General features: G+C 70.9%; 49 protein-coding genes (2 of these 49 only partly in view). 21 read left to right on the top strand and 28 right to left on the bottom strand.

Annotated features, from left to right (window positions below):
* Positions 1–3337, bottom strand: partial view of a hypothetical protein gene (locus ACFO0B_RS26030; protein ID WP_378615259.1) — the 5' portion only. 251 nt of this gene lie to the left of the window's left edge; only the first 3337 of its 3588 coding nucleotides appear in the window; its start codon is at positions 3335–3337; its stop codon lies off the left edge, out of view.
* A gap of 416 nt (positions 3338–3753) precedes the next feature.
* Between ACFO0B_RS26030 and ACFO0B_RS26025 the strand changes: the two genes are divergently transcribed.
* The 3 genes from ACFO0B_RS26025 to ACFO0B_RS26015 all read left to right on the top strand — a co-directional run bounded on the left by ACFO0B_RS26025 (position 3754) and on the right by ACFO0B_RS26015 (position 6518).
* Entirely contained in the window at positions 3754–4629 is an 876-nt protein-coding gene (locus ACFO0B_RS26025) for a glycosyltransferase family 2 protein (RefSeq protein ID WP_378615257.1), read from the top strand.
* A 186-nt stretch (positions 4630–4815) separates the two neighbouring features.
* Positions 4816–5061, top strand: coding sequence for a hypothetical protein (locus ACFO0B_RS26020; RefSeq protein WP_378615255.1), 246 nt, complete (start codon positions 4816–4818; stop codon positions 5059–5061).
* 731 nt (positions 5062–5792) lie between these two features.
* Entirely contained in the window at positions 5793–6518 is a 726-nt protein-coding gene (locus ACFO0B_RS26015) for an SDR family oxidoreductase (protein ID WP_378615253.1), read from the top strand.
* 4 nt (positions 6519–6522) lie between these two features.
* On the opposite strand, the gene ACFO0B_RS26010 is transcribed toward ACFO0B_RS26015, so the two are convergent.
* A complete protein-coding gene (locus ACFO0B_RS26010) occupies positions 6523–7620 on the bottom strand; it encodes a zinc-binding dehydrogenase (protein ID WP_378615251.1) in 1098 nt (365 codons plus the stop codon).
* A gap of 76 nt (positions 7621–7696) precedes the next feature.
* Positions 7697–8959 (bottom strand): PucR family transcriptional regulator, encoded by a 1263-nt coding sequence (locus ACFO0B_RS26005; RefSeq protein ID WP_378615249.1) that lies wholly within the window; start codon positions 8957–8959, stop codon positions 7697–7699.
* A gap of 265 nt (positions 8960–9224) precedes the next feature.
* Between ACFO0B_RS26005 and ACFO0B_RS26000 the strand changes: the two genes are divergently transcribed.
* On the top strand, positions 9225–9977 hold the full coding sequence (locus ACFO0B_RS26000; RefSeq protein ID WP_378615247.1) for a MerR family transcriptional regulator: 753 nt from the start codon (positions 9225–9227) through the stop codon (positions 9975–9977).
* A 258-nt stretch (positions 9978–10235) separates the two neighbouring features.
* Here ACFO0B_RS26000 and ACFO0B_RS25995 read toward each other — a convergent pair whose 3' ends face one another.
* The 4 genes from ACFO0B_RS25995 to ACFO0B_RS25980 form a co-directional block, all read right to left on the bottom strand.
* A complete protein-coding gene (locus ACFO0B_RS25995) occupies positions 10236–10862 on the bottom strand; it encodes an alpha/beta fold hydrolase (protein ID WP_378615245.1) in 627 nt (208 codons plus the stop codon).
* A complete protein-coding gene (gene atzD, locus ACFO0B_RS25990) occupies positions 10859–11896 on the bottom strand; it encodes a cyanuric acid amidohydrolase (RefSeq protein ID WP_378615243.1) in 1038 nt (345 codons plus the stop codon). Before atzD ends, ACFO0B_RS25995 begins: the two co-directional genes overlap by 4 nt.
* Positions 11893–13206 carry a solute carrier family 23 protein gene (locus ACFO0B_RS25985; RefSeq protein WP_378615241.1) on the bottom strand — a complete coding sequence of 438 codons (1314 nt, stop codon included), beginning with the start codon at positions 13204–13206 and terminating at the stop codon, positions 11893–11895. Before ACFO0B_RS25985 ends, atzD begins: the two co-directional genes overlap by 4 nt.
* A gap of 131 nt (positions 13207–13337) precedes the next feature.
* The gene (locus ACFO0B_RS25980; RefSeq protein WP_378615239.1) at positions 13338–13991 is read right to left on the bottom strand and encodes a GntR family transcriptional regulator; all 654 of its coding nucleotides are present in this window, start codon (positions 13989–13991) and stop codon (positions 13338–13340) included.
* 86 nt (positions 13992–14077) lie between these two features.
* Here ACFO0B_RS25980 and ACFO0B_RS25975 point away from each other — a divergent pair, with 86 nt between their 5' ends.
* On the top strand, positions 14078–14911 hold the full coding sequence (locus tag ACFO0B_RS25975) for a type 1 glutamine amidotransferase domain-containing protein (RefSeq protein WP_378615237.1): 834 nt from the start codon (positions 14078–14080) through the stop codon (positions 14909–14911).
* Here the strand turns inward: ACFO0B_RS25975 and ACFO0B_RS25970 are convergent.
* Positions 14874–17246 carry a hypothetical protein gene (locus ACFO0B_RS25970; protein ID WP_378615235.1) on the bottom strand — a complete coding sequence of 791 codons (2373 nt, stop codon included), beginning with the start codon at positions 17244–17246 and terminating at the stop codon, positions 14874–14876. The genes ACFO0B_RS25975 and ACFO0B_RS25970 overlap by 38 nt on opposite strands.
* Before the next feature lie 143 nt (positions 17247–17389).
* Entirely contained in the window at positions 17390–18835 is a 1446-nt protein-coding gene (locus tag ACFO0B_RS25965) for a carboxylesterase/lipase family protein (RefSeq protein WP_378615233.1), read from the bottom strand.
* A gap of 89 nt (positions 18836–18924) precedes the next feature.
* Here ACFO0B_RS25965 and ACFO0B_RS25960 point away from each other — a divergent pair, with 89 nt between their 5' ends.
* Positions 18925–19422: a TspO/MBR family protein gene (locus ACFO0B_RS25960; RefSeq protein WP_378615231.1), complete on the top strand. Its 498-nt coding sequence runs from the start codon at positions 18925–18927 to the stop codon at positions 19420–19422.
* A 91-nt stretch (positions 19423–19513) separates the two neighbouring features.
* Here ACFO0B_RS25960 and ACFO0B_RS25955 read toward each other — a convergent pair whose 3' ends face one another.
* From ACFO0B_RS25955 to ACFO0B_RS25935, 5 genes are read right to left on the bottom strand one after another with little or no spacing between them, the layout of a single operon-like run.
* On the bottom strand, positions 19514–20188 hold the full coding sequence (locus tag ACFO0B_RS25955; protein WP_378615229.1) for an SRPBCC family protein: 675 nt from the start codon (positions 20186–20188) through the stop codon (positions 19514–19516).
* A complete protein-coding gene (locus tag ACFO0B_RS25950) occupies positions 20178–20531 on the bottom strand; it encodes an ArsR/SmtB family transcription factor (RefSeq protein ID WP_378615227.1) in 354 nt (117 codons plus the stop codon). The genes ACFO0B_RS25955 and ACFO0B_RS25950 overlap by 11 nt, the downstream gene beginning before the upstream one ends.
* A 42-nt stretch (positions 20532–20573) precedes the next feature.
* A complete protein-coding gene (locus tag ACFO0B_RS25945) occupies positions 20574–21836 on the bottom strand; it encodes an acyl-CoA dehydrogenase family protein (RefSeq protein ID WP_378615225.1) in 1263 nt (420 codons plus the stop codon).
* Positions 21837–21847: 11 nt separating this feature from the next.
* Entirely contained in the window at positions 21848–22843 is a 996-nt protein-coding gene (locus ACFO0B_RS25940; protein ID WP_378615223.1) for a phosphotransferase family protein, read from the bottom strand.
* On the bottom strand, positions 22840–23136 hold the full coding sequence (locus ACFO0B_RS25935; protein WP_378615221.1) for a DUF6285 domain-containing protein: 297 nt from the start codon (positions 23134–23136) through the stop codon (positions 22840–22842). Before ACFO0B_RS25935 ends, ACFO0B_RS25940 begins: the two co-directional genes overlap by 4 nt.
* A gap of 361 nt (positions 23137–23497) precedes the next feature.
* Between ACFO0B_RS25935 and ACFO0B_RS25930 the strand changes: the two genes are divergently transcribed.
* Both ACFO0B_RS25930 and ACFO0B_RS25925 read left to right on the top strand, forming a co-directional pair.
* Positions 23498–24658 carry a glycosyltransferase family 4 protein gene (locus ACFO0B_RS25930; protein WP_378615219.1) on the top strand — a complete coding sequence of 387 codons (1161 nt, stop codon included), beginning with the start codon at positions 23498–23500 and terminating at the stop codon, positions 24656–24658.
* On the top strand, positions 24655–26745 hold the full coding sequence (locus ACFO0B_RS25925) for an amylo-alpha-1,6-glucosidase (RefSeq protein ID WP_378615218.1): 2091 nt from the start codon (positions 24655–24657) through the stop codon (positions 26743–26745). The genes ACFO0B_RS25930 and ACFO0B_RS25925 overlap by 4 nt, the downstream gene beginning before the upstream one ends.
* 3 nt (positions 26746–26748) lie before the next feature.
* On the opposite strand, the gene ACFO0B_RS25920 is transcribed toward ACFO0B_RS25925, so the two are convergent.
* On the bottom strand, positions 26749–27948 hold the full coding sequence (locus ACFO0B_RS25920; protein ID WP_378615216.1) for an AI-2E family transporter: 1200 nt from the start codon (positions 27946–27948) through the stop codon (positions 26749–26751).
* Positions 27949–28235: 287 nt separating this feature from the next.
* Between ACFO0B_RS25920 and ACFO0B_RS25915 the strand changes: the two genes are divergently transcribed.
* A complete protein-coding gene (locus ACFO0B_RS25915; protein ID WP_378615214.1) occupies positions 28236–28991 on the top strand; it encodes a GAF and ANTAR domain-containing protein in 756 nt (251 codons plus the stop codon).
* Positions 28992–28994: 3 nt separating this feature from the next.
* Here the strand turns inward: ACFO0B_RS25915 and ACFO0B_RS25910 are convergent, their stop codons facing one another.
* Complete coding sequence (locus ACFO0B_RS25910) at positions 28995–29729, bottom strand: PAS and ANTAR domain-containing protein (protein WP_378615212.1); 735 nt, start codon at positions 29727–29729, stop codon at positions 28995–28997.
* A gap of 199 nt (positions 29730–29928) precedes the next feature.
* On the opposite strand from ACFO0B_RS25910, the gene ACFO0B_RS25905 reads away from it, so the two are divergent.
* The gene (locus tag ACFO0B_RS25905) at positions 29929–31290 is read left to right on the top strand and encodes a M20/M25/M40 family metallo-hydrolase (RefSeq protein WP_378615210.1); all 1362 of its coding nucleotides are present in this window, start codon (positions 29929–29931) and stop codon (positions 31288–31290) included.
* 21 nt (positions 31291–31311) lie between these two features.
* Positions 31312–31842: a YbhB/YbcL family Raf kinase inhibitor-like protein gene (locus tag ACFO0B_RS25900; RefSeq protein ID WP_378615208.1), complete on the top strand. Its 531-nt coding sequence runs from the start codon at positions 31312–31314 to the stop codon at positions 31840–31842.
* A 56-nt stretch (positions 31843–31898) separates the two neighbouring features.
* Here ACFO0B_RS25900 and ACFO0B_RS25895 read toward each other — a convergent pair whose 3' ends face one another.
* Complete coding sequence (locus ACFO0B_RS25895; RefSeq protein ID WP_378615206.1) at positions 31899–33728, bottom strand: AMP-dependent synthetase/ligase; 1830 nt, start codon at positions 33726–33728, stop codon at positions 31899–31901.
* A 144-nt stretch (positions 33729–33872) separates the two neighbouring features.
* Positions 33873–34475: a GTP cyclohydrolase II RibA gene (ribA, locus tag ACFO0B_RS25890; protein WP_378615204.1), complete on the bottom strand. Its 603-nt coding sequence runs from the start codon at positions 34473–34475 to the stop codon at positions 33873–33875.
* Between the two features lie 203 nt (positions 34476–34678).
* Here ribA and ACFO0B_RS25885 point away from each other — a divergent pair, with 203 nt between their 5' ends.
* Positions 34679–38113, top strand: a complete 3435-nt coding sequence (locus ACFO0B_RS25885) for an alpha/beta fold hydrolase (RefSeq protein WP_378615202.1) — start codon at positions 34679–34681, stop codon at positions 38111–38113.
* A gap of 59 nt (positions 38114–38172) precedes the next feature.
* Here ACFO0B_RS25885 and ACFO0B_RS25880 read toward each other — a convergent pair whose 3' ends face one another.
* Positions 38173–39678 (bottom strand): PfkB family carbohydrate kinase, encoded by a 1506-nt coding sequence (locus ACFO0B_RS25880; protein ID WP_378615200.1) that lies wholly within the window; start codon positions 39676–39678, stop codon positions 38173–38175.
* A gap of 287 nt (positions 39679–39965) precedes the next feature.
* Here ACFO0B_RS25880 and ACFO0B_RS25875 point away from each other — a divergent pair, with 287 nt between their 5' ends.
* The gene (locus ACFO0B_RS25875; protein ID WP_378615198.1) at positions 39966–40409 is read left to right on the top strand and encodes a hypothetical protein; all 444 of its coding nucleotides are present in this window, start codon (positions 39966–39968) and stop codon (positions 40407–40409) included.
* Here the strand turns inward: ACFO0B_RS25875 and ACFO0B_RS25870 are convergent, their stop codons facing one another.
* The 3 genes from ACFO0B_RS25870 to ACFO0B_RS25860 are packed head-to-tail and all read right to left on the bottom strand — an operon-like array spanning position 40410 to position 42750.
* Positions 40410–41486, bottom strand: coding sequence for a quinone-dependent dihydroorotate dehydrogenase (locus ACFO0B_RS25870; RefSeq protein ID WP_378615196.1), 1077 nt, complete (start codon positions 41484–41486; stop codon positions 40410–40412).
* Positions 41486–41740, bottom strand: a complete 255-nt coding sequence (locus ACFO0B_RS25865) for a DUF5703 family protein (protein WP_067651050.1) — start codon at positions 41738–41740, stop codon at positions 41486–41488. Before ACFO0B_RS25865 ends, ACFO0B_RS25870 begins: the two co-directional genes overlap by 1 nt.
* Positions 41740–42750 (bottom strand): YncE family protein, encoded by a 1011-nt coding sequence (locus tag ACFO0B_RS25860; RefSeq protein WP_378615194.1) that lies wholly within the window; start codon positions 42748–42750, stop codon positions 41740–41742. Before ACFO0B_RS25860 ends, ACFO0B_RS25865 begins: the two co-directional genes overlap by 1 nt.
* A gap of 205 nt (positions 42751–42955) precedes the next feature.
* On the opposite strand from ACFO0B_RS25860, the gene ACFO0B_RS25855 reads away from it, so the two are divergent.
* From ACFO0B_RS25855 to ACFO0B_RS25845, 3 genes are read left to right on the top strand one after another with little or no spacing between them, the layout of a single operon-like run.
* Complete coding sequence (locus ACFO0B_RS25855; RefSeq protein ID WP_378615192.1) at positions 42956–43342, top strand: hypothetical protein; 387 nt, start codon at positions 42956–42958, stop codon at positions 43340–43342.
* 24 nt (positions 43343–43366) lie between these two features.
* Positions 43367–43912 (top strand): hypothetical protein, encoded by a 546-nt coding sequence (locus ACFO0B_RS25850; protein WP_378615190.1) that lies wholly within the window; start codon positions 43367–43369, stop codon positions 43910–43912.
* Positions 43913–43919: 7 nt separating this feature from the next.
* On the top strand, positions 43920–46016 hold the full coding sequence (locus ACFO0B_RS25845) for an MMPL family transporter (protein WP_378615188.1): 2097 nt from the start codon (positions 43920–43922) through the stop codon (positions 46014–46016).
* Here ACFO0B_RS25845 and ACFO0B_RS25840 read toward each other — a convergent pair.
* From ACFO0B_RS25840 to ACFO0B_RS25825, 4 genes are all read right to left on the bottom strand, one after another.
* Positions 45979–46830, bottom strand: coding sequence for a heme ABC transporter ATP-binding protein (locus tag ACFO0B_RS25840; RefSeq protein WP_378615318.1), 852 nt, complete (start codon positions 46828–46830; stop codon positions 45979–45981). The genes ACFO0B_RS25845 and ACFO0B_RS25840 overlap by 38 nt on opposite strands.
* A gap of 161 nt (positions 46831–46991) precedes the next feature.
* Positions 46992–48194 carry a FecCD family ABC transporter permease gene (locus ACFO0B_RS25835; RefSeq protein ID WP_378615186.1) on the bottom strand — a complete coding sequence of 401 codons (1203 nt, stop codon included), beginning with the start codon at positions 48192–48194 and terminating at the stop codon, positions 46992–46994.
* 32 nt (positions 48195–48226) lie between these two features.
* The gene (locus tag ACFO0B_RS25830; RefSeq protein WP_378615184.1) at positions 48227–49258 is read right to left on the bottom strand and encodes a heme/hemin ABC transporter substrate-binding protein; all 1032 of its coding nucleotides are present in this window, start codon (positions 49256–49258) and stop codon (positions 48227–48229) included.
* Positions 49259–49311: 53 nt separating this feature from the next.
* A complete protein-coding gene (locus tag ACFO0B_RS25825) occupies positions 49312–50289 on the bottom strand; it encodes an aldo/keto reductase (RefSeq protein ID WP_378615182.1) in 978 nt (325 codons plus the stop codon).
* A 270-nt stretch (positions 50290–50559) separates the two neighbouring features.
* Between ACFO0B_RS25825 and ACFO0B_RS25820 the strand changes: the two genes are divergently transcribed.
* From ACFO0B_RS25820 to ACFO0B_RS25800, 5 genes are all read left to right on the top strand, one after another.
* Positions 50560–51309, top strand: a complete 750-nt coding sequence (locus tag ACFO0B_RS25820) for a histidine phosphatase family protein (RefSeq protein WP_378615180.1) — start codon at positions 50560–50562, stop codon at positions 51307–51309.
* 91 nt (positions 51310–51400) lie between these two features.
* Positions 51401–51988, top strand: a complete 588-nt coding sequence (locus ACFO0B_RS25815) for a DUF3090 domain-containing protein (RefSeq protein ID WP_378615178.1) — start codon at positions 51401–51403, stop codon at positions 51986–51988.
* 3 nt (positions 51989–51991) lie between these two features.
* Positions 51992–52798, top strand: a complete 807-nt coding sequence (locus ACFO0B_RS25810) for an SCO1664 family protein (protein WP_378615176.1) — start codon at positions 51992–51994, stop codon at positions 52796–52798.
* 175 nt (positions 52799–52973) lie between these two features.
* Positions 52974–54224: a cysteine--1-D-myo-inosityl 2-amino-2-deoxy-alpha-D-glucopyranoside ligase gene (gene mshC / locus ACFO0B_RS25805; protein WP_378615174.1), complete on the top strand. Its 1251-nt coding sequence runs from the start codon at positions 52974–52976 to the stop codon at positions 54222–54224.
* A gap of 173 nt (positions 54225–54397) precedes the next feature.
* Positions 54398–54952 (top strand): TetR/AcrR family transcriptional regulator, encoded by a 555-nt coding sequence (locus tag ACFO0B_RS25800; RefSeq protein WP_378615172.1) that lies wholly within the window; start codon positions 54398–54400, stop codon positions 54950–54952.
* On the opposite strand, the gene ACFO0B_RS25795 is transcribed toward ACFO0B_RS25800, so the two are convergent.
* Complete coding sequence (locus tag ACFO0B_RS25795; RefSeq protein ID WP_378615170.1) at positions 54941–56794, bottom strand: Na+/H+ antiporter; 1854 nt, start codon at positions 56792–56794, stop codon at positions 54941–54943. The genes ACFO0B_RS25800 and ACFO0B_RS25795 overlap by 12 nt on opposite strands.
* Before the next feature lie 140 nt (positions 56795–56934).
* Positions 56935–57309, bottom strand: partial view of a molybdopterin oxidoreductase family protein gene (locus tag ACFO0B_RS25790; protein ID WP_378615168.1) — the end only. 1836 nt of this gene lie beyond the right edge of the window; only the last 375 of its 2211 coding nucleotides appear in the window; its start codon lies beyond the right edge, outside the window — the gene reads right to left on this strand; the stop codon is at positions 56935–56937.

The following is a 57309-nucleotide window of genomic DNA, read 5'->3' as shown; positions in this document are numbered from 1 at the left end:
AGATATCTTCAGAACCCGTATAGGCAAGCATTGCAACAATCCGACCACGCTCCCTGTCTTCACTAATCCAATGGTCAAAGAAATCTGCACGAACATCTTTTATCAACCAGCCTCGTGTCGACATTTCTACTCGCCATGAACCACGCTCCAAGTAAGAGATGATAGATTCCCAGACTGCCTCTAAGCGAGCAGCAAGGCACGATGTCAGTACCAGTTTGTCCTCGTCAGGCACGTATAGACCAACTTGGCTACTTTCTATCAACTCCAACAGCATATCTGCAACAGTTACCGCACCAACAGGCAGCGTGCACTGTACAACGCGCGCCCAGTCGTGACCACTATGGCGAAGCTGCGGAAAGTGACGTCGCATCATGACCAACTCCGTCAATACGCCCTCAAATTCGGCAATATCGTCCGCACGGTTAATCAGGATCACAGAAGTGAAGTCCAGTACGGCATTGTAGTCTTCTTGACTTTGAATCCTCGGAAACCAGCCCGATATGAAACGAAACACCTCGTCAAGGTCGATATCTTTGACCCAACCCGCCATCATATTTGCGGCATATGCAGGCGATACTATATCAGCCAGTGTTGATACCAGCGTCATAATTTCGCGCGAAAATGGCGCACGTACCGCAACAGCCAGTTTCTGCCGATCGTTTAGATGCTCCGCATGCGGTCCTCTCAAGAATCTAATGAAAGCATCAGGTGAATCCTGCGTCGACCGACGCAAATATCCGACAAGAACCTCACTGTGGGAGTCGTATTGGGCAGCAAGAACCGACTCTGTTTGACCGCCGATTCCCCACGCTTCACCGAGAGCGTATCCGAGGTCGCCGGACGCTTTTAGGTCGTCGGTCAGGAGAAGCGCAAGCGTCGGGCGCTCTCCGACTTCGTCTAGCTTCTTTAGAGCTTCTGAGATTTTCGTACGCAGCTCACCTGGCTGCAAGTCCCAATATCGCAGACCGAGAAGGGTCCTCAGGTTCTCGATGCTCGACATCTCAGGCAGCATTTCGACGAGCTTGCGTAGACCTTCGCGACGGACCGAAAGGCTTTCGGAGTCGGTATTGAGTCCAGATTCTTCAACGCTTCTAAACATCAAATCCAGCGAGGTAGTCGCTATGCGAACTTTATGAACTGCCGACCCTTGTAGACGTGATAACGCATCAGTCAAGGCTTCCAGCACAGGCGGAATCTCAAGAGCAGGATGTATAGATTCGATCAGCGCAGCAAGCGCTGCCTGCGCAATTTCTACGTCGGTGTCGTCCGAAAGTTTCCGCAACAGCTCTATAATTTTTATCTGATAGCTAAAGGCTTCGTGCCAGAACTCGGGTACACCTCGACGTTCGACAAAAACGCCGCCTTGAATCTCGCCCGACACTGAAGCAAACTGATCCAAACGCATCGCCTGTCCGGCTGCGCGCACCGCCAACGATCGAACACTTACACGTGGGTCCGAAATCATTTCTGCTAAGTACTGAAGTCGAATTTCGGGGCCTGCACTAGTGAGCGGAAGGATGGTTCCAAAAAGCCCGATCCAGACCTCTGTGGCATTATCGGACCACTGTTCGTTCTCGTTCAACGCGAGCTTCAATAAGCTATCCGCAGACTTGACGAAGAATCGAGAATGCCATGCCAGCTTCTGGAGCGTCCAAACCAGGTTTCGTCGAATCCCCCTCAAGCTACGTATGACGTCATCTTCCGAGCGATCTACCATACGCGTCAGATATGACGATATAGCGTCAGGTGAAATTATGGCTAACGATGGTAGCAGATCAGAGTACTTACCGCTCTCAAGCTGCTCCAGGTTCCCGAATGCTGCATTAGATACCAAGAGGTCGTGCACTGCACGTTCCGTTGGTTCAAATCGCCCAATATCGGCAGCCCGCTCAAATAGCCTATAGGCAAGATCTGCGTTAAGGCTAGGAATCAGATTAGTGACGATTTGATGGCGATATGTCTGCCACGCGTCCGATGCGAGGTAAATCGCGGCGGCGTTCGGCGTAACCGCTCGGTAACGTCCACGCCTAGTGAGCAGGTCAGCCTTTTCTAATGCTCGCCCGGCTTTCCTCAAGTCCCGATGATCTATCTCGAGTGCATCTGCTATCAGCCTGGTTTCTGCTTCTAGCTCTCCGTCCCATCCGATTTTTCCGAAGAGCGCAAGGGGAGCGGAATCATCGAAACTAGATTCATTGATCAGTCCGGAAACATAGTTCCGAATATGATACAAGGACACTAGACCCTGCGTAGTGACGCTTGGATCTTCAATGACTCGATCCGCGAGCCATAATGCGTAGAAGATATTTCCAGCCGATAATCTTGCCACGACTCGATTTGCCTCAGACCACAAAGCAGGCTTCGTAGAGGCGAGGACCATAGAGATTGCTTCCTCCGTCATGGCTGATATTTGAACTTGAGGGGCCAGTACGACGCGATTGCCAGCGTCCCCTATCGTGACAAGCTTGATCCTGCTTCCAGACGGCAATGCACTCGCAAGGGTTTCATGTTTCTGACTGTCGCATTGGTCAGCAACTACGATCGCCGCTCGACCTTGTTTGGCGAGGTCTTGTATATAGACTGCGCTTGATAAAGAGTCGGATTCGCCAATGTACGCGACCAGATTTACCTGATCGTGGCCACGGATGGCCTCCAGTACGGTTCGAGTCTTGCCGACTCCGCTGACCCCACTCACACGGATCACCGCATCGGTATCAATATACTTGCGTAATTCTTCGATGACCCTAATGCGATCCTTTTCCACCCAATCCGACTGATGCCTAGACGAAGACGACCAGACCTCAAAATCGGTGGCGATCTGCCCTGCACCACCAACTATCGAGGACACTGCCAGCGCCGGAAACGACTCAGCCCATCTCGCGATTTTGTTTGCATCAATAACCTCAAACAAATCTGGATCGCAAGGTAGTTTGAGACTTTTTGCCTCAGCAATTAGTGCGGACTTCCGGTTGTTTTGGCAGCGCGCGGTAAGAGCCTTCCCGACCACCAACCTGTATTGAGCTCCATGCCTAATTCGTTCTTGCGCCCAAAGCGCGCCTCGCAGTTCCTGCCTGCACATTCCGGGTGCGAGGTCGCCCTTCTTGAATTGCCATACAGACTCCCCGGCCGGTATCCATTCGCTGCCTACCGAACGCGTGACTGCCGCATCGACTCCTCCGTCTGGCGTATTTTCGCTGAAGTTTGTTACGAGCGTTGCCCCAGCTTGCCTTGCCGCCGAATGTTCGGTGTCAAGCAGGCGATTTACGAATGCAGTGAACGAGTCGCCGAGACGAGTAATCTGTTCTGGCTTGACGTCGAACGGACCGAACAGAGGAGTCATGGCTAGATGGTATCGGAGCACCGTGCCTACTTTCGGGCACTTCTTTCCGATTATGTTCGTGTCGGGTCACGGTGACTACACCTGGTGACGGCGGAATCAGAGTGTGTAACGAACGTCTCACCCCGGCCAGCAGCGCGACCTCTTCGCGCCGCAACCCCGGCACCCGCCGGTACCCGGTGCTCGGCAGGTTCACTGCGGCCGGGTCGAGCTGGGCGCGCCGCGCTTTCAGATAGGCGCCGAACTGCGTGGAAGCCATGGGTTCGAGGGTAGGCGGGGGTGCGGGGGAGAGCCTGGGTGCGCTGCTCCCAGGAACTTCCCGCCCTGTCGGCATTGCGACCCTATTGAGCCGACAGACCGCCTGGTCGGTGCCGTATTCAGTGGCTCGGAGGCCACTACACAGTGGTACGTTCGCCGACATGCTCAGCTCGGACGCCAAGACCGTCGGCTTGGCCCTGGTGACCTACCAGAGCGCTGAAGATCTTCCCGGGTTCCTGGAGACGTTGGCGGCTGCCGTGGAGCCGTACGCGGTCGACATGATCGGCGTCGACAACGTCTCCAGCGACCGCAGCGCCGAAATTGTCGAAGAGTTCGGTGGCCGCGTCATCAGCAATCCCCGCAACGTCGGGCTCGCCGCGGCGATCAACCAGGGTGCTGCCGCGACCAGTGCGGAGTGGATTCTCGTCGCTAACCCGGACACCCAGCTGATGCCGGGCTCGATCGCAACACTGGTCGACACCGCTGCCTCCGATCCGCGTATCGGCATGATCGGGCCGCGGATCGCCCGCTTGGACGGCACCCCATATCCGAGCGGGCGGCGATTCCCGTCGCTGGCAGTCGGCATCGCCCACGCCCTACTGGGCGGCGTCTGGCCGGGCAACCCGGCCACGCGGCGCTACTTCGGCACCCCGGTAACCGGGGTAACCGACGTGGACTGGATTTCCGGGTGCTGCATGCTGTTCCGGCGCGAGGCGTTCGACGCGGTCGGTGGCTTCGATGACCGCTACTTCCTCTACTTCGAGGAAACCAAGATGGCCTTGGACATGCATCGCGCGGGGTACCGGGTGGTGCTCGATCCGAGCGTGGAGATCCGCCACCGTGAGGGCGGCAGTATGCGGTCCGCGCCGTACCGCAAAGTCCGCACCCACCACCGCAGCGCCCTGCGGTTCTACTGCGACTACCATCGGGGCACCGGGTGGCTGGCGTTCGCGCCGCTGGTCGCGGCCGGATTGGTCGTGCGGGGCGCGGTCGCGGTGGCGCTGACCGCGTTGCGTCGGCGCATGGCCAGTTCGTAGCCGATATTGATTCGGGTCGTGGATCGAGAGCGTGTGCGAACGCCTCGTACCTGGGCGCGGACAAGCGCCAGGAGTCGAGGATCGTGGGTAGGTCCGGGTCGATGAGATGCCTCTGACGGCAGACCACGGAACTGTCGGTGCACGAGGTTACGATCACCGACTGTGCGGATAAAGGACGAGATCCTGATGAAGATCGCCGACACGGTCGATCCGGAAGTTCGTTCTCAGCTTGCAAGCACAGCATTGGGCTGGAATATGGATCGGACAGCGGTGCAGAAGGCGGGTCGATATACGGATGAAGAAATGGCGGCCTTGATCGAAGCAACAGAGCCGGAACGGCGCGAACGGGAACACAGTCGCGCTGTGCGCGAGTGGGCGGAAAAGGTGCGGCGCGAGGGTGGATATAACCCGAAGGAGCGGGGGTCGGGCTGATGTTGCGCCTCCCCCTGTCCGCTGGTTCGAGGAGCGTGTTACGAGCGACTCACCTCAGTAGGGGCTCGGAAGAGGACCACAACGGGGTCCGGGGTCGACGGAATCAGCCAACGGATGTCAGGCGGGTGCCGATCCTCCTTCGGCTTCGCCGGTGTGATCTGCTATTCCGCTTTCGGGTTTCTTCGCGGAAGTCTGTGTGAGTCATAAGGAAGGGTTGGAGCAGGGCCCGCATGAACGCGGGTCCGTCGTCCTCCCAGGATATGTAACGTCCTTCGCCGAGAATTTCTACTCCGAACTGGTGCAGTTTCTGCGCAACAGCGGATCATGTCGAGTCCAGGACCGTTGAAGTGACTTGGCCACCAGGGGTCAGGCGAAACTTCGCAGCGCGTGTCGGCGTTCGGGTCCCATTGATACATTGCGATGATCGTCGGTGTTTTCTCGGTCATTTCCAGTCTTTCCGAACGATTATCTCGATGAGTCAGGAATCTCAGCCAACCGATCAACCACGGTTTGCGCTCGCGCCGCTCATAGGCCTGCCGGTGAGAAAACCGCCGGTACGCGGTGCTCGGCAGGTTCACTGCGGCCGGTCGAGTTGTGCGCGCCGCGTTTTCAGGTAGGCGCCGAACTGCGTGGAAGCCATGGCTTCGAGGGTAGGGGGCGAGCCTGGGTGCGCTGCTCCCAGGAACTTCCCGCCCTGCCGCCGACTCCGCACGCCAAGCACGGTGGAACCCATGACCACTACCGAAACCAGCAAAATCGTCCTCGTCACCGGCGCCAGCAGCGGAATCGGGGAAGCCGTCGCGCTGCGGGCGGCGGCTCGCGGGCACCGGGTGTTCGCCGGTGCGCGGCGCACCGACCGGCTGCGGGCCTTGGCCAAGCGCGACGACCGGATCCACCCGGTGCGGGTCGATGTCACCGACCTCGCCGATGTGCGGGACTTCGTCGACCGGGCTGCCGAGCGGTACGGCCGGGTCGATGCCTTCGTCGCCAATGCGGGCGTCATGCCGCTGTCCCGGCTGGACCGGCTGCTCGTGGACGAGTGGCAGCACATGCTCGACGTCAATATCGGCGGGCTGCTGCACAGCATCGCGGCCGTGCTGCCCCGGTTCACCGCGCAGGGCAGCGGGCACTTCGTGACGGTGGCGAGCGTGGGCGCGCACGAGGTGGTGCCGACCAGCGCGGTGTACTCGGGCACAAAGCACGCGGCCTGGGCGATCACCGAGGGGCTGCGGCAGGAGAGCGCGCCGGGGATCCGGGTCACCACCGTCTCTCCCGGTGTGGTGACCTCCGAACTCGCCGACTCGATCACCGACCCCGGCGCCGCGGAGGCCATGCGCGGCTACCGCGCGCACGCCATGGCTCCGGAGGCGATCGCGGCCGCGGTGGACTACGCGCTGCACCAGCCGGCCGAGGTGGATGTCAACGAGATCGTGGTGCGGCCCGCGCGGCAGCGCTGACGGTTCAGCCCATCTCGATGATGGCCCGGCCGACGATCTCGCCGCGGGCGAGCGCCTGGTACGCCTCGTCGGCCTGTTCCAGCGGGTAGCGGCGGGTGATGAGCTCCTGCGGGGCGACGCTGCCCGCGGCGACCAGGCGCAGCAGCGCGGGCATGTCGGTGCGCGCCTTGGCGCCGTAGGAGCCGCGGATCTCCAGTTTGCGGCGCACCAGCCGGGCCAGGTCGACGGCGCCGGTGGACCCGGCGGGGGCGATGCCGACGACGACCGCGCGCCCGCCGTCGTCGAGGATGTCGAGCGCGGTGCCGAAGGTGGCGGCGTTGCCGAGTGCCTCGAAGGCGATGTCGACGCCGTGCCCGTCGGTGAGCTCCCTGACCCGGGCGACCACGTCCTCGGTGGCGGCGTCCACGGTGTGCGTGGCGCCGAGCTTGGCGACGGCGGACAACTTCTCCGCGCCGAGATCGACCGCGATGATCTGCGCGGCCCCGGCCGCGGCGGCGAGCTGCACGATCGAGGAGCCGACCCCGCCCGCGGCGACCACCGCGACCCGCGCGCCGATCCCGAGTTCGGCGGTGCGCAGTGCGCCGAGCGCGGTGAAGGTGCTGCAACCGAGGATGGAGACCTGGTTCAGCGCGACCCCGTCCGGTACCCGGAACACGTCGGTGGCCGGGACGACGCAGTACTCGGCGAGCCCGCCCATGGAGTACATGGCCAGCGGTGACCCGTCGGCGGCGGTGAGCCGCGACTCCCCGTCGTAGAGCGCCCCTTTGAGCCGGTTGTAGGCGAAGAACTTCTCGCAGAGGTCCTCCATGCCGCGCACGCAGTGCCTGCAGTCCCCGCACGGCATGATGAAGCTGCACACCACCTCGTCGCCGACGGCGACGCCGGTGACCTCCGGCCCGAGCTCGGCGACCACGCCGGAGACCTCGTGCCCGAGCACCGCGGGGGTGGGGAAGGCGACCTCGGAGCGCAGCACGTGCAGGTCGGTGTGGCACACCCCGCAGGCGGTGACCCGCAGCAGCACCTCGCCGCGCCGGGGCGCCGGGCGCGGGATCTCCTCGATCACCAGCCGGGGTTCCGAACCGTAGTAGACGGCTGCCTGCACCGCACCCTCCTCACCTCGCCGCTCCCACCGCCTCGCTCGCCGGTGGCTCTCGCGGCCATCGTGTCAGCCGGGCGGGCTATCCGGCAGCGGAATCCCCGGCACGGCGCACCGGGGCGGCCGCTCCGGCCTCGAAGGCGCGGGCGATCAGGGCCGAGCGCAGGTACCAGAGGCCGTGCGCCTGGCCGGGGTCGAAGCCGGTGAGCTGGCCGATCCGGCGGAACCGGTGGTCGACGGTGTTGGCGTGCACGTGCAGGGCGCGCGCGGTGCGCTGGCGGTTCAGGTCCTTGGCGATGTAGGTGCGCAGGGTCTGCAGCAGGTCGGGCTGTTCGTCGAGCGGCTCGAGCGCGGCGGCGAGCACGGTGCGCGCCGGGCCGGGGCGGGCGAGCTGGTACTCCAGCACCAAGTCGTCGAAGCGGTGCAGCCGATGCGGCCAGCCGAGCCGCTGCACCACGTCGAGCAGTTCGTGCGCCTGGTCGGTGGCGAGCGGGATCTCCTCCCGCCCGGCCCGCACGGTGGTCGCGACCAGCGGCACCTGCGCGGCCAGCGCGAGCCGGTCGATCAGGGTGTCCAGCGCCTGCTCGGTGTAACGGTCGGTGGGCAGCAGCACGGTGCCGCCGTCCACGCTGAGCAGCGCGAGCGCGTCGCCGCCGCAGTGGTCGGCGAGCGCGGCCTGCAGCCTGCGCAGCTTGCGCCGGGCCACCACCTGCGCGTCGAGGGCGATGTTGTGTTCGTCGCGGTGCGGCGGGACGGCGAGCGCGAGCACGTGGTAGGAGTCGGCGATGGCGACCGCGCTCTCCCTGGCCATGGTGGAGGTGCTGCGCCCGCCGAGCAGCGCGGAGGTGAGCGTGTGCACGGCCGTGTGGTGCTCGGAGACCACCGATTTCAGCTCGCGCACGTAGGCGGTGGAGACCGCGCGGGTGATCCGGTCCTGGATCTCCATGAACTTGCGTGCCAGGTCGACCATGGCGGGGGAGTCCTGCGCGCCCGCCTTGGCCACGATCAGGTCGAAGCCGATCCGCAGCCCCTCGTGCACGGCGTTGTGGATGGCGTCGATCGGGATGCCCTCGCGCGCCCAGTCGGCGGCGGCCTCCTGCACCCGCTCGGTCTTGTCGGTGGTCTCCCTGCCGTCGAGCAGGTCGAGCGCGAGCTCGAGGCAGATCCGGGTGACCACGGTGATCTCGCCGCTCAGCGCGTCACCGGGCAGCGTGCCGCAGGGCACCACATTGTCGGCGAAGTGCCCGACCAGGCGGCGTGCCAGGGTCCGGACGTCGCGCAGGTGGGCGGATGCGGGCCGCCCCGATACGAGCAGATCCGCTGTGGCGGGCGCGTTCTCGATCACCGTGGCCCTCCTGCCTGGTTGCCGATCGACTTGATCAGCCAGTGGCAACTGTCACAATTGGAGGGTACGTGATCGTTCATCGAGGTGGAACCTGTTTCGATATCGGGTTTTCCGTAGTGAACGCTATGGTAAGTGGGAGTTTGCTGCCACCTCGGGGTGGAATGGTTGCCGGTCGGTGGCCGTCCCCGGCACCGGGTGGCAGGATCGGGCGGCACCGCGGGCGGCGTGGCGCGGCACCAGGGTTCGAGCGAGGCGAGGGTGGCCGGTGGACGAGCAGCGCGAGTACCGGGTCGGCGAACTGGCCGAGCTGGCCGGGATCCCGGTGCGCACGCTGCGCTACTACCAGGAGCGCGGGCTGCTCCAGCCGCCCCGCCGGGCGGGCCGCACCGCCTGGTACAGCGCGGCCCACCTGGCGCGATTGCGGCTGATCGGCGACCTGGTCGCCCGCGGCTACCGGCTCGACGGCATCGAGGAGCTGCTCACCGCCGCGGAGAAGGGGCGCGGGCTGGCGGAGATCCTCGGCTTCGGCTCGGTCGCCACCGTGGACTGGGCGCACAGCGACCCGGTCGAGCTGACCGCGGCCGAGCTGCGCGCCCGCTTCGGCGAGCAGCTCACCCCCGAGGTGCTCGCGGAGGCGATCGAGCTGGGGTACCTGCGCCGCCGCGGCGAGCACTACAGCCACCCCAGCGCCCGGTTGCTGGAGGCCACGCTGACCCTGGTGGCGGTGGGTATCCCGCTGCGGGCGGTGCTCGCGATGAGCTGGGAGATCGAGGCGGCCTTCGACCGGATGGCCTTCTCCTTCGTGCACGCCTTCCGCAGCCACGTGCTCGACCGCATGCTCGACGACCCGACCCCGGAGAACCTGGAGCGGCTGATCGGCGCCGTCGGCGAGCTGCGCCCGGTAGCGCGGACCGTGGCCGACGAGCAGTTCGGGCGGGCCATGCGCAGGCGGATCCGGAGCGAGATCACCGAGATGACGCAGTTGATCGCCGAGGCGGCGGGCACGGAGAGCCGCTAGCCGGCGCTGTCGCGGTCGTGGGTGGCGATCCCGTCGCCGGTGGTGAGCCGGACGTCGGGCCGGGCGGCGAGCGAGGCCGGCGCCTCGTCCGGGTAGCGGCCCGGAACGCTGCCCGATGACGAAGGGGTGCGGCGCGATCGGCGGCACCCGGGCGCTGCCGCCCGCGGTGTCGGCGCGCGGCTGCTCGTACCGGTCGCGCAAGGTGCCCCTCGATACCTTGCGGGTCCGGGCCCGGGCAGTCGGCGGCTGCAGGGGAGCTCACCCCTGCCGCGCGGCCTCCCGGATGAGGTCGGCGAGGACCGCCGGGTGGTCGAGGTGCAGTGCGTGCGCACCCGGCACCACCCGACGGCGGACCCCGAGCAACCGGGTGAGCGCGGCGTCGGCCCGGTAGCGCGGCTCCGGGGAGTCCGCGCCGACGGTCAGCAGCGTCCGTTCGGCGATTCCGGCGGGCAGCGGGCGGGGTTCGAAGGCGCGGAACATGCGCAGCTCGGCGGCGATCGTGCCGGGATCGGCGGTGGTGAGCCCGTCGTGCCAGGAGTCCCCGTACAGCGTCCGGGCGAAGGCGCCGGTCCCGCCGTCGGCGAAGGCCGCCGCGACCGGCGCGAGCAGCCGGGGGACCAGCGACCCGGCGGCCGGTTCGTGCAGCACCGCGGCGGCGAAGGGCACTCCGCGCGCGGCGAGTTCGAGCCCGAGCGTCGCGCCGCCGCTCACCCCGGCCACGACCGCTCCGGCGCAGCGCGGGGCGAGGAAGGCGATCTCGGTGTCGAGGTCGCCGGATTGCGGGCGGGTGGGGCAGTCGAGCTCGTATCCGGCGCCGAGCGCGGCGGCGACCCCGGCCCAGACCCGGCCGTCGGTGGCGGTGCCGTGCACCAGCACGACCCTCACGCGCCGGGCACCTCGAACACCACGGTGATGCTGCCGCCGCCGGGCGGCCCCTGGTGCTCGGCCCCGCCCGAGACGTAGACGGCGCCGTCGCCCTTGAGCGCGGCGAGCAGCCCGCCGACGGCGGCGCGGGCGTGCCTGGTGGCGGCGAGGTCGGAGTCGGTGAGCATGGTGTGGCGCAGCCCGCGCACGGTGCCCGCGGGGTCGGCGTCGGCCTTGGCGAAGATCTGGCGCACGGTGCCGCCGCGCGCGGCGACCTCGTCCAGCAGCCCGCGCACGGTGGCGATGTCGATGGCGTCGCGCATCCGGCCGTGCAGCGCGCGCAGCGGGTTGGCGGCGCGGGCGCTCTCGGCGAGCACCAGCACGTGGCAGTCGTCGAGTTCGGCGCCCGCACTGGTGGAGGCGCGCGCGGAGTCGACGTCGGCGTGCCCGGCGAGCGCGGCTTCGGCGGTGCGGGTGTCGCATTCGCCGAGTGCGACCGCGACCCCGAGCGCGGCGGCCGCGCGCGAGTGCCCCATGGAGGCGTAGGTGTCGGCGGCGACCGGCGCGGCGCCCGCCGCCCGCACCGCGGCGATCCGGTCGGAGGTGAGCAGCGGGCATTTCACCAGGACCAGGTGCACGTCGCCGGGGTCGGCGCCGAGTTCGGCGACGAGCTTGCCGACGGTCTCGGTGACCGCGCCGAGCTGGGCCGGGCGCCCGATCTCGGCGGGGTCGAGTGCCCGGCTGCGTCCGGCGGCGGCGACCAGCCCGCGGTCGTGGCCGGGGTGGGCGCGCGGGTCGCGCACGATCAGGTTGACGTGCGGGCTGAGCACGCCCTCGGTGCCGCCGGAGAAGACGGTGATCGCGCCGGGCAGCCGCGGCTCCCAGACGGCGGCGGCCAGGGTGCGGCTGAAGTCGTTGACGCAGCCGTTGCCCTCGGTCTTGCCGATCACGGCGAGGATGTCGTCGGCGCGCAGCCCGGCGGGGTGGAGCGCGGTGAGCGGGGCGAGGTCGTCCGGGCCCGCGGTGGGGACGGTGAGCAGGGCGATGCCGGTCATGCGGGCAGCTCCTCCGGGGTGCGGGTGAGGTGGTGGAAGACCAGGTTGAGGGTGAAGGCGACGAGGACGGTGCTGGTGATGGCGCCACCGACGATCACCTTCAGCGAGGTGGGCAGCCCGTCGTAGAGCTCGGGCGCGACGATCGGGATCATGCCCGCGCCCATGGCGAGCGAGACGATGAGCAGGTTGTCGGTGCGGGCGTAGTCGACCGTGGCGAGGGTGGCGATGCCGACCCCGGCGACGGTGGCGAACATGACCAGGCTGACCGCGCCGATCACCGGCCCTGGCAGGCTCGCCACCACCTCGCCCATCTTGGGCACCAGCCCGAGCACGACCAGCAGCCCGCCCGCCACCACCACCGCGCCGCGGGCGGCGACCCCGGTCATCCGGACCAGACTGACGTTCTGCGCGAAGATCGTGTCCGGGAACGAGGTGAGCACGCCGGCCAGCATCGCGGAGAGGCCGTCGGCGGCGAGCCCGCGCCCGATCACGGCCGGAGTGGCCCGCTGCCCGGTGTGCTCGGCGGTGGCGAGCAGGTAGGCGGTGGATTCGGTGAAGATCACCAGCATCACCAGGCACAGGGAGACGATGCCCGCGATGGGGAAGGTCGGCGCGCCGAAGGGGAACAGGTCGGGCAGCCCGAGCCAGCCCGCGGCCCCGACCGCGGAGAAGTCGGTGAGCGAGAGCGCGGCGGCGGCGGCGGTGCCGAGCACCAGCGCGACGAGCACCGCGGACTGGGCGAGCAGCCCGCGCCCGTAGCGCATGAGCGCCAGGATCAGCAGGATCACCCCGGCGGCGACGAGCAGCCGGGCACCGCCCGCGGGCTCCTCGCCGAAGGTCATGGTGACGGCCTTGCCGATGAGCGAGAGCCCGATCATGGCGATGGCGGCGCCGCGCACGACGGGCGGGAAGAAGCGCTGCAGCCGGGAGAACGGCACCGCGACCAGCACGCCGAAGATGCCTGCGGCGATCATCGAGCCGTAGACGGCGGAGAGCCCGTACTCCTGGCCGATCAGGATCATCGGGGTGACGGCGGTGAACGAGGCGCCGGCGACCACCGGCATCCGGGCGCCGAGCAGCTTCCCGACCCCGGCGGCCTGCACCACGGTGATGACCCCGGCGACCAGCAGGTCGGCGTTGACCAGCGCCGCGATGATCGAGCGGTCCAGTCCGAGCGCGGCGCCGAAGACCAGCGGCACCGCCACGCAGCCGGTGTACATGACGAGCACGTGCTGCATGCCGAAGAGCACGGTGCGCCACCAGGCCAGGGTGGCGGCGGGCGGGGATTCCGCCGGGGCGAGTACGGACACGGGGACCTCCGGGTTTCTGCTGAGCTACCCCGCTTTTGTATACAACTTCTGTTTCCGGTCGATTACCGTCCGGGTGGATTGCGTTAACTCACCGTGGGCGGTGCGGTGTTTTCGGCGTGTTTGTATACAAATCAGTCGTCGAGTTCGTCGAGCAGTGCCTCGTCCTTGGCGATGTGCTCGTCCATCAGGAACCCGGCCTGCACCGGCGAGCCGGAGAGGATGGCGCGCGCGATGGCCGCGTGATCGCTCCAGGACTCCTCGCTGCGCGCGTCGAGATGTTTGCCGAACAGCCAGGACACCCGGCCGAGCAGCTGCTCGAGCAACTGCCGCAGCTGACTGTTGCCCGACGCCTCGGCCACCAGCTCGTGGAAGCGCAGCACCAGCGGTGGCAGCTCGGCGCGCGCGGCCGCCGAGTGGCTGAGGTCGCGGCCCAGCTCCACCACGCGGGCCAGCTCGGCGGCGACCTCGCCGCCGCGCCTGCGCGCCGCCAGCTGCGCGGCCAGCACCTCGAGCCCGCGCCGCACCTGCACCAGCTCCCTGGCCGCGGTGCCCGACGGTACCGAGACGGTGGCGCCCCGGTACCGCACCAGGGTCACGAACCCCTCGTTCTGCAGCTGCGAGAGCGCTTCGCGGACCGGGATCCGCGACACCCCGAACCGCTCGGCGAGGTCGGTCTCGCGCAGCCGGTCGCCGGGGGCGAGCCGCCCGGCGAGGATGTCGGCGCGCACCGCATGGGCCACGGCGTCCCGCGGGGCGGGCAGGGCGGGGTCGGGTGCGGCGGTCACGGGGTGAGCGTAGCGAGGGCGCGCTGCGTCGGGGCGTGGCGACGGGGTAGCCCACCGGGGAATGCCCGCCGTCGAGAGGATCCGCCATGCCCCGTCACGTGCTCGTCGTCGTCTCCGCCGCCGATCGGTTGCCGCTGCAGGGCGGCGGCAGCGCCCCGACCGGCGTCTACCTGGGCGAGCTGGTGGAGCCGGCGGCGGCGCTGCTGGCGGCGGGGGTGCGGCTGTCGTTCGCGACGCCGGGCGGGCGGGCGCCGACGCTGGACGGCACCTCCTGCAGCCTCGCCTACTTCGGCTTCTCCCGGGCGAAGCGCGACGCCGCCTTCGCCACCTACGCGCGGTTGCTCGACGCCGGGCTCGGCGCCCCGATCCCGCTGGAGAAGCTGCACACCGTCGAGCAGTACGACGGGCTCTTCGTACCGGGCGGGCACGCGCCGCTGGTCGACCTGCTCTACCGCGACGCGCACACCGGCGCCGCGCACAACGAGGACTTCGGCGCGCTGCTCGCGCACTTCCACGCCGCGGGCAAGCCGACCGGGCTGATCTGCCACGCCCCGGCCGCGCTGGCCGCGGCCCCCGAGGAGGACGGGCGCTGGCTCTACGCCGGCTACCGGATGACGTGTTTCAAGACCGTGGTCGACACCATGCTGCAGACGGTCCCGGTGGCGCGGCGCTTCCCCGGCAGGTTGTTCGAGCCCGACCCGGCGCGGTTGCTGGGCGAGCTCGGCGCCCGGGTGGAGCAGACCAGGCTGCCGATGGGCAGCAAGGTGGTGATCGACCGGGAGCTGGTCACCGGCCAGGATCCCTACTCCGCGCGGGCGTTCGGCACGGCGTTCACCCGGCAGGTACGGGCCGCGGATCGCGCGGCGGCCGGGATGGACGGGGTCAGGACGGGAGATTCCGCAGTCGCGCCGCGTCGGTGAGGAACTGGCGCAGCCGGTCCGGTGCCGGGCGGCCGAAGCGCTGGCCCGGCTGGTCCGGGGCCGCGCCCGCCGCGGCCGCGCAGGGGTCGCCGATCGGGATGGTGCCGGGGGCGAACCAGTCGCCGGGGACGTCGGCGCTGTGCACGGTGCGGCCGGTGGCGGCCTCGTAGACGGTGAGCCGGTAGCGGCCCGCGATCAGGGCCAGCTCGGAGCCGTCCTGGTAGCGGCAGTTCGCCACGGGTTCGCCGACACCGGTGCGGGTGGCGCAGGCCACCCACTGCACGTCCTCGGGGCGGGTGGCGCGGGGGAGCCCGGGGTCGCCGGGCGGGGTCACGGCGCCCAGGTCGCCCGCCGCGTAGAGCCCGACCGGGCCCGGTTTCGGCGCGGCGGCGCCGGCGAAGCCGTTCGGCTCGTCGCACATCGCCGCGTAGTCGGCGAGCGCGGGCCGGTTCTCCCGCGCCACGTGCACCCCGACGAAGAAGACGGCGACCACGGTCGCGAGGGCGAGCAGCAGGGCGGTGCCGCCCACCCGGAGGCGGGGCCAGGACTCCGTGTCGAACGCCGACCGCAGTCTGTCGCCGCGGGACGGGGGCGGGGAGTAGTGCTGCCTGGGCCGCAGGGGCTGGGGGTCGGCGCTGTATTCGAGGCGGCGGGGCGGGCGTTGTTCGGCGGGGGGTGGGGTGGGGCGGGGGCGGTGGGGCATGTCGTTCGTCGGGGCGGTGTCGTAGGGGGAGGGTGCCGTGAACGCCGGTGCGGCGTTCGCCGGGGTTCGGGTGAGGCGGACACCGCGGGAGGGGGGTTGTCCGGGGGTCGCCGAGTTCGCCCGCGGGCGTCCGGGCAGTGGTGTCCAGGGGGCGGCCGGTTGCCGGAATCCGGCTCCGGTGTCCGTGGGTGGCGTGGATGTGGCTGCGGGACGCGGGGCGGCGATCGGGGCTCGCGGTGGCAGCGGGGTCGCGGCTTCGCTGCTCGCCGGCTCGTCCGCAGCCGGCTCGTCCGTAGCCGGCTCGTCCGTAGCCGGCTCGTCCGTAGCCGGCTCGTCCGTAGCCGGCTCGGGCCGCCAGGTCTGGGCCGGTGCCGCCCGTCCGCCCGCTGACCGAACGGGTTCGGCTGTGGCCGCAGGGGTGCGTCCGGCCTCGAACGGCTCGTCGATCCGGCCGTCGTCGATCCGGCCGTCGTCGATCCGGCCGTCGGCTATCGGCACGTCCGGAACTCGGGCTTCGGCTGCATGGTCGTCGCGCACCCTGTCGTCGGCCACCCCGGTGTCGGAGTCTTCGGCCCATCCGGACGCGGGCGATTCGGGGTGAGCGGCGCGTCGCGGTGCGTCCACCTCGGTGATCGCGCTCGGCTCCGCCGTCCGCACGCCGGCTCGGCGGCGCGGCCGCTCCGGAAGCGGCGGGATCGGCGCGAGCCACGGCGGGCGCCCGGGCGCGGCCGAGGCCATCGCCGGAACCCGCTCCGGTGCGGCGGATTCCGCGCGACGTGGATCGGCGGGCTCGAGGTCGTCGTCGGTGAATGCCGGGTCGGAGGCATCGTCCGCGAGTGTCGGTTGGGGAGCGGCCGCTCCTGGTCGGCCGGATGGGTCGGCGGCCGCTTCCGAACCGCCGACACCCACTCCGGGGGAGGTGACCCGATCCCCTCCCGACGGTGGCTCGGCGGCGGCGGTGACGGCCCCCTGCGCCGCCACCTCCGCCGCCGAAATCTCGGCTGCCGCCGCGAATCCCTCGCGGGCGAGCGCTTCGGCGGAGGGCAGCAGCTCCGCGAGTTCGAGCTCGGCGAAGGCGGCGGTGAGCGTGGCGATGTCCCAGCGGACCTCGCCGCCGGTCTGCCGCCGGAAGTACCGCTCGACCGCGTCGGGGTCCGCGCTCCCGGCGACGACGACACCGCCTGCGGTCGGCTCGAGCGGTTCGGGATGGCTGACCGCCGACCCCGGCGCGGTCACCAGAACGGCGAGCTCGCCGACGAGCTCGGGCAGCCCGGCCCGCTTCAGCCGGGCCCGCAGCCCGGTCGCGGTCTGCGCGGCCCGCACGTCCGGGGTGAGGCTGGCGACGGGGAGGTCGAGATCGGCGGGGGCGGAGCCGATCCGCCACCGCTGCTCGGTGTCGAGCACCCCGGATTGGCTGCGCCGCAGCCCGGCGATCTCGACGACGGTGCAGTGCCCGGGCGTCCAGACGAGGACGTCGGCCCGGCGGCCGGGCCCGCCCGCGACGCCGGGAAGCTTGCAGCCGAAGACGGCGAGGCCGCCGAGCCCGCGATCGGGCCCGTGCCAGCTCTCGAACCATCGCCGGACAAGTTTCTCGGGACCGGAGAACGTACTGTCCTGCGCGATCACGATCATCTCGCGCCCCCTGGACGGCAAAGTCGAACGGTGCAGTGCCTCAACAGAATACGATGCCCGCCCGGCTTACTTTCCAGTGCCTCCGCGCGCGGGGGCGGTGACACGGCGGCGCAGGGGCGGCGTGATGGCGGGGCCGGGGTGTTTCACCCCGGCGGGGTCAGTGCTCCGAACCGGTGTTCGCGCCAGATGGCGCGCGACGGCTCCTCCGGGTAGCGCCCGGTCACCACTTCGGCACCGTAGATCCGGGTGGCCCTTGCGTGGGGGTCGTACCGGGTCCAGCCGGGATCGCCGGTGCGGGCGAAGCGCACCCATTCGTCGCGCAGCTGCTGGGCGAGCGCCGGAAGCTGTTCGGCGGCACCGGCGATGGCGGCCGGGTGGGCGCGCGCGTCGGCGTCGGTGAGGGTGCCGAAGAGGAGCAGGACGTCGAGGCTGTGCGAGGCGCCCTGGTCGTGCCGGAAGCTCCAGCACAGCTCGTAGAGCCGGACCGGTCCGCCGCCGGCGTGCGCGGCGTCGGCGAGGTGCAGGGTCGGCATGCGGAAGAGCCAGTCGGCGTGCAGCGTCTCGTGCAGCTGGGCGCGGCTCGCGTCCGGGTAGGCGGCGCGGTAGTGGTCGTGGTCGGCGAACCAGCGGAACGCGGCGTCGATCAGCTCGTCGGTGACGGCGCCCGGCTCGGCGGCGAAGAGCCGGTACTCGTCGCGGGTGTGCCCGGTGAGGATCTCGACCTCGCGCGCGGCGCCGCCGGCGAGCGCCTGCCAGGGATCGCACGGGAGCACCTCGCCGTCCACGACGGGGGAGAACGGTGACGGCGTGAGCGCGACGCGCCCCCACCGGCCGGTGTACTCGGGCATGCGCGCCATGACCTCGCCGGTCGCGGCCACCAGCGCCCCCGGCGCGAACCGGGACAGCTCGGCGCGGGTCGCGCGCGCCCCGACCCGGGCGGCGATGTCGGCGGCGATCCGTGCGGCGAGCGCGGGGGTGAAGAAGGTGCCGGGCACGCTCATCGGGACGGCCCTGCGGAAGAGCCCGCGTGCCGCGGGCATGGCGAGCAGCGCCGCGACACAGCCCGCACCGGCGGATTGGCCGATCACGGTGACGTTTGCGGGGTCGCCGCCGTATGCGGCGATGTTCTCCCGCACCCAGTGCAGGGCGGCGAGCTGGTCGAGGATGCCGCGATTGTCCGGGGCGCCGTCGAGGTGCGCGAAGCCCTCGACCCCGACCCGGTAGGTGAGCGTCACCAGCACGACTCCCGCGCGAGCAAGCATCGTCCCGTCCTGGTGCGGATTGTCCGGTCCGCCCTCGTAGTAGCCGCCGCCGTGGATCCAGACCAGGACCGGCAGCCGGGCAGCGCCCGGCGCGGGCGACCAGATGTTCAGGGTGAGGTGCCCGATGCTGTCGGGGTGGCCGGGTTGGGGCACGAAGGGACCGAACGCGAGTGCCGCGCGCACGCCGTCCCACGGCGGGACCGGGACGGGTGCGCCGAAGCGTCGCGGGCCGAAGGGCGGCAGCGCGTAGGGGATGCCGCGGAACACGGCGCCGCCGTCGGTCCGGTGCCCGCGGACGGCTCCGCAGCCGCTCCTGACCTCGATCACCCGGGCACTCTACCCGCCGAGCGATCGCTCACAGTTTGCTGTAGCCGGGCTCCGGGTACGCGATGCCAAGGACGACGGAAAGGAGCGAGGTGGCCACGATCGCGAAGGACAGGCGGTGGCCCGCGCCGGACGCGCTGGCCAGGACCACGCTCGGGGTGGCGACCGCGGCGGTGGTCGGCTCGGCGGCGACCGCGCCGGCCAGCGCCTGGTACCGGCAGCTGCGCAAGCCGCGGTTCCAGCCGCCGCCCGCCGCCTTCCCGGTGGCGTGGACACTGCTCTACGCCGATCTGGCGTTCACCTCGGCCCTGGCGCTGGAGAACGCCCCCGACCCCGGCTACGCGGAGCGGGTGCAGCGCGCGCTGGCCGCGAACCTGGTGCTGAACGCGGGCTGGAGCTGGGTGTTCTTCCGCGCGCACCGGCTCGGCGCCGCCACCCTGACCGCGGCTGCGCTCACCGCGAGCAGCGCGGACCTGACCCGCCGGGTGGCGGCGGCGGACCCGCGCGGGCGCGCGCTGATCGCCTACCCCGCCTGGTGCGCCTTCGCGACGGTGCTGTCGGCCGCCCTGTGGCGCCGCAACCGCCGCTGACACCGGCCGCCACCCGGGCTCGCCCACGTGCACCACAGCTCGCCCATGCGCGCCACCGAGGCGCTGGCCGCGCGAGGCCCCGCGACGTGGCTCAGCCCGCGGCGCCCGGCCCCTCGCCCAGGTAGAAGGCCCTGGTCCGATCGGCGGCGTCGAGCGCGTCCCGCTCCGGGCTCCCGCCCTCGACGGCGGCCCGCCCCCACGCCGCGGCCGCGGCGCGGATGAATCGCTTGGCCTGGTCGCTCTGCTCCCACTGCGTGGCCTCGGGCGGCAGGTCGTGCCCGGCCAGGTGCGAGGCGAGGCCGAGGAACGCCAGGTCCCAGCCGAGGCCGACGGCGCCGGGGCCGAACTGGTCCCACATCTCGGCGGGGGTGTCGCCGGAGTGCCGCAGCGTGAGCCGCGCCGCCTCGGCGCCGACCGCCTCCAGCGCGACGTCGACCCAGGTGACGGCCCCGCCGAACTCCCAGGTGATGCGGAACGAGCGCGGCGGCTCGCACTCCTCGACCACACCGCTCGCATTCCCCTCGACCTGGAACCGGCCGCCGATCCGCAGCTCCCCGGTGACGGGGGCGAACCAGCGGGGGAGCCGCTCGGCGGTGGTGCAGGCGTCCCACAGGTCGTCGACGGTGGTGGCGTAGACCTCGCTCAGCTCGACGATGGTGGGCACGGCGGCCGCGCCGGTCTCGTGCGCGCCGATGGTGACGCCGCGCCGCACCTCGTGCAGCTGCCGGTCGACATCGATGGGTGCGGTGACCTGGTCATCGGTCATGGGGGGGTCCTTCCTCGGTTCGTCGGGTGCGTTTGCCGCGGGCGATCTCGGTGTCGAGGGCGCGGAGCCGGGCGGTCCAGAAGTGCCGGAAGTGGCCGAGCCAGCGGTCCACCTCGCGCAGCGGCTCCGGCTCGACCACGTAGAGCCGCCGGGTGCCTTCGGCGCGGACCGAGGCGAAGCCGTTGTCTCGCAGCACCTTCAGGTGCTGCGAGACGGCGGGCTGGCTGATCCCGAACTCCGCCCGCACCTGCTCGGCCAGCTCACCGGCCGAGCGTTCCCCGCCGGCCAGCAGCTCGAGCAGCCGCCGGCGCACCGGGTCACCGAGAACATCGAACGCGTGCACATCCCGATATTTCAGGAAGAACTTATATAAGTCAAGAGTGAATTAAACCCCCTTGGGTGCCTGCTGCTTCATGAAGCCGAAGAGGTAGCCGGCAACCCGTCGCAGCTGGATCTCCTCGGCGCCCTCGGTGATCCGGTAGCGGCGGTGGTGGCGGTAGATGTGCTCGAAGGGCTTGTGCCGGGAGTAGCCGAGCCCGCCGTGCACCTGCATGGCGCGGTCGGCGGCCTCGCAGCAGAGCCGGTTGGCCCAGTAGTTGCACATGGAGACCTGGGCGGAGACGCTGAAGGCGCCGTCGCGGTCCATGGTCCATGCGGTCTTGTGGATGAGCGCGCGCAGCATCTCGCACTGGGTGTGCAGCTCGACCAGCGGGAACTGGATGGCCTGGTTGGCGGCGAGCCGCTTGCCGAAGGTGCGGCGCTCGCCCGCGTAGGCGACGGCCTCGTCGATGCAGTACTGGGCGGCGCCGAGGCTGGAGGCGGCCTGGCGGATCCGGTTCTCGTTGAAGAAGTGCTGCACGACGGCGAGGCCGCGGCCCTCACGGCCGAAGATCGCCGAGTCCGGCACCCGCACGGCGTCGAGTGAGATGCGGGCGTGGTCGGTGGGCATGTTGAAGGTCCAGAGGAATTCCTCGACGGTGAAGCCGGGGCTGGCGACCGGGACCAGGAAGGCGGTGATGCCGGTGGCGTCGCCCGCCTGCCCGGAGGTGCGGGCGAAGATCAGGTCGGTGTCGGCGCGGTGGATGCCGGTGTTCCAGGTCTTGGCGCCGGTGATGACCCAGTCGGCGCCGTCGCGCACGGCGGTGGTCTCCATGTGGGTGGCGTCGGAGCCGTGGTCGGGTTCGGTGATGCCGAAGGCGAAGCCGCGCTCGCCGGTGGCGAGGTCCTCGAGCCATTCGGCCTGCTGTGCCTCGGTGCCGTATTCGAGCATGAGCAGCAGCCCGACGTTGTTGCCGACGACGGCGTGCTCGTTCTGCAGGTCGCAGTGCAGCCCGAGGCCCTTGCGGGCGAGGTGTTCGCGGATGACGGCCATGTCGAGGTTGCCGCCGCCGCGCCCGCCGTGCTCGACCGGGAAGGGGTAGCGCAGGTGCCCGGCGGCGTCGGCGCGGCGGCGGGCCTCGTCGAGCAGCGCCTCCCATTCGGCGGCGGGCAGCCCGCCGCGGTCCCAGTCGGTGCGCGCGTCCTCGCGGCGGTGGTCGAAGAAGCGGTTGTTGTCGCCGGTGTGCTGCAGCGGGACGATCTCGCGCTCGATGAACTCGTCGAGCTCGGCGAGGTAGGCGGTGAGCGCGGCGGGCAGCTCGAAATCCATGGTGCTCCTCCTCAGGACGGCCGGGTCTGCATGAGCAGGTCCCATTCGATCTCCGGGATGCGCCGCCCGCTGGCGGCCATCACGATGTCGCGGACGCTGCCGTCGGTGTGTGCGGCGGCCTGCCCGGCCAGCCCGATGCCCCAGGCCAGCGTGGCCAGGGTCTTCCACCAGCGGAAGCGGTCGGGGTCGAAGTCGCCGCCCGCCTCGGTGTAGCCGCGCACGAAGGGTTCGCGTCCGGCGAAGCCGCCGAATTCGCGGTCGTCGGCACCGAAACGCCACATGCGCAGCGCGGCCCAGGCGGCGTCGCGCATGGGGTCGCCGTAGCGGTGCGCGCCCTCCCAGTCGAGGACCGCGCGGATGCCGTCGGGGCCGACGATCAGGTTGCCGTTGCGCAGGTCGGTGTGCAGGATCGCGGGGCGCGGGGGCGGGGCGGGGACGTCGCGGGCGAGGCGGCGCAGCGCGAAGGCGAAGGCGGGGCGGTCGGCGAGCAGGGCAGCGACGCCCCGCTCGGCCTCGGTGAGCGCGGCTTCGGCCGGGTTCCCGCCCGCGGTGCCGGGCAGCTCGGCGGGGGCGAGCGCGGGGTCGACGGCGTGCAGCCGGGCCATGGCGTGGCCGAGCTGGGTGGCGATGCGTTCGCCGTTGCTCTCGGCCGCGACCAGCCGCAGCACCCGGCGCGGGACGGTCTCGCCCTCGATCCGGGCCGAAAGCAGGAAGGGCTCGCCGACGGCGGCGGGGTCGGGGCAGACGCTCACCAGCTCCGGGACCGCGACCCCGGCGGTGCGGGCCAGCTCGCGCACCGCGGCCTCGGCGGTGACCGGGAGCAGCTGGATGCCGGCGGGCACCAGGGTGGCGACCAGGGCGAGCCGGCGCCCGCCGACGGTGGCGTCGACGGCGATATTGCGCCGCCGCGCGCCGGCCGAGAGCGGTTGCACGGTGTCGACGGTGGCGGGCTCGCCGAGCACCTCGCTCAGGTGCCGGGCGAGCCCGGCGGCGAGGTCGGGGCTCATTCGCCGGTCCAGGCGTCGTAGCCGGGTTTGGCGATGGCGAGGTCGGCGCGGGCGATCTCGACCAGGGCGGCCCATTCGGCGTGCTCGTCGCCCGCGGGCAGCGCGGCAAGGGCCCGCTGTTCGCGTTCGGCGGCAGCCGGGCCGAGCTCGGCTTCACGGGCGAGGATGCGGGCCAGGTTGGCCCCGACGCGGGCGCGGTGCCGCAGCTCCGGCGGGAGCGCGGGCAGGAGCACCTCGCCGAGCAGTTCGGCCAGGTCGTCGAGGAGTTCCCGGGCCGGGGGACGGTACTGCATCCGCGCCGCCTTCCGTCACATCGTCGTGGCCGTTCGTACCGTAGCGCATCCTACGGAGGTGTGCGGGCAGGTGCTGTCAGTTGCTGGGCGCGGCCCCGAGACGCATTGCGTGCGAGGGATTTCCGGTTTCGCCGGTCAGCGCGCGATTCCGGTTCGCCGGTTTCACAGCCGCCGCCCCGGGTAGTTGCCGACCCGTAACCAGGAGACGGCGCCGACACTCGCAGGCCGACGGCGCAATACCGGTCACCGCGGCGGCGCAGCGGTTACCGTTGCGCCCGATATTTCCTTCTCGCTCCACCGATCACGTCCGATCGCTCCCTTGCCGCGCGCGTCCGGCGGCAGCCACGCACGAGGAGGCCCGATGAGCACGATGTCCGGAACACGCCAGGCCGCGGTCGGTTCGCCCGTCCCGCCGGGACCGCCGGACACCCCGGGCCCGGACGGGTCCCGGCTGCACATCGCGCTCGTCGCCCCGCCTTACTACGAGGTGCCGCCCAGCGGCTACGGCGGGGTGGAGGCGGTGCTCGCCGACCTGGCCGACGCGCTGGTGGTGCGCGGGCACCGGGTGACGCTGCTCGGCGTCGGGCGTCCCGGGACCAGCGCCCGCTTCGTCGCGGTCTCCGACACCCCGGCCGCGGCCCGGCTCGGCGAGCCCTTCCCCGAGGTGGTGCACGCACTCGCGGTGCGCCGCGCGATCGAGCAGCTGCACGCGAGCGATCCGGTCGACGTCATCCACGACCACACCTTCGCCGGCGCGCTGAACGCACCCGCCTTCGCCCGGCTCGGCATCCCGGCGGTGATCACCGTGCACGGCTCGGTCGATTCCGAGCTGGCCGACTACTACCGCGAGATCGGCGACAGCGCCGGGCTGGTCGCGATCAGCGACCGCCAGCGCGCGCTCGCCCCCGACCTGAACTGGGTCGGGCGGGTGCACAACGCGCTGCGCCCGGCGGACTGGCCGTTCGAGCCGGTCAAGGGCGACTACGCGCTGTTCCTCGGCCGGTTCTCCCCGGACAAGGGGCCGGATCTGGCGCTGCACGCCGCGCACGCCGCCGGGGTGCCGCTGGTGCTGGCGGCCAAGTGCAGCGAGCCGATGGAGCGCCGCTACTTCGAGCGGACCGTGCGCCCGCTGCTCGGCCCCACCGACACCCTGGTCGGGGAGGCCGACGCCACCGCCAAACGCAAGCTGCTGGCCGGGGCGCGCTGCCTGCTGTTCCCGGTGCGCTGGGAGGAGCCGTTCGGCATGGTGCTGATCGAGGCGCTGGCCTGCGGCACCCCGGTGGTGGCGCTGCGCGCGGGCGCGGTGCCCGAGATCCTCACCCACGGCGTGACCGGAATGATCGCCGACGACCCGGCCGAGCTGCCCGCCGCCCTGCACCGGGTGACCGCGCTGGACCCGCGCGACTGCCGCCGCGCCGCGGAGACCAGGTTCGGGGTGGAGCGGCTCGCGGCCGGCTACGAGCACGCCTACCGCGCGGTCCGCGCCCGCCGCGCACCGGTCGCGGCCGGGAGCAGCGCATGACCGAGCCGCAGACCCTGCCGCACCGGGGCGAGCTGCCCTTCGACACCAGCCCGCAGACGGTGACGCTGGTGGAGGCCACCACCTTCTGCGCCTCGGACCCGCGCGGCGACATCGGCGGCGCGGCGGCCGGGCTGTACTACCGCGACACCCGGTTGCTGTCGCGCTGGGAACTCCTGGTCGACGGCCACCCGGCCGAGCAGCTCGCGCTCGACGTGCCGGAGCCGGACGAGGCCAGGTTCGTGCTGCGGGTGCCGCCGCGGACCGGGCTGGCCGACAGCACGCTGTTGATCGAGCGGCGCCGATTGGTCGGGGAGGGGCTGGCCGAGACGATCACGGTGCGCAACCTCGGCCACGAGGACACCGTGCTCGGGCTGGTGCTGCACGCCGACGCCGACTTCGCCGGGCTGCTCGCGGTGAAACAGGGCCGCGCGCACCAGGTTCCGGTGGAGGCGACCCCGGCCGAGCACGAGCTGCTGCTGCACGACCAGAGCGGCACCGGGCACGGGGTCGCGGTGCGCGCCTCCGGCCCGGCCCCGGTCATCGTGCCCGGCCAGCTGCGGTGGCAGGCGATGGTGCCCGCGCAGGGCGAGTGGGAGACCCGGCTGCTGGTGCAGCCGATCAGCGGGCACCGCCGGGTGGAGGTGACCTGCCTCGACCGCTGCGCCGAGCACCCGGCCAGGCACTGGCGCGCCACCCCCACCGCGCTCACCGCGACGGCGCCCGCGCTGGATCTGGTGCTGCGCCGCACCGACACCGACCTGGGCGCGCTGCGCATCGAGGACTCCGCGGCGGGCGCGGGCTACGTGGCGGCCGGCGCGCCCTGGTTCATGACGCTGTTCGGCCGCGACAGCCTGCTCACCTCCTGGATGACGCTGCCGCTGGACCACGGGCTGGCGCTGTCCACGCTGCGCGAGCTGGCCGCGACCCAGGGCGCGCGGGTGGACGCCTTCACCGAGGAGCAGCCGGGCCGGATCATGCACGAGCTGCGCCACGGCGGCCGCGACTGGCACGACGCGGTCACCTACGGCTCGGTGGACGCCACCCCGCTGTTCGTGGTGCTGCTGGCCGAGGCGCGGCGCTGGGGCGCCCCCGACGCCGAGGTGGCGGCGCTGCTGCCCGCGGCGGACGCGGCGCTGCGCTGGATCACCGAGTACGGCGACCGCGACGGCGACGGTTTCGTCGAGTACCGGCGGCTCTCGGATCAGGGGCCGGTGAACCAGGGCTGGAAGGGCAGCTTCGACGCGGTCACCGATGCCAGGGGCCGCGCGGCCGGGCCGTCGATCGCGCTGGCCGAGGTGCAGGGGTACGTGTACGCGGCGTACCTGGCGCGCGCGGAGCTGGCGGCGGCGTTCGGCGACGCGGGCACCGGCGCGGTGATGCGGGCGGCGGCCGAGGAGCTGCGGGCCCGTTTCGACGAGGCGTTCTGGATTCCCAAGCACGGCTGGTACGCCCTCGGCCTGGACGGCGACAAGCAGCAGATCGACGCGCTGACCAGCAATGCCGCCCAGTGCCTGTGGACCGGGATCGTGGCCGACGAGCGCGCCGAGGAGCTGGTCGACCGGCTGGCCGGCCCGGCGATGAACAGCGGGTTCGGGCTGCGCACGCTGGCCGACGGGATGGGCGCCTACAACCCGATGAGCTACCACAACGGCTCGATCTGGCCGCACGACACCGCGCTCGCGGTGGCCGGGCTGGCCCGCTACCGGCACGTGCGCGGGGCGGCCGAGCTCGCGGAGTCACTGGCAGCGGGGCTGCTGGACGCCGCGGAGCGGTTCGGCGGGCGGCTGCCGGAGCTGTTCTGCGGGTTCCCGCGCGCCCGGTTCGACCCGCCGATCCCGTATCCGGCGGCGTGCTCGCCGCAGGCGCTGGCCAGCGCGGCCCCGCTGCTGCTGATCCGCGCGCTGCTCGGCCTCGAGCCCGACCTGCCCCGCCGCACCCTGCTGCTCACCCCGCGGCTGCCCGCGGCCTGGGGCGAGGTGCGGCTGACCGACCTGCGCCTGGGCGGGGCGACCGTGCACGTGATCGCCCGCGGCGACACCGCCCGGGTCGAGGGGCTGCCCGCGGGCTGGCACCTCGACATCCGCTGAGAATCAGACGGTCCGCTCCCCGGCCGGGGCATCGGCGGCATCGTCCGGTTTCCCGGCCCGGGACGGGTTGTCGTCGGTGGCTTCGGGGGCCGGTTCGGTGACGACGTCGATCTGCTCGCCGATGTAGCGCACGACCACGGCGACGATCGCCACGACCGGTACCGCGAGGAAGGCGCCGACGATCCCGTAGAGCGAGCTGCCCGCGGTGACCGCGAGCAGCACCACCACCGCGTGCAGCTTCATGCTGCGGCTCTGCAGCACCGGCTGCAGCACATTGCCCTCCAGCTGCTGCACCGCGATGATGATCCCGAGCACGATGAGCGCGGTGGTGAACCCGTTGCCGACCAGCGCGACCAGCACCGCGAGCGCGCCGGCGACGAACGCCCCGACCACGGGGACGAAGCCGCCGATGAAGGTGATGACGGCGAGCACCATGGCCAGCGGGACGCCGAGGATCACCAGCCCGGCACCGATGAAGATCGCGTCGATCAGGCTGACCAGCGCCTGGGTGCGGATGAAGCCCCCGAGCGTGACCCACATCCGGTTGAGCACCTCTTCGACGTGGCGCCCGCTGCGGCTGCCGAGCAGCAGGTGCAGCCAGGGCAGGAACCGCGGCCCGTCCTTGATGAAGAAGAAGACCAGCACCAGCACCAGGAAGATGCCGATGAGCGCGGAGGTGGCGGTGGTGACACCGGTGAAGACCCCGCCCGCGATCTGCTCGGCACTGGACTGCAGCCGCTGCACGATGGCGTCGACCGCCGAGTCGAGCTGTTCGTCGCGGACCCGCAGCGGCGGGCCGCGCAGCCAATCGCGCACCTGATTGACGCCCTCGGTGGACTTGTCGCCCAGGTCGGGGGCCTGGTCGACGACCGAGGGGACGATCAGCGCGATCACCCCGGCCAGGACGCCGATGAAGCCGAGCAGCGAGATGGTGGCGGCGAGGGCGGGCCGCAGCCCGTGGTTCACCATCCAGCGGGTCGGCGGCCAGAGCACGGTGGACACGACGATGGCCAACGCCACCGGAAGCAGGATCACCCAGAACTTGGCGATGAGGTAGCCGAGCACCCAGGCTCCGGCGGCGATCGCGACCAGGCACAGCGACCACTTGGCCAGCCAGAGGAACCCGCTGCCGATCACCTCGCCCCGGTCACGCGCCTGCTCGGGCTTTCGGGTGCCGTGTTCGACGGCGTCTTCCGCGCTCACGCGGTCAGTTTCGCACGACGGGGCGCGAATCCGCGCCGGGCCGGGTCGGGTTGTCTGGTCACGGCTGCCGCGATGCCCGCTGCCGATGCGCGCAAACGTGACCGATCAGGTGAGAAAGGCACGCGCGCATCACCTTCCATCCGGCGTGTGCTGCGCCACGCCGGGACGCTGTTTCGATTTCCGACGGGATTGACGGAAAAATTGCGGGGCAATCACGAACCACGGCCGGGCGGCGTCCCGGCACCGGGCCCCGACGGGCCCGGCGGAGCTGGAAGGAAGTGGGAGGAATGGCGCGCCGGGAAGCGGAGTTGGTGGCGGCATTCGTCCGCCTCGCGGACACACTCGTCGACGATTACGACCCGATGGACCTGGTGCAGTACCTGCTCGACCGTGCCGTCGAGCTGCTGCCGCCCGCCGACAACGGCGCGGTGCTGCTGGTGGACGAGCACGGCGACCTCCAGGTCTTCGCCTCGACCGACGAGACGGCGCGCTGGCTGGAGCTGCTGCAGCTGCAGTCCCGCAACGGGCCGTGCCTGCAGTCCTACCGGACCGCGGAGCGGGTCGTCACCGAGGACCTGAAGCGCGACCGGGAGCGCTGGCCGGAGTTCGCCGACACCGCCTACGAGCAGGGGCTGCGCTCGGTCTACGCGCTGCCGCTGCGGCTGCGCGACGATCGCCTCGGCGCGATGAACCTGTTCAGCACCGACCCCGAGGCGCACCTGTCCGACGACGATCTCGCGGTCGGCCAGGCGCTGGCCGACATCGCCGCGATCGCGCTGCTGCGGGCCAGGCAACTGGCCGACACCAGGACGGTGAACAACCAGCTGCAGACCGCGCTGCAGTCCCGGATCGTGATCGAGCAGGCCAAGGGCGTGCTCTCGGCGCAGGGCGAGCTGCACCCGGAGACGGCGTTCGCCGCGCTGCGCGGCTACGCCCGCCACCACCGGCGCCGGCTGCCCGAGCTCTCCCGCGACGTGGTGGAGCGCTCGGTGGACGCCGCCGAGGTGCTGGCCTTCGCCGCGGCGCGCGCGGGCGAGCGGTAGCGGTCAGGGCTCGGCGTGCTCGCTGTCGTCGGCGCGTTCGTGCACGGTGAGCAGCAGGTGGTCGAACCGGGTGCGCAGCTGGACGTCGGCGTCGGCGCTCGCGGCGAGCTCGGCGATCAGCCGCGCGGCGAGCGTGCGCAGTTTGACGTTGGTCTCCTGCGAGCGCCAGGCGAGCACCCGGAAGGCCTGGTCGGCGCTGATCCCGTAGACCAGCATCATGGCGCCCTTGACCTGTTCGATGGCGGCGCGCGATTCGTAGAGCTCGGGCAGCACGCCGTCGAGGGTGGCCTTGCGGCTCTCGGCGAAGGTGTCGGTGACGTCGATGTAGTAGCCGCCGGTGCCGAGCACGGTGCCGTCGTCGCCGGTCAGGTAGTCGCCGACGACGAGCACGTGGCGCACCGTGCCCGCGCGGTCGATGATGCGGTGGCTGCTGCAGAAGGGCTCGCCGGTGTCGACGGTGCGGGCGATGGTGGCGGCGACCTGGTCGCGGTCGTCGGGGTGTTTGTGCGAGAGCAGCAGCTCGGTGGTGGCCTGCACGGCGCCCTCGGCGTAGCCGTGCATGGCGGCGACCTCGTCGGACCATTCCCAGCGCTGGTCGGCGAGCCAGAACCGGAAACCGCCCGCGACCTGGGTGCGGCCGCCGCCGAGCAGCTCGGTGCCCCCGGGCAGCCCGTCCCCGGCCTCCGGCGTGCGCAGCACGGCGCCGAGCACGACGGCATCACTGTTCGCCTGGTCCATACCCCTACCTCTTCCGACGAAATCGTTTCGCCGCAGGCCACCGGGGTCTGGGGTAGCGCGTGACGCCGACAGAATATCCAATGCCGGTGACAGGCGGGGTGCGGGGGCACCGGTGTTGATCTTGAAACCGTCCGGTACTTCCGATCGGGGTGATCGCACCGGCGGCAGCGGGGCGGCGCCGGATGGTAGGAAAGGGGACGTGTCCGCAACTGGCGATCCCTCCGGTACCTCTCCCGACTCCAGCGCCGTCGCCGAGGTCGTCGATCTGGTCAGCGCGCTGATCCGCTTCGACACCTCCAACACCGGCGACCTGGCCACCACCAAGGGCGAGGCCGAGTGCGCGCGGTGGGTGATCGAACAGCTCGAGGAGGTCGGCTACACCACCGAGTACGTGGAGTCCGGCGCGCCGGGCCGCGGCAACGTCTTCGCCCGGCTCCCCGGCGCCGACTCCTCGCGCGGCGCGCTGCTGATCCACGGCCACCTGGACGTGGTGCCCGCCGAGGCCGCGGACTGGAGCGTGCACCCGTTCTCCGGCGCGGTGCGGGACGGCTACGTGTGGGGCCGCGGCGCGGTCGACATGAAGGACATGGTCGGCATGTCGCTGGCGCTGGCCCGCCAGTTCCGCCGCGAGGGAACGGTCCCGCCGCGCGACATCGTCTTCGCCTTCCTCGCCGACGAGGAGAACGGCGGCAAGTGGGGGTCGCAGTGGCTGGTGAAGCACCGCCCCGATCTGTTCGACGGCATCACCGAGGCGGTCGGCGAGGTCGGCGGCTTCTCGCTGACGGTGCCGCGCCCGGACGGCAGCGACCGCCGCCTCTACCTGGTGGAGACCGCGGAGAAGGGGCTGGGCTGGATGCGGCTGCGCGCGAAGGCGCGCGCCGGGCACGGCTCGTTCCTGCACGAGGACAACGCGGTCACCATCCTGGCCAGGGCCGTCGCCCGCCTCGGCACGCACACCTTCCCGCTGGTGGTCTCGGACTCGGTGGCCGAGTTCCTGGCCGCGGTGAGCGAGGAGAGCGGGCTGGAGTTCGATCCGGCGGGCCCCGACATCGAGGGCAGGCTGGCCAAGCTGGGCACGATCTCCCGGATCATCGGCGCCACGCTGCGCGACACCGCCAATCCGACCATGCTCAGCGCCGGCTACAAGGCCAATGTCATCCCGCAGACCGCGGAGGCGGTGGTGGACTGCCGGGTGGTGCCGGGCCGCCAGGCCGAGTTCGAGCGCGAGGTGGACGAGCTGATCGGCCCGGACGTGGAGCGCGAGTGGATCACCAAGCTCGACTCCTACGAGACCACCTTCGACGGGCACCTGGTGGACGCGATGAACGCCGCGGTGCTGGCGCACGACCCGAACGGACGCACCGTGCCCTACATGCTCTCCGGCGGCACCGACGCGAAGGCCTTCGCCGAGCTCGGGATCCGCTGCTTCGGGTTCGCGCCGCTGCGGCTGCCGCCGGAGCTGGATTTCACCGCGCTGTTCCACGGCGTGGACGAGCGGGTGCCGGTGGAGTCGCTCGAATTCGGCACCCGGGTGCTGGAACACTTCCTGCTGCACAGCTGAACCGAACCCAGAGAGGACCGCATGACCCACAACCCGTACGACGCGCTGCCCGAGGTTCCGTCCTTCACCGTCACCTCCGACGACATCGCCGACGGCGAGAAGTTCGGCAACGACCAGGTGAGCGGGGTGTTCGGCGCGGGCGGCCGGGATATCTCGCCGCAGCTGTCGTGGTCCGGCTTCCCGGCCGGGACCAAGAGCTTCGCGGTCACCGTCTACGACCCGGACGCCCCGACCGCGTCCGGGTTCTGGCACTGGGCGGTGGCCGACATCCCGGCGGGCACCACCTCGATCCCGTCCGGGGCTGGCAGCGGCGAGGAGGGCGGGGCGATCCCGTCCGGGGCGATCACGCTGCGCAACGACGGCGGCTTCGCCGGGTACGTGGGCGCGGCCCCGCCGGAGGGCCACGGCCCGCACCGCTACTTCATCGTGGTGCACGCGGTGGACGTGGAGAGCCTCGGCATCCCGCCGGAGGCGAGCCCGGCCTTCCTCGGCTTCAACCTGTTCTCGCACACCCTGGCCCGCGCGACCCTGGTCGCCACCTACGAGCAGTAGGCACGACACGGCAACGGCCCCGGACCTGCTGTCCGGGGCCGTTTTTCGTGCGCGGGTCAGACCGCGACGACCCGCCCGCCCGGCTCGGGGCCGTAGAGCGCGGTGATCTCGGCCGCGTAGGCATTCGCGATCGGCACCCGCTTGAGCGACATCTTCGGGGTGAGCTCCTCGCCGCCGGGCTCCCAGACCCGGTCGACGACGGTGAAGCGTTTGATCTGCTCCACCCGGGAGAGTTTCCGGTTGCCCTCGGCGACGGCGGCGCGCAGCTCGTCGAGGATCTCGGTGCGGGCGATGAGGGCGGGCAGCTCCTCGCCGGTCGCGTCGAGGTCCTTGGCGCGCAGCGCGAGCACGTCGGGGTCGACCATGATCAGCGCGGTGATGTAGGGCCTGGCGTCGCCGATGGCGACGATCTGCCCGACCAGCGAGCTGGCGGCCTTGACCGCGTTCTCGATGTTGGAGGGGGCGATGTTCTTGCCCGCCTCGCTGATGATGAGTTCCTTCTTGCGGTCGATGATCCGCAGGTAGCCGTCGTCGTCGAGGCTGCCGACGTCGCCGGTGTGCAGCCAGCCGTCGGCGTCGATGGCCTCGGCGGTCTTGTCCGGCATGTTGCGGTAGCCGCGGGTGACGATCGGGCCGCGGATCAGCACCTCGCCGTCCTCGGCCAGTCTCAGCTCGACCCCGTCGACCGGGCGCCCCACCGAGCCGGGGCGCGGGTTGTCCAGGTCGGTGAAGGTGCCGACGCCGGTGGTCTCCGACATCCCCCACACCTCGGAGACCACGAACCCGAGCCCCAGGTAGTACTCGAGGGTCTCCGGCGGGATGGGCGCCGCGCCGGAGGAGGCGACGCGCAGCTGGTCGAGCCCGAGCGCGGCGCGCAGCTTGGCCAGCACCAGCTTGTCGGCGACGGCGTGCTGGGCCTTGAGCACCGGCGAGCGGCCCTTGCCGCTGAGATCGGCGCGCGCGGCGGCGATTCCGGTCCTGATCGCCCAGTCCGCGAGCGACCGCTTGAGCGGGCTGGGTTCGGCGGCGAGCTTGCCCTCGACCCCGGCCTTGATCTTCTGCCACACCCGCGGCACGCCGAAGAAGGTGGTGGGGCGGGCATCGGGCAGCGCGGCGGCGATCTCGCGCGGGTCGGGAACGGTGGTGATCTGCACCCCGGTGAGCAGGCTGATGGCGTGCCCGGAGATGCGGTCGGCGACGTGCGCGGCGGGCAGGTAGGAGACGGCGCGGTCGTCGAACCCGACCTTCAGCGGCCCGCTGAGCAGCGCGATGATCTGGGCCAGCACGTTGCGGTGGCTGATCTCCACGCCCTTGGACGGCCCGGTGGTGCCGGAGGTGTAGATGAGGGTGGCGAGGTCGTCGGCGCGCACCGCCTGCCAGGCGGCGTCGAAGTCGAAGCCGGGCTCGGGGTTCGCCTCCAGATCGGCGAGGGTGATCGCGCCGGTCGCCGGGCCGTCGACCACGATCAGGTGCTCGATCGGGGTCGCCACCGCCGTGATCACCGGCAGGAACGCCCGCTCGGTGACGACGACCTTGTTCCCGGCATTGCCGAACTGGTGCGCGATCTGCTCGGTGGAGCTGGTGTTGTAGACCGAGAACGGGGTCGCGCCCAGGTGCAGCGCGGCGGTGTCGACGAGGTTGAACTCGGGCCGGTTGGTGAGCATGATGCCGACGGTGTCGCCGCGGGCGACGCCGAGCCGCGCGAGCCCGGCCGCGAGCACCCGGACCCGTCCGGCGTACTGGCCCCAGGTGATCTCCTGGGTCCCGCCGACGGTGCGCAGCGCCACCTGGTCGGGGCGCAGCTTCACGGTCTCCTGGAACGCGGCGGGCACGGTGTGGACGGTGGCGCCCGATTCGTGGGCGAAGCCGATCTCCGGTGTTGTCATAGTCGTGGTTCCCGATCGTCGAGCGTGGCCACACGCGGCCCCTGACACAGTGGCGGTGATCGTTCGTCACCGTGTCAGGGTTCAGGGTGCGCGGGAGTGGTGTGGGTCACGTCGATCGTAGCGGGTGCGCTGCCCGGATCGTCCTTATTCCGGGAGGAGGTGGTGGCGCTTGACCCGCTTGGCGGTCAGATAGTGCCGCGCGGCCTCCGAGCGCGGCTCGGTGTGCAGGGGAACGACATCGACCTCGACAGCGGCCTCCTGCAGAGCCGCGACCTTGTCCGGGTTGTTCGTCATCAGCCGGATTCTGCGGAGGCCGATCCCTGCCAACGCGACTGCGGCTACCTTGTAGTCTCTCGAATCCTCTACCAACCCCAGGCAGCGATAGCTCTCGAAGGTGTCGAGCCCCAAGCGTTGCCCGAGGCCTAGACCTCGGGCCTTGTTCATGAGTCCGGCGCCACGACCTTCCTGCTCCAGATAGACGAGGACTCCCGCCCCTTCGCCTTGGATGCAGTCTATCGCGGCCTCGAGCTCCGGGCCGCAGTCACAGTCCTCGAAGCCGAGCACGTCGCCGTACAGGCACCGCGAATGCAGCCGGACCAGACATCCATCGGTGATAGCGCCGAAAACCAGCAGATGCCCGCCATTTATGCAGTCGTTCAATTCGACGACTCGCATGTCGATCTCGCAACCTTTGCGCGAACTCCGATGAGCCGGGCTGACATCCAAGAACTCATCGACCGTCGCCATCAACGTAGGATAATCGCAAGAGCACTTCGAAGCCACTCGAAGTGCCGTCAGCCGAGCGCCTCCGCAGCAACCTCCTACTGCGGACGGGCATTGGAATCGCCAGAGGTTGACTGAGACACGGAGGCTCGGTCAACATTGCGGAGCTGCGAGTTGTCGGCGATGTGACGATAGAATCGCTACATGCTGAGCAGAGGGGGATTCCTTTGACCACCACGACGGGGACGGGAACAGCAGCACTGGTGCTGGTCCATGGATTGTTTTCATCTGGGAAAACCTGGAAGGACTTGTCAGATCGAATCGCCGAAGATGACGACCTGGCGGAACGTTTTCATGTTTTCCTGATGGAATACGCAAGCCCCAAGTTTCAACTGAACCCGACCAGAGCGATTCCCGACTATAACGTCATCGCGCGATCCCTGAGAGCGTTCCTCGATGTCGAGATCGGGGCGTACGACAAGGTCGTACTCGTCAGCCACAGCCAGGGCGGCTTGATTGTGCAAAGATATCTGTCTTCAATGCTTGCCGAAGGACAAGGGCATGCGTTAGCGCGAATAAAATCGGTCGTCATGCTTGCATGCCCGAATTCGGGGTCCGAGCTCGCTATCAGCTTACGCCGAATGATGAAGATCTGGCGCAATCCGCAGGAACGACAGCTGCGCCCGCTCAACGAACAGATAACCGAGGCGCGGAGTCGTGTACTCTCTGGTATCCAGTACGCCAAAGAGATCGGTCCCAATTCTTGCCCGATCCCGCTGCACGTGTACGCCGGCGAGAGCGATGGCATTGTGACGCCATCTTCGGCCTGTGATGTGTTCCCGAATGCCAAAGCGCTGCCAGGCGATCACTTCACGATCCTCCACGCGAAAACAAGCCGATCTCGAACATTCACCACCCTGCGACATCACCTGCTTCTGTCACTGAGCGCCCTCGAACTCGACCCGGAGCCCAGCGCGACGGCGTTGGAATCGAGAGCTTACGCCGACAGCGCGCACTCCGGCCCGCGACACAACCTCGTCGCGCCGGTGGATTTTTTCAACAGGCAGGTCGAATTCGACAGGGTCATCGAAGGACTGCTAGCCAGGGGGCGGACCATCACGATGATCTCAGGTCTCGGCGGGATCGGGAAATCGGCACTGGCGAACAAGGTCGCGTGGGAAATCGTGAAGTCACGGACACCCTTGAGCTTCGACCATGTGGTATGGCACTCACATGTCCCCGGCGCTGAAAGTGTCGATGCTCTGATCGATTCGATTGCCGAGGTGCTCGAGTATCCGTACCTCCGAGCATTGCCACCGGCGCAGAAGAGCACAAAAGCCGTGGAGCACCTCAATCGGAGCCGCAGTCTCGTGATAATCGACAATCTCGACGACGAAGACTCCCCGCTATCCGAGGTGATCAGCAGGATAGATCCGGAGTCCAGCAAGGTGATCATTACCTCCCGGCGCCGCGATACGAACGACAGATGGCCGGTAGATCTCAACGGGCTCGATTACACAGCGGTCAGTGAACTGGTGTCCAGAGAAGGTAACCGGCTCAATATTCCATCACTCGTCTCGGACAGCGCGGAGGATCTCGAATCCTACAAGAACGCGACAGGGGGAAACCCTCTCGCAATCCGCCTGACAGCAGCCCAGATGCGCTACAGCGGTGAGAAGCTGGAGACGACGGTGTCCCGGCTGACCACCGCCGGAAATCGTGATCTCTTCGGCACCATATTCGACAGCGCATGGTCGCAGTTGTCGTCACATGACAGCATGGCCGTAGAGGTCGTGTTGATCACTTCCCTCCACAGCAGAACTGCTTCGCCCGAGGCCATCGCTCATGTTCTGCAGTCGGAGGAAAGCGCATCGCGGAATGCCATAGATCGGGCGGTGAGATCGTCGCTCGTCGATATTGTGTGGGTGGAACCGCACGGCTCCGGCCGCCTGGCTCTCCATCCGCTGACGAGATCATACGCACTGTATGTACTGGAATCCGATCCGCCTCTGCGTCAGCGAATCCAGGATCGCATGATCGATTACTACCGGACGCTCGTAGCCGGAAACCGGCACATAAATGGCAACCTCGACTGCGTTGCAGAGCTCGCCCGAGAGCGCGAAGAAATTCTCACCATCGCCCAGACCCTGTTCGCCGTGGCATCCGAGACCCGAGACAGCGAGAAACTGAGGATCGTGCAAGAGATCGGGGAGGGCATGACGGAGTACCTCTCGACTCACGGCTATTGGCAAGAACACATAGTTCTCGCCGAGATATCCGCGGCCGCCGCGGCGAGTACCGGTTCGCAGGTGGAAGAAATACGCGCATTGACACTTGCCGGCCGAATATCGGCATGGTGGCGGCGCACCGAAGAAGCGGAGCGATACCTGTCGCGCAGCGAGGCAGTTCTCGAAGACCTCGACAGCTCCGACGAATTCACCGATATCGCGCGCTTGCGAGGACAGGTCCGCTATCTCCGAGGAGATTTCGACGGAGCGCTGCATGTTCTGCGCACTGTGCTGGATAAAACCGCAGATTCGCTGGCGGCGAATGACCGGGCCGCGATTCTCACGGAGATAGGTAGGTGCGAAATTGCGCTCGAAGATTTCGAGTCCGCGGACATAAGTCTCCGGCAGTCTTACCGGCTGGCAGACACGCTGGGGCTGATCGAAGAGAAGGCGTTCGCAGCGAGCCTCCTGGCCGAACTCGATGTGTATCGCGGAAATTTCGACAGTGCACGAACGACATTCGAGCGGGTACTCGGCTGGTCGATGCAGGCGGGGTTGCAAGCTGTTTTGGCGAGAAGCTTGCAGGGCCTGGCAAAGGTGGCTGTTGCAACGAGAGACCTTCGTCGTGCTCAATCGTATGCGTCCCGGGCGCGCGAAGTCTACCTCCGGCTGGGGATCACCGAGTCCGCACACGAAAGCCAATCGATCGTCAGCAACCTGCCGGGCGGTGTTCAGCAGGCCAGGCTCGGCGACCTGCTGACGAAATGTCGAGCGGTGATCTTCGATTTCGACGACACCTTGGCCGCGACATCGCGTTCGCGATGGGTAGTGCTGCGCAGGACCGCGGCAGAATTCGGGGTCGACGTCACCTCGGATGCTATCCGTGCCGCCTGGGGGCTGCCGTTCGAGGCGCTGATTGCCGCGCTGGTTCCCACACTCGATGCCGAGGAGTTCATCACCCGGTATCGAGTGGCGATGCTCGAATCCCCTCCCGCTTCGCTACCGGGGGTCAAGAGCCTGCTGACCGGACTTGCGTTGCGCCGAGTCAGGTGCTTGATCGTCGGATCCGGCAATTACTCGCTTATTCTGCAGGATCTTGACGCACTGGGTTTGAGCCCATTCTTCGACGAGCGTGATATCTTCGGATCCGAACAGACAACGGTCCATAAGCCTGATCCTCGTGTCCTGAAAGAACCGATGGACGCGCTTGTGTCCGACGGCTTCGATCGCGAGCACATCGTTCTCGTCGGTGACAGCGAGCGCGATTTCAGAGCAGCCACGGGAAACAGAGTCCCCTTTATCGGTGTCATGACCGGATTGGACGATCGCGAGGACTTCGTTCGCTACGGTGTCGCTCAGCATCTGGTTGTCGGCGATCTGACACAGTTGCTGCCGTGGATTTCGACACCGGCAACGGTCCGATCAACCATCTGACCGATGGCGCCGGGCGGCGCGTAGCGGCCGGGATCGCTCGCGGGTGGGGCGCACGGTCACTACGCGGAATCGTCCGGCTTGTCCACGAATCGATCGATGGCTGCTCTGCCCGGCATCGCTTCGGGAATGTCGCCGGCGAAGGACTGGGTGGCGGCCATCGCCGCGCAGATCCAGTGGAAGTCGGGCTCGCCGCCGGTGATCGCCCACTGATGGGCCAGCGCGCCGCAGAACGCGGCGTGGGCGCCCGGTGCGTCGTCCATCGCGGCGAGCCGGGGCCGAGGGATGTCGGCGGGGCCGTGCCTGCCGCGGAGGCGACAGGTGAAGCCCTCGATAGCGCAGACCGTGCCGACGCCGAGGGCGAGCAGCTTCGGCGCGGTCTCGGCGTCGAAGACGCGCAGTGCTTCGTCGGGGGTGTACCGGGTCGCGGAGACCAGGCGGCTGAGCTGCCAGGTGCTGCCGACGACGTACTCGACGCCGTCGAGGAACTGGTAGAGCCGGGCGGGCCGGTCGTGTGGCGGCGCGGCTTGCAGCACCCGGGCGGGGGGCCGGGGGACTTCGCGCAGGATCGTGAGCGCCTGCTCCACGACGGGCAGCGGCGCCTCGAGGGTCATGATCACCACGTCGGAGCTGACCAGCGTCGCGGCCACGTCGGGGTCGAGCAGGTCGCGCGGGGTGAACTGGATCTGGTTGCCTTCGGCGCCGATCGCGCTGGTGCTACCGCCTGGGGTGACGATGAGCGCGGCCACGTCGGTGCCGGCGTCACGGACGATCTTCATCATCGAGGTGTCGACGCCTTCGCGTTCGAGCAGGGCGACGATGCGCCGTCCGGCGTCGTCGTCGCCGACGGCGGCGAGCAGCCTGGTGTTCATGCCGAGCCGGGAGGCGGCGACGGCCCGGTTGAGCCCCTTGCCGCCGAGGCGCCGTTCGAAGCGGCCGCTCGCCGAGCCGCCGGCGACCGGCAGCCGGTCGACGCGGTAGAGGTGGTTGACGACCGCGTTGCCGAGGACCGTGACCGTGCCGGTGGTGCCGAACCGGTCGGCGATCTCGTCGGCCTGCTCCGACACCCGCTCCATCGAGTATCCCCGGCCGTTGCGCACCGGGTCGTCGACCAGGGCCGCGGCCAGCGCGGTGAACGCCCGCCGTTCGGGGGAGGCGCGCAGGGTCCGGACGCTCGGGGCCGACGGCGTCGGCCCGGCGCCGAGCACGGTGTGCAGCTGCGTCCATGCCTCGGAGAGGTAGCCCCGTCGCTCGCCGAGGTCGCCCGCGTAGAGCCGGGCGGTGTCGACCTCGTCGTCGGCGATCAGCCCCAGCGACAGCGCGGCATCGACGACGAGCCGGTCGGTGGGCGGAAGCCGTTGCGCCACTTCGCGAACGACCGGCAACACCGCTTCGGCGGAGTCGACCCCGGTGCGGCGCGCATAGGTACGGATGGCGGGTAGCTGCAGCAGGGGGGAGACGTCGATCTCGGTGGTGCGGACCCGCTCCGCGCTGAGCCCCGACCGTTTCCCGAGCCGGGTGAGGATCTGCCGGACAGCGATGACCTGTCCGTCCAGCGGGCCGTTCACCGGCCTCACCTCCCGCCACCGCTGCTTCCCACGCTACCGCGCCAATCGCCACAGTGCGCCCGCCCGATGACATTCGGGCGATCACGGAGTGGCAACCACGCCGTAATAGTGTCGCGCACAGCGGGATTCCACGCTGTCCATCCGGCCTGACAGCAGGTTTACCACAATGTTCACATGTCAATTCCCATGACTCGACGGCAATTGACCGCCTTCGGCGGCAACTGTCACACTGGGATCGGCTCCTCCCCGTCGGGGACGAGGCCCGGAGGGGCCGATAAGGAGCGATCATGGCAGTCCACAGCACCGGCTCGAGGATGACCAGCGAGGTCACCCCGGAGTACGCCTACCGGGTACCTGCGGGGGGCGGGAAGCCGTGGCGGCTGAGCTGGTGGCCGGGCAGGCCGCTCAGCGAGGAGCAGGCGCTGGCGGGGATGGAACTCGACGAGCTCGTCTCGGATCCGGCCCTGGTCACCGATCCGCTGGCCGCCGCGCTGATGCAGGAGCGGGCACACCGGCTGGGAACGGTGTTCGCCCAGGCCCTGCTGCTGCTGGCCAAGGCGATGGCGGCGCGCGGCGCGGTGGAGATCGCCCCGGGCGAGCCGGCCGACGGCCCGCGCGGCGGCGACATCGGGATACCGCGCCGCCCGCGCGAGCCCGGCCCTGGCCGCGGCCTGGAGTACCTCATCGACCGGTGCAGGCCGCACACCGAGCCGCCGGTGGTGTTCCCGTGATCAGGCCGGGTCGAGGTGGTTCGCGCCGACGGCCTCGGCCAGGTCCCGGTACCCGGCGGCGCGCAGCCGGGCGGCGATCCCGCGGTGGATCCGCCGCGCCCAGAACGGCCCGCCGTAGATGAACCCGGTGTAGCCCTGCAGCAGGCTCGCCCCGGCGAGGATCCGCTCCCACGCCTGATCGACGGTCTCGATCCCGCCGACCGAGACCAGGACCAGCCGCCCGCCGACGCGGCGGTGCAGCCGGCGCAGCACCTCGAGCGACCGGTCGGCCACGGGTGGCCCGGACAGCCCGCCCGCGCCGCAGGCCTCGACCTCGGCGGCGGGGGTGGCGAGCCCGACGCGCTCGATGGTGGTGTTGGTGGCGACGATCCCGGCCAGCCCGAGTTCGATGGCGAGGTCGGCGACGGCGTCGATGTCGTCGTCGGAGAGGTCGGGGGCGATCTTGACCAGGACGGGAACGGTGACGGTGTCGAGCACGGCGCGCAGCAGCGGGCGCAGGGCCTCGACGGCCTGCAGGTCGCGCAGGCCGGGGGTGTTGGGGGAGCTGACGTTGACCACGACGAAGTCGGCGTGCGGGCCGAGCAGGGCGGCGCTGGTGGCGTAGTCGTCGGCGGCCTCGGCGGCCGGGGTCGCCTTGGTCTTGCCGATGTTGGCGCCGATGGGGACGCCGGGGCGGCGCGCGCGCAGCCGGTCGGCGGCGCGGGCGGCGCCCTCGTTGTTGAAGCCCATCCGGTTGATCAGGGCGCGGTCGGCGGGCAGCCGGAACAGCCGGGGGGCGGGGTTGCCGGGCTGGGCGTGCGCGGTGACGGTGCCGATCTCGGCGAAGCCGAAGCCGAGCGGGGCCCAGACGTCGACGCCGTCGGCGTTCTTGTCGAACCCGGCCGCGAGCCCGAGCGGGGCCGGGAAATCGACGCCGAACAGGGTGCTGCGCAGGATCGGGTCGTGCCCGGCCAGGACCAGGGCCAGCGCCGGGCGCAGCGGCGGGAACCGGGTCGCCCACCGCATGGCGGCGAAGGCGAGGTGATGGACCCGCTCCGGCGGAAGCAGGAACATCAGGCGCAGCAGCAGGCCGTACATCAGATCCCCGGTTCGGATTCGGGTAGCGCGGCGTTGCGGCGCCTGCGCAGCAGCACGCGGCGGCTGCCGTCGGTGTAGGCGCGGACCCGGGACAGCTCCCAGCCGCCGTACTCGGCCTGGATGGCCAGGCGCATGGAGGCGGTCACCCTGGTGACCTCCGGTGGCAGCCGCAGCGGCACGTACTCGTAGTCGTCGCCGCTGGTCTCCCAGCCGGCGGGGAGCGCGGTTCGCGAACTCCGATGCTTCGGCGCCATCACTGACCTCTCTTCCGATCCGTCGCGGCGATCCGCTGGACGCCGCCGCCGGCGGCCGATGCCACGAACAGGTCGCCGGTGCGCGCGTCGACGGCGAGCGCGTCCGGCTGCCGGACCGTCGGACGACGGTCCACTTCCACCGGTATCCCGGTGCCGAGGTCGAATCCGACGACCTCGTTGCTCTGCGTGCACGACACCCAGACGGTGTCCGACCCGGCGTCGTAGGCGAGCGCGTAGGGCGCGGAGCCTACCGGGAAGCGCTGCCGCAGCACGAGCGGCGCGGTGGTGTAGACCAGCAGTTCGCCGTGGTCGGTGTCGGTGACGAGGACCCGGCCGAGCGGGTCGGCGAGCAGGGTGGTCGCGCCGTCGCCCGCGCGCAGCCCGAGCCCGAGCCGGTCGGCGCCGGTGTCGAGCTCGGCGATCATGCTCTGGCGCCGGTCGAGCACGGTGACCTCGCCGCCGACGACGGCGAGCGCGTCGGCCGAGACCAGCCCGTCCGCGGTGGCGCGGGTGGCGCCGTCCGGGCCGAGGGTGCGGATCTGCCCGTCGCCGGTGCCGACGACGAGGGTGTCGTCCGGGCCGGGCGCGACGCTGCGCACCTCGGCGTCGACCGGGACCTCGGTGCTCGTGCCGGCGCCGAGCGCGACCCGCACCACCGCGCCGGGCACCGCGGCCAGTACCTCGCCGGGGCGCCCCTGCACGAGCGCGGCGGCGGCGCCGGGCAGGGTGACGGTGCGGGCGACGGCGAGCGGGTCGGCGCCGGGGTCGAGCACGTCGAGCCGGGTGCCGGTGGCGGCGGCGAGCAGCCCGCTGCCGGGGTCGGCGGCGAGCAGGGTGTAGGAGGAGCCGGCCAGCGCGGTGCGTCCGGCGGGCGGTACGGCGGGCTCCGGCGCGGCGGCGGGAGCAGCGGGTTCACGGGTGGGGACGTCGGGGCCGGAGCCGTCCCCGGAGCAGCCGGTGAGCACTGCCAGCGCCACCAGCCCCGCCGCCAGTGAACCAACCGGACGCATCCGCCGCACTCCCTTTCCACCGCTCACCCGCGACACCGCCCCGAACCGATCACGGCCCGGGGCGAAACATCCGCCCCGCCGGGGCCGACATACGAGCAGACCGCATCGACCCATGATGACGCAACATCGCTGCGCCGACGCCCCGGCACGAGCTGTGTCGTCGCTTCCGGCGGGCCGACCGTCCGCCCCGGTGGTTACCGTGGAGGTGACCACCACCCGACCCAGGGAGACCCGGTTGCAGCCCGACCGATCATCCGGCTTCACCGTCGACGACCTCACCGTCGGCCCCTTCGCGCACGGCTTCGGAACCACCGCAGACGGTCACCCCTTCGCGTTCCGGACCGTCCGGTCCACTCTCTTCGTGGAAATATACCGGCACACCCCCGACCTGGCCGTTCCCGGCCCCGAGGACGTGGTCGCCGCCGCCGACACCCCGGTCACCGACATCGACCTCGACGACGAGCGCAGCGTCACCGCGCTGGTGCGCGACCTGCTGCCCCGAGCCGTCCCGGCGCCGGGCACGTCCGCGGGCGAGCCCACCATCGTGCGCGCCCTTCTGGGACGGCTGGGGGCCGTCATCGACGGACGCTGACCCGATACGGTATCCCTGTAGGTGATGCTTCCCACACCGCACCGCCTCAGCCGCCGCGCGCTCGGCACCGCGCTGGCCGCCGCCGCCGCGTTCACCCTCACCGCCTGCGGGGACGGCGTGGACGAGAGCGCCGTCGCCGCCGCCCGCTCCTCCGCCAACGCCGCGGTCACCTCCTCGATCGCGGCGACCTCGTCGGCGGTGGCGAACCGGCACATCCCGACCGCGTCCGAACTCGACGCCCGGATCAAGAGCGCCCTCGACCCGGCGCTACCGGACGCCGAGCGCACGAACCTGATCGAGGACGGCGCCGCCTTCCGCGACGCCATCCCGGACATGTACAAGGCGCTGCAGGACAACCCGCGCGCCGTCTACGGCGTCACCGACCCGGTCTTCGACAACCGCGACGGCACCCTCACCGCCACCCTGCGCCTGGACAAGGACGGGACAGGCAGCAACATCCGCACCACCGTCGTGCACTTCGTCTACCTCGACGACCAGTGGAAGATCTCGCGCACCGACCTGTGCGGCATCCTGCGCTCGGCCGACTACCGCACCGCGGCCTGCGGCTGAGGCGCGCGTGCTGCACTCCGGCTCCCTGCGCTGGGGCAGGTTCGTCCACCGGCACCGCGTCGTGGTCCTCGCGCTGTGCGTCTTCGCCGTCCTCGTCACCGGCTGGTACGGCCGCGACCTCGGCGAGCACCTGACCCAGGAGGGCTGGTTCGACGAGAGCAGCGAATCGGTGGCCGGGTCGAAGATCGCCGACGACACCTTCGGTCGCGACACCGACAGCGACCTGATCCTGCTCTTCACCGCCCCCGCGGGCACCACCGTCGACGACCCCGGGGTGCGCGGCCCGGTCACCGCCGCGCTCACCGCGCTGCGCGAACAGCACCCCGACCGGGTCGCCAAGATCGACAGCTACTGGGACAGCCCGTTCGCCGCCTCCGCCACCGACGCCACCCGCACCGTCGCCTTCGCCGTCGTCGGGCTGCGCGAGGAGGGCACCGAGGCGATCGAGAACTTCCTCGCGCTCAAACCCGCGCTCGGCGCGGACGGCGACGGCACCGGCCCCGGCGGCACCACCGTGCAGCTGGCCGGGCTGCAACCGGTGGTCGAGGGCATCAACACCGGCATGCAGGACGACATCCGCCGCGCCGAGGTGATCGCGCTGCCGCTGGTGGCGATCCTGCTGTACTTCGTCTTCGGCGGCATCGTCGGCGCGCTGCTCCCGGTGCTGATCGGCGGCATGACCATCCTGGCCGGGCAGGGCGTCATGCGCGGACTCACCGGCTACATCGACGTCAACGTCTTCGCCGGCGCCGTCGTCACCCTGGTCAGCCTCGGCCTCGCCATCGACTACGGGCTCTTCGCCGTCACCCGGTTCCGGGAGGAACTCGCCGCGGGCCGCACGGTCGAGGACGCGGTGGCCCGCACCGTCGCCACCGCGGGGCGCACCGTGCTGTTCTCCGCGCTGATCGTCGCGATCAGCCTCGGCGCGCTGTTCATCTACCCGAACGGGGTGCTGCGCTCGGTGCCCTACGGCGGCATCTCCTCGGTGCTGATCGCGGCCGCGCTGTCGGTGACCGCCCTGCCTGCGCTGCTCGGCATCATCGGGCACCGCATCGACCTGTGGGGCTGGAAACGGTTCTCCCGCACCAAGACCGAGGCCCAGATCGACGCCGGGTTCTTCTCCCGGCTCGCCCGCTTCGCGATGCGCCGCCCGTGGCTGGTGATCGTGCCGGTGCTGCTCGGCATCGCACTGCTCAGCACCCCGTTCCGGCACATCGAGTTCGGCGGGATCAGCGAACGCTACCTCGACCGCGAACACCCCGCCCGGGTCGCGCAGGAACGCTTCGACGAGCTCTTCCCCGGGCTGCGGCTGGAACCGGTGAAACTCGTCGTCGTCGGCGCCGACCCGCAGCAACTCGCCGACATCCGCTGGGCCGCCAACCAGGTCCCCGGCCTCACCGGCCGCTTCGAACCCGCCGCCGCCACCCGCGACGGGGTCAACGTGCTCAGCGCCGGGCTGCGCACGGACCGCGACGCCGACCGGGTGGTCCGCGCGCTGCGCGAGATCCCGCAACCCGACGGCGTCCGCATGTACGTGGCCGGGGTGCCCGCGCTGGAACGCGACAGCATCAACGGCCTGCTGGCCGGGCTGCCCTGGCTGCTGCTGATCCTGGTCAGCGCCTCCCTGGCCCTGATGTACGCCGCGTTCCGCTCCCTGGTGCTGGCGGTGAAGGCGGTGGCGATGAGCGCGCTCAGCCTCGCCTCCACCCTCGGGCTGCTGACCTGGCTGTTCGTCCAGGGCCACGGGTCCGAGCTGCTCCGCTTCACCCCGGGGCCGCTCATGTTCGCGGCGCTGGTGCTGATCGTCTGCGTGATCTTCGGGCTCTCCACCGACTACGAGGTGTTCCTGCAGTCCCGGATGACCGAGGCGCGCGCCGCGGGCGCCGACCCGCCCGAGGCCATCCGCTACGGCATCGCCCACACCGGCGGGGTGATCACCTCGGCCGCGGCCATCCTGATCGTGGTCACCGGCGCGTTCGGCTTCTCCGACCTGGTGCTCATGAAGTACATCGCCTACGGCATGATCGCCGCGCTCGTGCTCGACGCCACCGTCATCCGGATGCTGCTCACCCCGGCGGTGCTGAAGCTGGTGTGGCGGCGCTGACCGCCCGCACCGGCAGGACCAGCTGCGCGCCGGTCAGCGGATGGTCGAACACCTCGACCGGGTGCCGGTAGACGGCGGTGAGCAGGGCGGTGGTGAGCACCGCGCGCGGCGCCCCGTCGGCGGCCACCCGCCCGTCGTCGAGGACCGCGACCCGGTCGGCGTAGGCGGCGGCGATGCCGAGGTCGTGCACCACGATCACCACCGCGGCACCGGCCCGCGCGCGGGCCCGGGCCAGGGTCAGCACGGCTTCCTGGTGGCCGAGGTCGAGGGCGGCGGTGGGTTCGTCGAGCAGCAGCGTCGCGGTGTCCTGGGCCAGCACCCGGGCCAGCGCGACCCTGGCCCGTTCGCCGCCGGACAGGGTCGGGAAGGCGCGCCCGGCCAGGTGGCCGATGTCGGCCGCGTGCAGCGCGGCGTCGACGGCTGCCTCGTCGCCGAGGTCGCGGCCGGTGCCCGACCACGGGGCGCGGCCCATCGCGACCACCTCCCGGGCGGTGAACGGGAACCCGACGGTGTGGCTCTGCGGCAGCACCGCGCGCCGGCGTGCCATGTCCAGCGCGGACCACGCGGTGACCGGGCGGCCGTCCAGCTCGACGGTGCCGGTGGTGGCGGGCAGCTCGCCGGCCAGCGCGGCCAGCAGGGTCGACTTGCCCGCACCGTTCGGGCCGACCAGCGCGACCACCTGCCCGGCGGCCACCTCGAAGTCGACATCGCGCAGCACCGTGCGCCGGCCGCGCGCGACGGTGGCCCCCCGCGCGCGCAGGGTGACCGTGCCCGGTTCCGGAGGGCCGGGCAGGGGAGCGGCGCGCCCGAACATCCGGCGCCGCCCGGTGCCCGCCGAGCCGCGACTGTCCGCCCGGGAGCCGTCGGTGGTCACTGTCGCTGCACCGGACCGGTCCACGCCGGGGACGGCACCGCCCGGGCCGGGGCTCTCCGCGCCGATGCCGGCCGGGCGCGGCTCCCCGCCGGTCGGGGCGCTCACGCCCACCCTCCCGAGCGGGCGCGGGTGCGGCGCAGCAGCCAGAAGAAGAACGGGCCGCCGACCAGGGAGGTGAGCATGCCGAGGGGGAGGTCGGCGTTGGTGACCAGGGTGCGCGCGCCGACGTCGGCGGCGAGCAGCACCACCGCCCCGACGACCGCGCTGAGCGGGATCAGCACCCGGTGCGCGGGCCCGACCAGCATCCGCACCACGTGCGGCACCACCAACCCGACGAACATGATGATCCCGGTGAACGCCACCCCCGCGGTGGCCAGCAGCGCGACCACCGCGATCACGATCGCCCGCAACCGCTCCACATCGACCCCGAGATGCCTGGCCACCGATTCCCCCAGCGCCAGCAGATCCAGCTTCCGCGCCACCAGCACCGCGGCCCCGACCCCGAGCGTGGTGAGCGTGGCCACGATCCCGACCGCGTCCCAGGTGGCGCCGTTGAGGCTGCCCAGCTGCCAGAACACGATCTGATCGCGGGCGGCGGGCTGCGCCACGAACAGCAGCAACGCCAGCAGTCCGCCGGCGAAGGCATTGATCGCGACCCCGGTGAGCACCAGCGTCACCACCTCGGTGCGCCCCCCGGAACGGGCGAGCAGGTACACCAGCATGGTGGTGGCCAGCCCGGCCGCGAACGCGGCCGCCGCCACCGACCAGGCGGCCACGAACGCGCCACCGACCACGATCACCGTGCCCGCGCCCACCGCAGCCCCCGCCGAGACACCGATCACGCCCGGCTCGGCCAGCGGGTTCGCGAACACGCCCTGCAGCAGCGCGCCCGCGGTGGCGAGCGCGGCGCCGACGAACGCGGCGAGCAGCACCCGAGGGAAACGCACCTCCCACAGCGTGACCTCGCCGGCGGGGTGCGCGGGCAGCGGGCCCAGCGCCAACCCCATCCGGTGCAGGACGCTGCCCGCGACCTCGGCCGGGGTGGTCGGCACCTGGCCGAGCGTGGCCGAGAGCAGCGCCAGCGCGACCAGGGCCGCGACCGCGACGATCGACACGATCGCGATCCGCGAAACGCCGCGGCTGCGCGGCACGACCGGGGCGGGGGAGTGCGGCACGAGCACCGCGGGATCGCCCTCCGGCCCAGGGCGCACCGGCGTCTCGGGCTCGGCTCGCGAGCCCGCCGCCGCGCCCCGGGCGCCTGGGTCGGCCGCTCCCGGCTTCGCGGGTACGGCCGCCGCGGACATCGGAGCAGCGGATTCGGTGCCGGGTTCTCGGCTCATGCGCCGTAGACGGCGTCGCTGAGCGCCGCCACCACCCGGCCGGTGTTCGGCCCGAAGGACAGCAGCACCGCATCGGACATGTCGACGACGCGGCGGTCCCGCCCGGCCGGGGTCTGCGCGATCCCGGGCACCTCGGCCAGCCCGTCCAGCCCGCCGACCGACTGCAGCCCGTCGGTCATGACCAGGATGACGTCGGGCGCGGCATTGATCATGCCCTCGCTGGTGATGGCGGTGAACGGCTCGCTCACCCCGGCCGCCGTCCCGGCGTCGACCCCGCCGATCGCCGCGATCAGCGCATCCGCCCCTGAGCCGGGCCCGGCGATCATGGTGATCGCGGTCGAGCGCAGGTACAGGAACGCGATCCGCAGCGGCGGCTCCTGCGCGGGCACCGCGGCCGTGGCGGCGGCGATCTCGTCGCGGGTGCGCCTGCCCAGCTCCGCGCCCCGGTCCGGGACGCCCAGCGCGGCGGCGACCGCCTCGATCTGCGGCACCACCCCGTCCATGGTGCGCTGCGGGTCGAAGTAGACCACCGCGAGCCCGGCGGCGCGCAGCTGCTCGCGCACCGCGGGCGCGGCGCTGGTGGTGTCGGTGAGGAACACCGTCGGGCGCAGCGCCAGAATCGATTCCACGTTCAGCGAACCGCTGCCGCCGGTCACGTTCGGCACGTCCCGCACGGCGGGGAAGGCGGCCGCGGTGCTGCGCCCGACCAGGTTCGCGCCGAGCCCGAGCGCCCACACCGTCTGTGCCAGCGTGCCGTAGCGGTCGGCGGCCACGATCCGGTCCGCGGAGCCGACGGTGACCTCGGTGCCGTCGAAGGAGCGCACCGTCACCGGCAGCGCGGGCGCGGGCGGCGGGGTGATCGGCACCGGATCCAGATCGGCGAGCGACGCCGTTGCCGGGCCCCGCTGCCCGCCGGCCGCGCCCGCCCCGGTGTCCCCGCAGGCGGTGACCCCGGCCGCCAGGAGCAGGGCGAGCACCGCCACCACGGCACGGGATCCCCCGGAACGAAAACGACCGCCACACCTCATGCCGCCCAGGCTAGCGGTGCCCCCGCCCGCGGCGGGCCGCACGGTCAGCCGGACTACTCGTGCCCGGTCTCCGGGCGCGCGCTCACATCGTCGAGCGCGGCGGCGATGGCCCGCGGCAACTCCAGCGTCTCGGCCGCGAGCACCCCGGTGAGCTGCCCGATGTCACGCGCCCCGACGACCATGCTCGCCACCCCCGGCCGATCCCGGATCCAGGCCAGCGCCACCGCCAGCGGCGAGGTGCCGAGCCCGTCGGCCGCGGTCACCAGCGCGTCCACCACCCGGTTGGCGCGCTCGTCGAGCCGATCCCTGATCTCCCCGGCGGTCGCCTCGTCCGCTCCGCGCGAATCGGCGGGCACCCCGTCCCGGTACTTGCCGGTGAGGATGCCGCCCGCCAGCGGGGTCGCCGCGATCAGCCCGGTCCCGTGATGCCGTGCCGCGGGCAGCAGATCCTCCTCCGCGCCGCGCGCGAGCAGCGAATACGGGTGCTGCGCGGCCACCACCGGGGTCAGCGCGGCCAGCGACGCCAGCTGCCAGGCACTGAACCCGCGCACCCCCACGTAGCGGGCCTTCCCGGCGCGCAGCGCGTGCTCGAGCGTGCCGGCGACCTCGTCGAGCGGGGTGTAGGGATCCCACTCGCCGACGCTCCACAGATCCAGGTGGTCGGTGCCGAGCTCGCGCAGTGTCCGGTCCAGTTGCGCCAGCAACCCGCGCCGGGAGGCGTCGACGGCCGGGCGCACCGGCTCCGGCACCGCGGGCCCGGCCTCGGCCGCGGTCACCGGCACCACCCCGGAGCAGCCGCTGAGCACCAGGTCGTCGCGGTTGACGAGATCGCCGAGCAGCTCGGCCAGCACCCGCTGCGCGCCGCCCGCGGTGTAGGCGGGGGAGGTGTCGACCAGGGTGCCGCCCGCGTCGAGGAACGCCGTCATCTGCACCGCCGCCTCGTCGCCGCCGGTACGGTCGCCCCAGGTGTGGGTGGCCAGGCCCATCCGGGACACCCGCAGCCCGCTGCGGCCGACCGTCCGCTGTTCCATTACCGCGTCCACGCTCTCGTCACGGCGCCAAGCCTAAAGCGTCACCACCGCGGAAGCGCCGAGCCGACACCGCGCCGTCCCACACAGTGCCGCACCCACCCCCGCGCCGGGGTCCGCGGGCGGCCTGTACTGTCGCTGCGTGATCACGGCGGGCCGACGAGCCCAATTGTCGGTTCGGAACGGAAATTTCGGACAGCGGCGACGGTCGGGCGCGGCCACCGCCCGCTACGAGCGGGACGGCGCGAACCCGCAGCCCACTAGGCTGACCCCATGACGGTCATCCTGCTGCGCCACGGTGTGTCCACCTCGAACACCGCGCGCACGCTCGCCGGACGCAGCACCGGTGTCGAACTCACCGACCGCGGCGCCGAACAGGCCGCCGCGGTCGCCGACCGGCTCGGCGGGCTCCCGATCAAGCACATCGCGCACTCCCCGCTGCTGCGCTGCCAGCGCACCGTCGGCCCGCTCGCCGAACGCCTCGGGCTCGAACCCGCCTACGACGACCGGCTGCTCGAGGTCGACTACGGCGACTGGACCGGCCGCCCGCTCAGCGAACTGCTCGAGGAGCCGCTGTGGTCGGTGGTGCAGCGCCACGCCTCCGGCGCCGTCTTCCCCAACGGCGAGGGCCTGGCCGACGTGCAGCGCCGCGCGGTGACCGCGATCCGCGAGACCGACCGCCGCCTGGCCGACGGCAACGACGGCGCCGACGTGCTCTGGGTCGCCTGCACACACGGCGACGTCATCAAGTCGGTGCTCGCCGACGCGCTCGGCATCCACCTCGACGGCTTCCAGCGGATCGTGGTCGAGCCCGCCTCGATCAGCGTCGTCCGCTACTCCCCGCACGCCCCCTACGTGTGGCGGCTCAACGACACCGGCACCGACCTGTCCGCGCTGGCCGCCGCAGCGCCGTCCGGGGCCGCGAAGACCGCCGCGAACGCGCACGGCCCGGTCCCCGGTGGCGAGGTGACACCGGACCCGGTCGCGGATAATGGGAATGCGGAGCGCCGCGATCCGTTGTAGAGACGTCACACGGGGCACCCGGCTCGCCCCGGCGTCTGGAAAACGCCACGCCGGGGTAGTCGATGAGGGTCACGGTTCGAGGAGGGTGCAGATGGCACGAGCAATCCACGTATTTCGCACCCCCGATCGCTTCGTCGCCGGAACCGTCGGTGAACCGGGTGATCGCGCGTTCTATCTCCAGGCCGTGCAGGATCCGCGGGTCGTCAGCGTGCTGCTGGAGAAGCAGCAGGTGAAGGTGCTGGCCGATCGGATGGGGCTGCTGCTGGACGAGGTCGCGCGCCGGTTCGGCGCCGAGGTGCCGCCGCAGGCCGAAGCCGTCGGGGACACCGATCCGCTGGTGACCCCGGTGGACGCCGAGTTCCGGGTCGGGACGATGGGGCTCGGCTGGGACGCCGACGCAGGCGCGGTGGTGGTCGAGCTGCTCGCCATCACCGAAACCGAGGTCGACGAGTCGGTCGTGCTCGACGACACCGAGGAGGGCCCGGACGCGGTGCGGGTCTTCCTCACCCCGGTCCAGGCCCGCGAGTTCGCGCTCCGCTCCACCAAGGTCATCGCCGCGGGCCGCCCGCCCTGCCCGCTCTGCGGGGAACCGCTCACTCCCGGCGGGCACATGTGCGTGCGCACCAACGGCTACAAGCGCGGCGACATCTTCGGCGCCACCGACCTGGAAGAGGAGTGACCCGTGCCCGGCGGCGATGACCCGCTGCTCCGGGAGGGCGAACTGGCGGTGCTCGGCCGGATCAGCACCGCCAGCAACCTCACCCTGGTCTGCGACATCGCCACCGCCGACCCGGAGACCCCGCTGCGCGTGGTCTACAAACCGGTCCGCGGCGAACAACCCCTCTGGGACTTCCCCGACGGCACCCTCGCCGGCCGCGAAGTCGCCACCTACCGGATCGCCGAGGTACTCGGCTGGCACACCGTCCCGGAGACCATCCTGCGCGACGGCCCCTTCGGGCCCGGCATGGTGCAGCGCTGGATCGACACCGTCGACCACGCCGACACCCTCGACCTGGTCGACCTCACCCCCGCCGGAGTCGTCCCCGACGGCTTCCGCGAAGTCCTGCGCGCCGTCGACCCCACGGGCACCGAGGTGTCGCTGGTGCACTCCGCCGACCCCCGGCTGCGCCGCCTCGCCGTGCTCGACGTCATCGTCAACAACGCCGACCGCAAGGGCGGCCACGCCCTGCACGGCACTGTCGGCGGCGTCCATTCGGTCTACGGTGTCGACCACGGCATCTGCCTGCACGCCGAGAACAAACTCCGCACCGTCCTGTGGGGGTGGGCGGGCGAGCCGATCCCGGAGGAGTTGCTGCCCGACATCACCGGGCTGCTCAAAGAGCTCAGCGGCGACCTCGCCGACGAGCTCGCCGCGCACCTCACCGACACCGAGATCACCGCGCTCGCCGACCGTGCCCGCCGGTTGCTCGACGACCCCGCCATGCCGCTGCCCGACACCGCGCGCCCCATTCCCTGGCCCGCGTTCTGACCCGGCCCCACCGCCGCACCCGCCCCGGGTGACCGGCGAATCACCCGGAAGCCAACTGTTGACTTCGACCTCCGGCGGCCCCGCCGCAGGTCGGCGACGCCCGCCCGGCTGCGGGGAGTGTGCCGGGAACCGGGGTGCGGCACCGAGACCCCGCCCACACCTCTACCCTCGAATCATGCAGTCCTGGTCCGACACCCCCATCCCCGCCCTCCCCGGAACAGGGCCGCCGCTGCGGCTGTTCGACACCGCCGACCGCGCCGTGCGCCCGGTGACCCCCGGCCACACCGCCACCCTCTACGTCTGCGGCATCACCCCCTACGACGCCACCCACCTCGGCCACGCCGCGACCTACCTGACCTTCGACCTGGTCAACCGGCTCTGGCGGGACGCGGGGCACGACGTGCACTACGTGCAGAACATCACCGACGTCGACGACCCGCTCTTCGAACGCGCCACCCGCGACGGCATCGACTGGCGCGACCTCGGCGCCCGCGAGATCGAGCTCTTCCGCGAAGACATGGCCGCCCTGCGCGTGCTGCCCCCGCGCGACTACATCGGCGCCGTCGAATCCGTCGACGAAGTGATCGAACTCGTCGGCAAACTGCTCGCCTCCGGCGCCGCCTACACCGTCGAGGACACCGAACACCCCGACATCTACTTCCGCGCCGACGCCACCGAACAGTTCGGCTACGAATCCGGCTACGACCGCGCCACCATGGAACAGCTCTTCGCCGAACGCGGCGGCGACCCCGGCCGCCCCGGCAAACACGACCCCATCGACCCGCTGCTCTGGCGCGCCGCCCGGGCCGGCGAACCCTCCTGGGACGCCCCCTTCGGGCCTGGACGGCCCGGCTGGCACATCGAGTGTACGGCGATCGCCCTGAACCGGCTCGGCTCCGAGTTCGACGTCCAGGGCGGCGGATCCGACCTGATCTACCCGCACCACGAATACTCCGTCGCACACGGCGAGGCCCTCGGCGCGGGCCGCCGCTTCGCCCGCCACTACGTGCACACCGGTCTCATCGGCCTCGACGGCGAGAAGATGTCGAAATCCCGTGGCAACCTCGTCTTCGTCTCCACCCTGCGCCGCGCGGGCACCGACCCCGCCGCCCTGCGCCTCGGCCTCTTCGCCGGCCACTACCGGCAGGACCGCATGTGGACCGACGAGGTCCTCGCCACCGCCGAACAGCGCCTCGCCCACTGGCGCGAAGCCATTGCCCTCGACGCGGGCCCGGCCGCCGACGACACCGTCGCCCGCCTGCGCCAGCACCTCGCCGACGACCTCGACACCCCCAAGGCGCTCGCCGCCGTCGACGAATGGGCCCGCCAGGCACTCGCCTACGGCGGCACCGACCGCACCGCCCCCGCCGCCGTCCGCGCCGCCGTCGACGCCCTGCTCGGCATCGCGCTCCGACCCGCCGGGTAGCGGCCGAGCCACACCCGCGTCCAGGAGGCTGACCCGAACCGTCACGAAAGCGGACAACCGACCGGGATGTCCACGCGGTTCGCCGATTCCACCCCTTTCACCTGCCGGGAACGTCGTGACCCATGAGGTACTGTTCGGCCTCACTCCGTCCCTGCGAGCAGATCGGCGACCCCATGTCCCGCGTGGTCACCAAGGACCAGTACTTCGACATCGCCATCGAGGTGCTGGCCGAACTCGGCTTCAAGGGCCTCAACATCGGCGTGCTCTGCCGCCGCCTCGGCGTCACCTCCGGCTCCTTCTACCACCACTTCGGCAGCTGGCAGGGCTTCGTCGACCTACTCCTGGAAACCTGGGAACACCGCCAGGTCCTCGTCCTGCGCGCCCGCAACTTCGGCAAAGCCACCCCCGACGACGACATCCGCGCCCTCTCCGACCTCGCCTGCGGCCTCAACCACCGCGCCGAAGCCGCCATCCGCGCCTGGGGCGCCAACGACGAATCCGTCGCCGTCGCCCTCAAACGCGTCGACGAATCCCGCCGCCGGACCGTGCACCGCGCCATCGACGGCATCGTCCACGACCCCGACACCGCGGGCGTGCTCACCGCACTCGGCATGGCCACCCTCATCGGCCACCAGCAGATCGCCCCCGGCGAACAAGAACCGAGCCTGGACCGGCTGCTCACCGAATACGCCCGGCTCATCTACTCCCACCGCCGCTCACCCCAGTAACTCGTCCACATAGCACCACCGCCACGCCTCACCCGGCTCCACACTCCGCATCACCGGATGCCGCTGCGCCGCGAAGTGCTTCGACGCGTGGTTACCCACCGACGAATCACAGCACGCCACATTCCCGCAGGCCAGACACATCCGCAGGTGCACCCAGGTCAGCCCCTCCGCCACACACGCCGCGCACCCCACCACCGAATCCGGCACCCGCACCAGCGGCGCCTCCCGCAGATGCGCGCAGCTCTCCGCCCGCTCCGGCACCGTCAACGGCTCCGGCTCCGCCACCTCCGCCTCGTCGAACCGGTCGATGATCGACTCCTCCAGATCCAGCCGCGCCATCACCGCCTGCAGGATCTCGTAATCCAGCGCGCCGTCGTCCCGCGCCCGCAGCACCGTCTCCCGCTCCGCGCCCAGCATCGCCAGCCGCAACCGCCGATACTCCGCCGTCGGCGTCGCCAGCTCCGACTCCGCCCGCCCCAGCCGCTCCCACGCCGCGTTCGTCCGGAACGTCAACCGCTCCCGCAACGCCCGCACCACCTCCTCCGGCGTCTCCGGCGTCACCCGCCGATCCAGCTCCGCCGACCCCGCCGCCGCAGCCTGCTGCAACAGATTCGCCTTCTGCAGCGCGTCCTCCGCCCGGCTCGGCCCCCGCAACTCCAACGCCCGCACCAACACCGCCAGCGTCGACCCCTGCACCAGCAGCGTCGCCCCCACCACCAGCAGCGCCAGCAGCTTCAACACCGCCAGCTGCGGCGTGTCCTCCGGCAGCAACAGCACCGCGGCCACCGTCACCACCCCGCGCATCCCCGCCCACGACACCACCAGCCCCTCCCGCAGCGACTCCTCACCCCGCCCGCGCGCCCGGTTGAACCACGCCCACGGCAACACGAACAGCGGCCGCGCCAGCATCGCCGCCACCGGCACCGCGACCACCGCCGCCAGCAGCGTTCCGGTATCCAGCCCCGACGCCAGCGCATCCTCCACGATGTGGCGCACCTGCAACCCGATCACCAGGAACACCGAGCTTTCCAGAATGAACTGCACCGTCCGCCAGTTCGTGCGCTCCGCGATCCGCGACGCCGCGCTCTGCCAGCGCGGCGCGCCGTGACCGAGGATCATCCCGCACACCACCACCGCGATCACCCCGGAGGCGTGCACCTCCTCCGCGGGCAGATACGCCGCGAACGGCGCGAGGAACGACAGCGTCGTATCCAGCACCGGATCGGTGATCCGGCGCCGCAACGTCGCCAGCACCACCGCCACCAGCACCCCCACCAGCGCGCCGCCACCGGCCGCCAGCACGAAATCCCCGCCCGCCTGCCACACCGACACCGAACCCGCCGACGCCGCGATCGCCGTCCGCAACGCCACCAGCGCCGTCGCGTCGTTGAACAGCGACTCGTCCTCCAGGATCGTCACGATCCGCCGCGGCATCCCGATCCTGCGCGCCACCGCCGTGGCGGCCACCGCATCCGGTGGGGCCACCACCGCACCCAGCGCGACCGCCACCGCGAACGGGACCGGAAGGAGCAGCCAGACCACCGCGGCCACCACGAAGGTGGAGAACAGCACCAGGACCACCGACAGCAGCGCGATCGTCGTCGCGTTCTTCCGGAAATCCAGGAGCGAGGTGCGGATCGCCGCCGTGTACAGGAGCGGGGGGAGCAGGCCCAGCAGGACGATCTCCGGGTCCAGATCCACCTGCGGGACGAACGGCAGATACGACGCCGCGACCCCCGCCACCGTGAGCACCAGAGGCTCCGACAAACCCGCTCGGCGCGCGAGCGCAGCCAGGGCTACCGCTGCCGCTACCAGGACCACCAAGCCGACAGCCACATGCATCGTCGCATTGTGTCACCCCTGCGGGGTGGATGTGGTTCGCCGGGGCTCCGCCCCGGCACCCCCGCCCTCCGGGGGAAGAGCAACCGCTCCGCCCGCGGTGGGGGAGAGTGCTCCTCCGTCGCCGAGCACCAGGGGAGGGGTCAGCCGGGAATGGCGGCTTCTTCGGGCTGCTCGGCGACCTCCGGGGCACCGGGTGCGGGAGCCACGGTGACCCAGGTGCCGTTCACGGCGGCATTGCCGGTGAAGGGATCCGTCGACTTGGGGTCGTGCAGCAGATTGACGTTCGCGCCGGGCAGACCGGCCGCCACCGTCCACCCGACCCCGGGCTCCCGATGCCCCCACCCGTGCGGAATCGCCACCGTCCCGCGCCGGATCTCGTCACTCGCCTCCACCGGAACCACGATCGCCCCGATCCGCGACGACACCACAGCCGGATCACCGTCGGCCAACCCGCGCTCCACCGCGTCATCGGGATGCATGAGCACCGTGCACCGCGGCTTCCCCTTCACCATCGA

The sequence above is a fragment of the Nocardia jiangsuensis genome, assembly GCF_042650385.1.
Classification (GTDB): domain Bacteria; phylum Actinomycetota; class Actinomycetes; order Mycobacteriales; family Mycobacteriaceae; genus Nocardia; species Nocardia jiangsuensis.
This window is presented reverse-complemented; position numbering and strand designations above follow the sequence as displayed.

Bases quoted from the DNA above. Each gene is read 5' to 3' on its own strand.
- ACFO0B_RS25910 (WP_378615212.1), bottom strand. From the start codon at position 29,729: ATGGACCAGGCGAACAGTGATGCCGTCGTGCTCGGCGCCGTGCTGCGC.
- ACFO0B_RS26025 (WP_378615257.1), top strand. From the start codon at position 3,754: ATGCTCAGCTCGGACGCCAAGACCGTCGGCTTGGCCCTGGTGACCTAC.
- ACFO0B_RS25945 (WP_378615225.1), bottom strand. From the start codon at position 21,836: ATGGATTTCGAGCTGCCCGCCGCGCTCACCGCCTACCTCGCCGAGCTC.
- ACFO0B_RS25850 (WP_378615190.1), top strand. From the start codon at position 43,367: ATGCTTCCCACACCGCACCGCCTCAGCCGCCGCGCGCTCGGCACCGCG.
- ACFO0B_RS25835 (WP_378615186.1), bottom strand. From the start codon at position 48,194: ATGTCCGCGGCGGCCGTACCCGCGAAGCCGGGAGCGGCCGACCCAGGC.
- ACFO0B_RS25795 (WP_378615170.1), bottom strand. From the start codon at position 56,794: ATGCATGTGGCTGTCGGCTTGGTGGTCCTGGTAGCGGCAGCGGTAGCC.
- ACFO0B_RS25955 (WP_378615229.1), bottom strand. From the start codon at position 20,188: ATGACCGATGACCAGGTCACCGCACCCATCGATGTCGACCGGCAGCTG.
- ACFO0B_RS25925 (WP_378615218.1), top strand. From the start codon at position 24,655: ATGACCGAGCCGCAGACCCTGCCGCACCGGGGCGAGCTGCCCTTCGAC.
- ACFO0B_RS25800 (WP_378615172.1), top strand. From the start codon at position 54,398: ATGTCCCGCGTGGTCACCAAGGACCAGTACTTCGACATCGCCATCGAG.
- ACFO0B_RS25895 (WP_378615206.1), bottom strand. From the start codon at position 33,728: ATGACAACACCGGAGATCGGCTTCGCCCACGAATCGGGCGCCACCGTC.
- ACFO0B_RS25860 (WP_378615194.1), bottom strand. From the start codon at position 42,750: ATGCGTCCGGTTGGTTCACTGGCGGCGGGGCTGGTGGCGCTGGCAGTG.
- ACFO0B_RS25825 (WP_378615182.1), bottom strand. From the start codon at position 50,289: ATGGAACAGCGGACGGTCGGCCGCAGCGGGCTGCGGGTGTCCCGGATG.
- ACFO0B_RS25915 (WP_378615214.1), top strand. From the start codon at position 28,236: ATGGCGCGCCGGGAAGCGGAGTTGGTGGCGGCATTCGTCCGCCTCGCG.
- ACFO0B_RS25970 (WP_378615235.1), bottom strand. From the start codon at position 17,246: ATGATCGTGATCGCGCAGGACAGTACGTTCTCCGGTCCCGAGAAACTT.
- ACFO0B_RS25940 (WP_378615223.1), bottom strand. From the start codon at position 22,843: ATGAGCCCCGACCTCGCCGCCGGGCTCGCCCGGCACCTGAGCGAGGTG.
- ACFO0B_RS25975 (WP_378615237.1), top strand. From the start codon at position 14,078: ATGCCCCGTCACGTGCTCGTCGTCGTCTCCGCCGCCGATCGGTTGCCG.
- ribA (WP_378615204.1), bottom strand. From the start codon at position 34,475: ATGGCGACGGTCGATGAGTTCTTGGATGTCAGCCCGGCTCATCGGAGT.
- ACFO0B_RS25875 (WP_378615198.1), top strand. From the start codon at position 39,966: ATGGCAGTCCACAGCACCGGCTCGAGGATGACCAGCGAGGTCACCCCG.
- ACFO0B_RS25815 (WP_378615178.1), top strand. From the start codon at position 51,401: ATGGCACGAGCAATCCACGTATTTCGCACCCCCGATCGCTTCGTCGCC.
- ACFO0B_RS26015 (WP_378615253.1), top strand. From the start codon at position 5,793: ATGACCACTACCGAAACCAGCAAAATCGTCCTCGTCACCGGCGCCAGC.
- ACFO0B_RS25935 (WP_378615221.1), bottom strand. From the start codon at position 23,136: ATGCAGTACCGTCCCCCGGCCCGGGAACTCCTCGACGACCTGGCCGAA.
- ACFO0B_RS25820 (WP_378615180.1), top strand. From the start codon at position 50,560: ATGACGGTCATCCTGCTGCGCCACGGTGTGTCCACCTCGAACACCGCG.
- ACFO0B_RS25865 (WP_067651050.1), bottom strand. From the start codon at position 41,740: ATGGCGCCGAAGCATCGGAGTTCGCGAACCGCGCTCCCCGCCGGCTGG.
- ACFO0B_RS25840 (WP_378615318.1), bottom strand. From the start codon at position 46,830: ATGTTCGGGCGCGCCGCTCCCCTGCCCGGCCCTCCGGAACCGGGCACG.
- ACFO0B_RS25830 (WP_378615184.1), bottom strand. From the start codon at position 49,258: ATGAGGTGTGGCGGTCGTTTTCGTTCCGGGGGATCCCGTGCCGTGGTG.
- ACFO0B_RS25930 (WP_378615219.1), top strand. From the start codon at position 23,498: ATGAGCACGATGTCCGGAACACGCCAGGCCGCGGTCGGTTCGCCCGTC.
- mshC (WP_378615174.1), top strand. From the start codon at position 52,974: ATGCAGTCCTGGTCCGACACCCCCATCCCCGCCCTCCCCGGAACAGGG.
- ACFO0B_RS25870 (WP_378615196.1), bottom strand. From the start codon at position 41,486: ATGTACGGCCTGCTGCTGCGCCTGATGTTCCTGCTTCCGCCGGAGCGG.
- ACFO0B_RS25900 (WP_378615208.1), top strand. From the start codon at position 31,312: ATGACCCACAACCCGTACGACGCGCTGCCCGAGGTTCCGTCCTTCACC.
- ACFO0B_RS26020 (WP_378615255.1), top strand. From the start codon at position 4,816: ATGAAGATCGCCGACACGGTCGATCCGGAAGTTCGTTCTCAGCTTGCA.
- atzD (WP_378615243.1), bottom strand. From the start codon at position 11,896: ATGACCGGCATCGCCCTGCTCACCGTCCCCACCGCGGGCCCGGACGAC.